General features: G+C 69.8%; 45 protein-coding genes and 3 pseudogenes (1 of these 48 only partly in view). 21 read left to right on the top strand and 27 right to left on the bottom strand.

Translation table 11 applies throughout. The annotated features are described in order from the left end of the window. Positions 1–1118: the 3' portion of a type I glutamate--ammonia ligase gene (glnA, locus tag ACZ7IB_RS00265; RefSeq protein ID WP_093897617.1), read on the top strand. It extends 244 nt beyond the left edge of the window; only the last 1118 of its 1362 coding nucleotides appear in the window; its start codon lies off the left edge, out of view; it ends in the stop codon at positions 1116–1118. A 240-nt stretch (positions 1119–1358) separates the two neighbouring features. Then, positions 1359–1655 (top strand): GYD domain-containing protein, encoded by a 297-nt coding sequence (locus tag ACZ7IB_RS00260; protein ID WP_470907910.1) that lies wholly within the window; start codon positions 1359–1361, stop codon positions 1653–1655. Between the two features lie 513 nt (positions 1656–2168). On the opposite strand, the gene ACZ7IB_RS00255 is transcribed toward ACZ7IB_RS00260, so the two are convergent. Together ACZ7IB_RS00255 and ACZ7IB_RS00250 are read right to left on the bottom strand one after the other, a co-directional pair. Next, positions 2169–2603: a VOC family protein gene (locus ACZ7IB_RS00255; RefSeq protein ID WP_470907908.1), complete on the bottom strand. Its 435-nt coding sequence runs from the start codon at positions 2601–2603 to the stop codon at positions 2169–2171. A 712-nt stretch (positions 2604–3315) separates the two neighbouring features. After that, on the bottom strand, positions 3316–3906 hold the full coding sequence (locus ACZ7IB_RS00250) for an acyl-CoA-like ligand-binding transcription factor (RefSeq protein WP_470907906.1): 591 nt from the start codon (positions 3904–3906) through the stop codon (positions 3316–3318). Between the two features lie 403 nt (positions 3907–4309). Here ACZ7IB_RS00250 and ACZ7IB_RS00245 point away from each other — a divergent pair, with 403 nt between their 5' ends. Next, a complete protein-coding gene (locus tag ACZ7IB_RS00245; RefSeq protein ID WP_470907905.1) occupies positions 4310–5110 on the top strand; it encodes a putative protein N(5)-glutamine methyltransferase in 801 nt (266 codons plus the stop codon). Positions 5111–5148: 38 nt separating this feature from the next. Here ACZ7IB_RS00245 and ACZ7IB_RS00240 read toward each other — a convergent pair whose 3' ends face one another. Together ACZ7IB_RS00240 and ACZ7IB_RS00235 are read right to left on the bottom strand one after the other, a co-directional pair. Next, positions 5149–5478: a DUF6191 domain-containing protein gene (locus ACZ7IB_RS00240; protein ID WP_470907903.1), complete on the bottom strand. Its 330-nt coding sequence runs from the start codon at positions 5476–5478 to the stop codon at positions 5149–5151. Between the two features lie 75 nt (positions 5479–5553). Continuing rightward, a pseudogene (locus ACZ7IB_RS00235) lies at positions 5554–6065 on the bottom strand (pyridoxamine 5'-phosphate oxidase family protein). Between the two features lie 132 nt (positions 6066–6197). Here ACZ7IB_RS00235 and ACZ7IB_RS00230 point away from each other — a divergent pair. Both ACZ7IB_RS00230 and ACZ7IB_RS00225 read left to right on the top strand, forming a co-directional pair. After that, positions 6198–9188 (top strand): bifunctional [glutamine synthetase] adenylyltransferase/[glutamine synthetase]-adenylyl-L-tyrosine phosphorylase, encoded by a 2991-nt coding sequence (locus ACZ7IB_RS00230; RefSeq protein WP_470907902.1) that lies wholly within the window; start codon positions 6198–6200, stop codon positions 9186–9188. 204 nt (positions 9189–9392) lie between these two features. Continuing rightward, positions 9393–10990: pseudogene (locus ACZ7IB_RS00225) on the top strand (amidohydrolase). A 133-nt stretch (positions 10991–11123) separates the two neighbouring features. Here ACZ7IB_RS00225 and ACZ7IB_RS00220 read toward each other — a convergent pair. Together ACZ7IB_RS00220 and ACZ7IB_RS00215 are read right to left on the bottom strand one after the other, a co-directional pair. Continuing rightward, a complete protein-coding gene (locus tag ACZ7IB_RS00220) occupies positions 11124–12086 on the bottom strand; it encodes a phosphatase PAP2 family protein (protein ID WP_470907900.1) in 963 nt (320 codons plus the stop codon). A gap of 86 nt (positions 12087–12172) precedes the next feature. Beyond that, positions 12173–13240 carry a LacI family DNA-binding transcriptional regulator gene (locus ACZ7IB_RS00215; RefSeq protein WP_470907899.1) on the bottom strand — a complete coding sequence of 356 codons (1068 nt, stop codon included), beginning with the start codon at positions 13238–13240 and terminating at the stop codon, positions 12173–12175. Positions 13241–13599: 359 nt separating this feature from the next. Between ACZ7IB_RS00215 and ACZ7IB_RS00210 the strand changes: the two genes are divergently transcribed. The 8 genes from ACZ7IB_RS00210 to ACZ7IB_RS00175 all read left to right on the top strand — a co-directional run bounded on the left by ACZ7IB_RS00210 (position 13600) and on the right by ACZ7IB_RS00175 (position 29414). Beyond that, on the top strand, positions 13600–14868 hold the full coding sequence (locus ACZ7IB_RS00210) for an extracellular solute-binding protein (RefSeq protein ID WP_470907897.1): 1269 nt from the start codon (positions 13600–13602) through the stop codon (positions 14866–14868). Positions 14869–14887: 19 nt separating this feature from the next. After that, entirely contained in the window at positions 14888–15904 is a 1017-nt protein-coding gene (locus ACZ7IB_RS00205; protein WP_470907895.1) for a carbohydrate ABC transporter permease, read from the top strand. Beyond that, a complete protein-coding gene (locus tag ACZ7IB_RS00200; protein ID WP_470908722.1) occupies positions 15898–16794 on the top strand; it encodes a sugar ABC transporter permease in 897 nt (298 codons plus the stop codon). Before ACZ7IB_RS00205 ends, ACZ7IB_RS00200 begins: the two co-directional genes overlap by 7 nt. Positions 16795–16895: 101 nt before the next feature. Further along, entirely contained in the window at positions 16896–18572 is a 1677-nt protein-coding gene (locus ACZ7IB_RS00195; RefSeq protein ID WP_470907893.1) for a glycoside hydrolase family 13 protein, read from the top strand. Continuing rightward, entirely contained in the window at positions 18557–19624 is a 1068-nt protein-coding gene (locus ACZ7IB_RS00190) for a LacI family DNA-binding transcriptional regulator (RefSeq protein WP_470907891.1), read from the top strand. Before ACZ7IB_RS00195 ends, ACZ7IB_RS00190 begins: the two co-directional genes overlap by 16 nt. A gap of 412 nt (positions 19625–20036) precedes the next feature. Then, positions 20037–21743, top strand: a complete 1707-nt coding sequence (locus tag ACZ7IB_RS00185; RefSeq protein WP_470907889.1) for a carbohydrate-binding module family 20 domain-containing protein — start codon at positions 20037–20039, stop codon at positions 21741–21743. A 132-nt stretch (positions 21744–21875) separates the two neighbouring features. Next, positions 21876–27188: a pullulanase-type alpha-1,6-glucosidase gene (gene pulA, locus ACZ7IB_RS00180; RefSeq protein WP_470907888.1), complete on the top strand. Its 5313-nt coding sequence runs from the start codon at positions 21876–21878 to the stop codon at positions 27186–27188. Between the two features lie 189 nt (positions 27189–27377). Next, on the top strand, positions 27378–29414 hold the full coding sequence (locus ACZ7IB_RS00175) for an ATP-binding protein (RefSeq protein ID WP_470907886.1): 2037 nt from the start codon (positions 27378–27380) through the stop codon (positions 29412–29414). Between the two features lie 229 nt (positions 29415–29643). On the opposite strand, the gene ACZ7IB_RS00170 is transcribed toward ACZ7IB_RS00175, so the two are convergent. The 4 genes and pseudogenes from ACZ7IB_RS00170 to ACZ7IB_RS00155 form a co-directional block, all read right to left on the bottom strand. Next, positions 29644–30366, bottom strand: a complete 723-nt coding sequence (locus tag ACZ7IB_RS00170; protein ID WP_470907884.1) for a TetR/AcrR family transcriptional regulator — start codon at positions 30364–30366, stop codon at positions 29644–29646. Positions 30367–30441: 75 nt separating this feature from the next. Beyond that, positions 30442–30537 (bottom strand): annotated as a pseudogene (locus ACZ7IB_RS00165) (XRE family transcriptional regulator); the annotation flags it as partial. A gap of 174 nt (positions 30538–30711) precedes the next feature. Continuing rightward, entirely contained in the window at positions 30712–32646 is a 1935-nt protein-coding gene (locus tag ACZ7IB_RS00160) for a hypothetical protein (protein ID WP_470907883.1), read from the bottom strand. 231 nt (positions 32647–32877) lie between these two features. Further along, entirely contained in the window at positions 32878–33429 is a 552-nt protein-coding gene (locus tag ACZ7IB_RS00155; RefSeq protein WP_470907881.1) for a carboxymuconolactone decarboxylase family protein, read from the bottom strand. An 81-nt stretch (positions 33430–33510) separates the two neighbouring features. On the opposite strand from ACZ7IB_RS00155, the gene ACZ7IB_RS00150 reads away from it, so the two are divergent. Next, positions 33511–34014, top strand: coding sequence for a MarR family winged helix-turn-helix transcriptional regulator (locus ACZ7IB_RS00150; RefSeq protein ID WP_470907879.1), 504 nt, complete (start codon positions 33511–33513; stop codon positions 34012–34014). Positions 34015–34170: 156 nt separating this feature from the next. On the opposite strand, the gene ACZ7IB_RS00145 is transcribed toward ACZ7IB_RS00150, so the two are convergent. Together ACZ7IB_RS00145 and ACZ7IB_RS00140 are read right to left on the bottom strand one after the other, a co-directional pair. Next, on the bottom strand, positions 34171–34818 hold the full coding sequence (locus ACZ7IB_RS00145) for a LuxR C-terminal-related transcriptional regulator (protein ID WP_470907878.1): 648 nt from the start codon (positions 34816–34818) through the stop codon (positions 34171–34173). Next, positions 34803–36071: a sensor histidine kinase gene (locus tag ACZ7IB_RS00140; RefSeq protein ID WP_470907876.1), complete on the bottom strand. Its 1269-nt coding sequence runs from the start codon at positions 36069–36071 to the stop codon at positions 34803–34805. The genes ACZ7IB_RS00145 and ACZ7IB_RS00140 overlap by 16 nt, the downstream gene beginning before the upstream one ends. 298 nt (positions 36072–36369) lie before the next feature. Between ACZ7IB_RS00140 and ACZ7IB_RS00135 the strand changes: the two genes are divergently transcribed. After that, positions 36370–38508, top strand: a complete 2139-nt coding sequence (locus tag ACZ7IB_RS00135; protein WP_470907874.1) for an MMPL family transporter — start codon at positions 36370–36372, stop codon at positions 38506–38508. A gap of 78 nt (positions 38509–38586) precedes the next feature. On the opposite strand, the gene ACZ7IB_RS00130 is transcribed toward ACZ7IB_RS00135, so the two are convergent. The 5 genes from ACZ7IB_RS00130 to ACZ7IB_RS00110 form a co-directional block, all read right to left on the bottom strand. Continuing rightward, positions 38587–39210, bottom strand: a complete 624-nt coding sequence (locus tag ACZ7IB_RS00130) for a winged helix-turn-helix domain-containing protein (RefSeq protein WP_470907872.1) — start codon at positions 39208–39210, stop codon at positions 38587–38589. 83 nt (positions 39211–39293) lie between these two features. Then, positions 39294–39545: a hypothetical protein gene (locus ACZ7IB_RS00125; RefSeq protein WP_470907870.1), complete on the bottom strand. Its 252-nt coding sequence runs from the start codon at positions 39543–39545 to the stop codon at positions 39294–39296. Between the two features lie 73 nt (positions 39546–39618). After that, positions 39619–40662, bottom strand: a complete 1044-nt coding sequence (glnII, locus tag ACZ7IB_RS00120) for a glutamine synthetase (RefSeq protein ID WP_470907868.1) — start codon at positions 40660–40662, stop codon at positions 39619–39621. A gap of 148 nt (positions 40663–40810) precedes the next feature. Beyond that, the gene (locus tag ACZ7IB_RS00115; protein ID WP_470907866.1) at positions 40811–41944 is read right to left on the bottom strand and encodes an ARPP-2 domain-containing protein; all 1134 of its coding nucleotides are present in this window, start codon (positions 41942–41944) and stop codon (positions 40811–40813) included. After that, positions 41941–43431 carry a hypothetical protein gene (locus ACZ7IB_RS00110; protein WP_470907865.1) on the bottom strand — a complete coding sequence of 497 codons (1491 nt, stop codon included), beginning with the start codon at positions 43429–43431 and terminating at the stop codon, positions 41941–41943. The genes ACZ7IB_RS00115 and ACZ7IB_RS00110 overlap by 4 nt, the downstream gene beginning before the upstream one ends. Before the next feature lie 209 nt (positions 43432–43640). Here ACZ7IB_RS00110 and ACZ7IB_RS00105 point away from each other — a divergent pair, with 209 nt between their 5' ends. After that, entirely contained in the window at positions 43641–44552 is a 912-nt protein-coding gene (locus tag ACZ7IB_RS00105; protein ID WP_470907864.1) for a Gfo/Idh/MocA family protein, read from the top strand. 239 nt (positions 44553–44791) lie between these two features. Here the strand turns inward: ACZ7IB_RS00105 and ACZ7IB_RS00100 are convergent, their stop codons facing one another. Further along, on the bottom strand, positions 44792–45220 hold the full coding sequence (locus tag ACZ7IB_RS00100; RefSeq protein ID WP_229845918.1) for a MarR family transcriptional regulator: 429 nt from the start codon (positions 45218–45220) through the stop codon (positions 44792–44794). Between the two features lie 103 nt (positions 45221–45323). On the opposite strand from ACZ7IB_RS00100, the gene ACZ7IB_RS00095 reads away from it, so the two are divergent. Then, entirely contained in the window at positions 45324–46181 is an 858-nt protein-coding gene (locus ACZ7IB_RS00095; protein WP_470907862.1) for an alpha/beta fold hydrolase, read from the top strand. Between the two features lie 19 nt (positions 46182–46200). On the opposite strand, the gene ACZ7IB_RS00090 is transcribed toward ACZ7IB_RS00095, so the two are convergent. Then, entirely contained in the window at positions 46201–46560 is a 360-nt protein-coding gene (locus ACZ7IB_RS00090) for an arsenate reductase family protein (protein WP_114244178.1), read from the bottom strand. 120 nt (positions 46561–46680) lie between these two features. Here ACZ7IB_RS00090 and ACZ7IB_RS00085 point away from each other — a divergent pair, with 120 nt between their 5' ends. After that, positions 46681–46950: a hypothetical protein gene (locus ACZ7IB_RS00085; protein WP_093897585.1), complete on the top strand. Its 270-nt coding sequence runs from the start codon at positions 46681–46683 to the stop codon at positions 46948–46950. A gap of 83 nt (positions 46951–47033) precedes the next feature. Here the strand turns inward: ACZ7IB_RS00085 and ACZ7IB_RS00080 are convergent, their stop codons facing one another. Further along, the gene (locus ACZ7IB_RS00080) at positions 47034–47171 is read right to left on the bottom strand and encodes a hypothetical protein (protein WP_470907860.1); all 138 of its coding nucleotides are present in this window, start codon (positions 47169–47171) and stop codon (positions 47034–47036) included. 216 nt (positions 47172–47387) lie between these two features. On the opposite strand from ACZ7IB_RS00080, the gene ACZ7IB_RS00075 reads away from it, so the two are divergent. Beyond that, positions 47388–47873 carry a hypothetical protein gene (locus ACZ7IB_RS00075; protein WP_382301528.1) on the top strand — a complete coding sequence of 162 codons (486 nt, stop codon included), beginning with the start codon at positions 47388–47390 and terminating at the stop codon, positions 47871–47873. 79 nt (positions 47874–47952) lie between these two features. Here the strand turns inward: ACZ7IB_RS00075 and ACZ7IB_RS00070 are convergent, their stop codons facing one another. The 3 genes from ACZ7IB_RS00070 to glnA (ACZ7IB_RS00060) form a co-directional block, all read right to left on the bottom strand. Beyond that, positions 47953–48855, bottom strand: a complete 903-nt coding sequence (locus ACZ7IB_RS00070; protein ID WP_470907858.1) for a helix-turn-helix transcriptional regulator — start codon at positions 48853–48855, stop codon at positions 47953–47955. 224 nt (positions 48856–49079) lie between these two features. Continuing rightward, a complete protein-coding gene (locus ACZ7IB_RS00065; RefSeq protein WP_470907857.1) occupies positions 49080–49832 on the bottom strand; it encodes a hypothetical protein in 753 nt (250 codons plus the stop codon). Between the two features lie 248 nt (positions 49833–50080). Next, complete coding sequence (gene glnA / locus ACZ7IB_RS00060) at positions 50081–51490, bottom strand: type I glutamate--ammonia ligase (RefSeq protein ID WP_189277608.1); 1410 nt, start codon at positions 51488–51490, stop codon at positions 50081–50083. A 254-nt stretch (positions 51491–51744) separates the two neighbouring features. On the opposite strand from glnA (ACZ7IB_RS00060), the gene ACZ7IB_RS00055 reads away from it, so the two are divergent. Then, positions 51745–52212, top strand: a complete 468-nt coding sequence (locus tag ACZ7IB_RS00055) for an RDD family protein (RefSeq protein WP_470907855.1) — start codon at positions 51745–51747, stop codon at positions 52210–52212. 107 nt (positions 52213–52319) lie between these two features. On the opposite strand, the gene ACZ7IB_RS00050 is transcribed toward ACZ7IB_RS00055, so the two are convergent. The 4 genes from ACZ7IB_RS00050 to lipB all read right to left on the bottom strand — a co-directional run bounded on the left by ACZ7IB_RS00050 (position 52320) and on the right by lipB (position 55487). Continuing rightward, entirely contained in the window at positions 52320–53027 is a 708-nt protein-coding gene (locus ACZ7IB_RS00050) for a DUF4191 domain-containing protein (RefSeq protein ID WP_266361852.1), read from the bottom strand. A 19-nt stretch (positions 53028–53046) separates the two neighbouring features. Continuing rightward, complete coding sequence (locus ACZ7IB_RS00045) at positions 53047–53247, bottom strand: SCO2195 family GlnR-regulated protein (RefSeq protein ID WP_114244165.1); 201 nt, start codon at positions 53245–53247, stop codon at positions 53047–53049. A 329-nt stretch (positions 53248–53576) separates the two neighbouring features. Beyond that, positions 53577–54542: a lipoyl synthase gene (lipA, locus tag ACZ7IB_RS00040; protein ID WP_470907853.1), complete on the bottom strand. Its 966-nt coding sequence runs from the start codon at positions 54540–54542 to the stop codon at positions 53577–53579. A 132-nt stretch (positions 54543–54674) separates the two neighbouring features. Further along, a complete protein-coding gene (lipB, locus tag ACZ7IB_RS00035; RefSeq protein WP_470907851.1) occupies positions 54675–55487 on the bottom strand; it encodes a lipoyl(octanoyl) transferase LipB in 813 nt (270 codons plus the stop codon). Between the two features lie 263 nt (positions 55488–55750). On the opposite strand from lipB, the gene ACZ7IB_RS00030 reads away from it, so the two are divergent. Beyond that, a complete protein-coding gene (locus ACZ7IB_RS00030) occupies positions 55751–57511 on the top strand; it encodes a regulator (RefSeq protein ID WP_470907849.1) in 1761 nt (586 codons plus the stop codon). Positions 57512–57671 lie beyond the last annotated feature (160 nt).

Genomic DNA, 57671 nt, shown 5'->3' with positions numbered 1-57671 from the left:
GCGCGGAGGCCCCCGGCACGGCCCGGATGTTCTGCGACATCCTGATGCCCGACGGTTCGCCGTCCTTCGCGGATCCGCGCTATGTCCTCAAGCGCATCCTCGCCAAGACCTCCGACCTGGGCTTCACCTTCTACACCCACCCGGAGATCGAGTTCTTCCTGCTGAAGGACAAGCCGGTCGACGGCAGCCGCCCCACCCCCGCCGACAGCTCCGGCTACTTCGACCACACCCCGCAGAACGTCGGCATGGACTTCCGCCGCCAGGCGATCACCATGCTCGAATCGATGGGCATCTCGGTCGAGTTCAGCCATCACGAGGGCGCCCCCGGCCAGCAGGAGATCGACCTGCGGTACGCGGACGCGCTCTCCACCGCCGACAACATCATGACCTTCCGCCTGGTGATGAAGCAGGTCGCGCTGGAGCAGGGCGTGCAGGCGACGTTCATGCCGAAGCCGTTCTCCGAGTACCCCGGCTCGGGCATGCACACCCACCTCTCCCTCTTCGAGGGCGACCGCAACGCCTTCTACGAGTCGGGCGCCGAGTACCAGCTGTCCAAGGTCGGCCGCTCCTTCATCGCCGGTCTGCTCACCCACGCCGCGGAGATCTCCGCAGTGACGAACCAGTGGGTCAACTCCTACAAGCGCATCTGGGGCGGCTCCTCCCGTGCCGCGGGCGCCGGCGGCGAGGCCCCCTCGTACATCTGCTGGGGCCACAACAACCGTTCCGCGCTCATCCGTGTCCCGATGTACAAGCCCGGCAAGACCGGTTCCGCCCGCGTCGAGGTCCGCTCCATCGACTCCGGCGCCAACCCCTACCTGACGTACGCGGTGCTGCTCGCCGCGGGCCTCAAGGGCATAGAGGAGGGCTACGAACTCCCGGCCGGCGCCGATGACGACGTCTGGGCCCTGTCCGACGCCGAGCGCCGCGCGATGGGCATCGAACCCCTGCCGCAGAACCTCGGCGAGGCGATCTCGCTGATGGAGAAGAGCGAACTGGTCGCCGAGACGCTCGGCGAGCACGTCTTCGACTTCTTCCTGCGCAACAAGAAGCAGGAGTGGGAGGAGTACCGCAGCGAGGTTACGGCCTTCGAGCTGAAGGCACTGCTGCCGGTGCTGTAATCGCAGGTCAGCCGCATTGCGGCGACGCAGTGACGATCCGGGCCAGAGGCGTCGTGTCTCTGGCCCGGAGTCCGTTCAGGTCGGCGCGGCTGTTGTGCGAGCGCCTCGATGGTTCCGACCACCGTGATCAACCGCCTGTGGCCGCCCGTATTGCTCGTTCGGGTGCGTACCTCGTGCGGGCTTCAGTCCTGATGTCCAGGATTGACCTCGCGACCTGTTTCCTCGTGAGGGTGGAAGAACATGCCGACGTACGTCACGTTGCTGAACTGGACCGATCAAGGGATCCGGAATTGCAAGGACACCGCGAAGCGCGCCGAGGACTTCGGCGCAGCGGCACAGAAGCTCGGGGCGAAGCTGCTGAACATCTACTGGACCGTCGGTCCGTACGACCTCGTGGCCGTCGTCGAGGCGCCCGACGACGAAACCGCTACCGCAGTACTCCTACAGCTCGGCGGAGTGGGCAACGTCCGTACGACGACTCTGCGGGCCTTCGGTCGAGAAGAGATGGATCGCATCATCGGCAAGACCGCCGGCTGACGACTTCCACTCACTGCAAGCGAAGGCCTCCGGCGAGTTGGCTGAGCAGCCCGCCTTACAAGTCTGCTGGGGTCCTGAGCCGGCCACCTGCGTACATGCCAGGTCTACCACCTGCCCGGTCGGCGTCATCGGAGCGCCGTGGACGGCTGTGAACTGCGCTGAGTGAGACGGGGCCTGATACGGCCCAGCCCGGCTGTTCCGCCTCGCCTTGCGCGTACTTCTTCTTGCCCTGGGTCTTGTCGGGGATCTCGAGGACCTGCGTTTATGCAGTTCCAGGGCGGGGCCACGGCCGCCTGAGTGGTCGTCATTGGCCGTTGTCGGCGGCTGCCGAGCGGCCTCGGACGGCCCAGAGACGGCCCAGGCGACGAGCTGCAGCCACTGTTGTTCCCCGCAGCGTATGGCACGGCCGGCATCTGATCCGTAGCTCCAGGCCTTGCCCGGCGGACCATGTGACCAGTCGGCGTTGTCTCGTTGTTCGCGTTGAGGGCGCGGGGTCCTGTCCCTGTCGACCCATCACGCAGAGGCTGCACCGACGCAAAACTCATTGCCCTCCGGGTCTGCCATCAACACATGGTGCCCGTCGAACCTATCGAGGATGGTCCCGCCCGCCTGCACCAGGCGTTCGGACTCTGCCTTGATCCGCGCCCATCGCTCGTCCGGGCCGCCGTGCCCCGGCACTCGAACGTCGATGTGGAGCCGGTTCTTTGCCGTCTTGGGCTCAGGAACCTTGAGGATGCACAAGCGGGGGCCGACGCCGTCGGGATCGCAGAGCCACGCGCCGTCGTCCACGGAGTCGTCCTCCGGCAGGTCGAAGTGCGCGAACCACTCCGCGCGTGTTTTGAAGGGAGCCGGCGGTGGCTCGTCGACATAGCCGAGGGCCGTCTTCCAGAAAACGGCAAGGGGCTGTGCGTCCGCACAATCAAGCGTCAGGTCGATTCTTGCTGCCATGGGGGGACCGTACTGCGCGCCTCTGACAGTCGGGCCATGGCCGAAGGAGCGGGTATCGGCAAATTATGGTCTGAGCCGGAGTCGGATCGAGGCGACGGTGCCGTGAAAGACGTAAGTCCTCTTGTCGTAGCGGGTGGTTGTGCCACAAGGCGCCATGGAGTCGAGTGAGGTGAGAGAGCTTCACCGCTGGGTCGTCGCAGCAACTTGGCTGATGCGGGGGGAAGTTCGGCTCGGGGAATGCCGAGTCGGGCGGTAAGCAGCCCCGACAGCGTCGGGACGGGCCGGCACTGCCGGACAGCCCGGGTCCGGCAAGCGAGACGGGAAGGTGCACGCGAGGAGTCAGTGCTTGACGCCCCGGAACGGCGCCCCGTCCGTCCTGGAGTCCGAGCGTCCCCGCCGGAGGCATGTCTTGAAGCCGCGGGCTTGGTTCTCGGCTCACGCCCTGGGCCTATCCACGCGGGCGCGCGTCGGCGGCGGCAGCGCCGAGCGGGCCGAAGTCAGGAGCGCGGGTGCAGCCAGAGCCGGGTGCCTCGACGAAGCAGCAAAATTCCTACCGTGCAGATGCAGCCCTCGGCGGTGACGAAACTGATGGGCCGTCTGCGGGCCGTCGGAGGCCGGCCCATGGTGACCAACAACGTGCCCGCGGGCGCGCAGAGCTGCGATCACCTGCCAGGTGATGCGGGGCCGAGGGGCCTTTCGGGCCGCGCCCGTCTCAGTCGAACCGGCAGGCCATCTCGTCCAGGATCTCGTCGATCACCTCGGCGGGCTCCCGGGCCGGGTCCTCCTCGATCCACATACGCATGGCGATCCGTAGCGAGGAGAGGAACGCCGCGGCCAGGATCAGGGGGCGGACCGACTTCTCCGACGGGCTCTGGCGGGACGCCACGGCCTCGGTCAAGTCCCGTTCCAGGGCTGCATGGTTGGCGAGCTGCCGGGCGAGCAGCGAGGGGTGCTGCATCGCCAGCCTGGTCCGCAGGGCCCACTCGCGTTCCGGTGGTGCGACCCGTTCGGCGAACTGTGTCATGGCCGCCCGCAGTGCCGCCCATGCGGTCTCCTCGGCAGGCCGCTCGCGCACGGTCCGGACGAGGTCCCTGATCTGCTGCTCCTCGCCGTGGAGGAGGGCGTCTTCCTTGCCCGTGAAGTAGTTGGAGAACGTTCTGCGGGAGATCCCGGCCGCGTCCGCGACGGCCTCCACCGTGACGTGGTCGAAGCCGTGCTCGACGGTCAGCCGCAATGTCGCCTCGTGCACGGCCTGCCTGGTGGCTTCTTTCTTGCGTTCCCGCAGTCCCACAGAGCTCTCCATGGGTTCATTATCTCCGCGCCGAGAATAATTGCGCAGTGGGCAAAATTGCTCGTACGTCGCCGCGAACCCGCTCTCGCCATCGTCGCGAGCCTCGCGGCCGGCATGGCGATGTCCGGCGGCGCGGTCTGCCTCGGCCGGTGCTTCACCCAAGCCACGGCGGCGGAACGCGACTGGCAGTACCGGCGCCTCCCCCGGACATCTCCGTCAAGTGGCCTTCCCGGCCGGGCACACCGGCTGAGGCCGCGACTGCGGTAGTGTGACCCATCCCAACACGGGGACCGACCAAGGAGGTGAGACCCATTACCGCTGTATCAGGCTGGGTGCTCACCCCTCACGATCGCGTGGTCGACCCGACATAATCGACCGCGGAGCGCCCATCGGCTTTCCCGAAAGGCTGCGCTTCATGTCGGTTTCCGCTTCACCGCTCGCCGTTTCCTCCATCGTCACCACACTCCGCGCCGCCGGCTGCGTATTCGCCGAGGACGAGGCGGAGTTGATCGTCTCCACGGCCGCCGACCACGCCGAACTCACGGCCATGGTCGAACGGCGGGCCGCCGGACTGCCCCTCGAACACGTCCTCGGCTGGGCCGAGTTCAGCGGTCTTCGGGTCGCCGTGGACCCCGGCGTCTTCGTACCCCGTCGCCGCACCGAGTTCCTGGTCCGGCAGGCTGCCGCCCTCGCCGGGCCCGGGGCGGTCGTCGTCGACCTCTGCTGCGGTTCGGGAGCCCTCGGTACCGCGCTCGCCGCAACGCTTGGCCGGATCGAACTGCACTCCGCCGACGTTGAACCCGCAGCCGTACGGTGCGCCCGCCGCAACATCGGCGACGCGGGCCGGGTGTACGAGGGCGACCTCTTCGAGCCGCTCCCCGGATCGTTGCACGGCCGGGTGGAGATTCTGCTCGCCAATGTGCCGTACGTACCGACGGAGGACGTCGAACTGCTGCCCCCGGAAGCCCGTATCCACGAACCGCGCGTCGCACTCGACGGGGGAAGGGACGGCCTCGACGTCCTGCGGCGGGTCACCGCCGAGGCTCCGCGGTGGCTGGCACCGGGCGGGCATCTGCTGGTCGAGACGAGCGAACGGCAGGCGGCCCGGGCCGAGGAGACCATCGCCCGTAGCGGCCTGATCCCGCGTGTCGTCACCTCTGACGAGCTGTACGCGACCGTCATCATCGCGACCCGGCCGGAGCCGTCCGGGAACTGAGCGCGGACGGGCGCAGAGGCGGCCCGGTCCGGCCCGGCTCAGGATTTCGGCTTCCGCCGGACCACCGCCGTCCCGGCGTCCAGGTCCACCCCCATGCGGGGCGGCGCGCCGTCCAGCGCGTCGTCCTTCAGGACCTGTTCCTCCACCCGGTGCTCGATCTCCACGCGCTTCGCCGAGTTGAGGAACGCGTGCAGCTCATCGGCGACCGAGGCCCCCACGCCCAGCCCATGACGAGGCGTGCGGGCCGCGAGGACACGTCGCAGCCAATCGGGCCGGCCGGTACGGACGACGGCGTAGCGGGCAGAGGCCAGCAGGAACGGCACCATCACCAGCACGGCCATCGCTAAGAGGCTCGACATCATCACCATGCCCGTCTCAACGCCAGGCGCCGGCCGCCGTTCCCGCCGTCGTACGGCGAGCCGGGGGCTGCGCAGCCCAGCCGATCAGCTGAACCACCACCGCGTCCGGCTGTACGTGGTGCCCTTGCCGAAGCCGAACACCGTACGCGGTGACACCTCGAACACCAACGCCACATGGCCCGCGTGCCGGAACGTGCCGTCCTGGACGTCGAAGCGCCATTCGGGGCCGTACTTCGACTCCCAGGCCGCGGCCGGCCGGTTCAGCCGGTCTCCGTCCGTCACACGCTCCGCCCGGCCCTCGACCACCACGTCGATCCCGTCCGACAGAGTGTTGTTACCGGTGGTCAGTACCACTTCCGGGTTGGCGGCGAGATTCCGGCCCTTGCGTTCCGACGCGCCCGTGCTGAAGTACAGCGCGTCCTTTGACCACACCCCGATCAGTGGGGTGACATGCGGGCGGCCGTCCGGACGGACCGTGCTCAGCCAGTACATCTCCGCCCTGGTCAGAAGCTCTTTCGCCGCCGACCAAGGCTGGCCGTCGCGCTGTCGTGGCTGTAACGGGTATCCAGCTCGGCGAAGGGTTCGAATCCGGACATGCGGGCCTCCCGGTCGGTCCTTGAAGCGAGCCTGCCCCCGAACGCGGACGGCGCACCCGCTACGAATGCATCGGTGCGAGGCTAGGCTCGGAACGCTGGAATGTGTGTGGACGGCGAGCGGGAGAGCACGGAATGACGACGGTGCCGGGGCGCAGGAGCAGTACGTTCACCCGACTGCTGCGGCACGGTTTCACCGACCCCTCCGCGGCCGAGCGGCTCCTCGACCTGCCCGAGCTGTCGTCCGTACGCTCCGATCCGGTGCTGCTCGACGCCCTCGGGGCCACCGCCGACCCCGATCTGGCACTGCGCGGCGTCGTCCGGCTGGTGGAGGCCGAGCAGCCGGACGAGCGGCAGGTCCTCCTGGACACCCTCGTCACCGCCAAACCGCTGCGGGACCGGCTGCTCGGGGTGCTCGGGGCATCCGAGGCGCTCGGTGACCATCTCGCCCGCCATCCCCACGACTGGCATGCGCTCGTCACCTACGAGGCCACCGATCTGCACCCCGGGGTGGCCGAATTCGAGCAGGGGCTCGCCGGGGCCGACGACCCCGACTCGCTGCGCGTCGCCTACCGCCGGTGCCTGCTGGCCATAGCGGCCCGTGACGTGTGCGGTACGACGGACGTCGCCGAGGCTGCCGCCGAACTGGCCGATCTGGCCACGGCGACCCTGCGGGCGGCGCTCGCCATCGCCCGTACGGCCGCACCCTCCGACGCCGCCCAGTGCCGGCTCGCCGTCATCGCGATGGGCAAGTGCGGTGGGCACGAGCTGAACTATGTCTCCGACGTCGACGTCATCTTCGTCACGGAACCGGTCGACGGCTACGAGGAGAGCGCAGCCGTGCAGGCCGCCACCCGGCTGGCCGCGCACATGATGCGGATCTGCTCCGACACGACCGTCGAGGGCACCATCTGGCCCGTCGACGCCAACCTCCGTCCCGAGGGCCGCAACGGGCCCCTCGTACGGACGCTGTCCTCGCACCTTGCGTACTACCAGCGCTGGGCCAAGACCTGGGAGTTCCAGGCGCTCCTCAAGGCCCGGCCGGTGGCCGGCGACCCCGAACTGGGCGCGGAGTACGTCGAGGCCGTCTCGCCGCTCGTATGGCAGGCCGCGGACCGCGAGAACTTCGTCGCCGACGTACAGAAGATGCGCCGCCGGGTCGTCGACAACATCCCCGCCGACCGTGTCGACCGCGAGATCAAGCTCGGTCCCGGCGGGCTGCGGGACGTCGAATTCGCCGTACAACTGCTCCAGCTGGTGCACGGCCGCAGTGACGCCACCCTGCACAGCGGCACCACCCTGGAGGCCCTTCGGGCGCTCGCCGCGGGCGGCTATGTGGGGCGGGTGGACGCCGCGCAGCTGGACGACGCGTACCGCTTCCTGCGCGCCATGGAGCACCGGATCCAGCTCTACCGGCTGCGCCGCACCCATCTGGTCCCGGAGGACGAGGCGGATCTGCGGCGGCTCGGGCGCTCCCTCGGGATGCGTGCGGACCCGATCACCGAGCTCAACCAGGCGTGGAAGCGGCACGCCTCCGTGGTGCGGCGGCTGCACGAGAAGCTGTTCTACCGGCCGCTGCTCGATGCCGTCGCCCAGCTCGCGCCCGGCGAGTCCAGGCTCAGCGCGAAGGCGGCCAAGCACCGGCTCGAAGCCCTCGGATACGCCGATCCGGCCGCCGCGCTGCGGCACCTGGAGGCGCTGTCGTCCGGGGTGTCGCGCAAGGCCGCCATCCAGCGCACCCTGCTGCCGGTGCTGCTCGGCTGGTTCGCGGACTCCGCCGATCCGGACGCCGGGCTGCTCGGCTTCCGCAAGGTGTCCGACGCCCTCGGCAAGACCCCCTGGTACCTGCGGCTGCTGAGGGACGAGGGCGCGGCCGCGGAGAATCTCGCCCGGGTGCTTTCGGCCGGCCGGCTCGCCCCCGACCTGCTGCTCCGTGCGCCCGAGGCGGTGGCGATTCTCGGCGATCCGCAGGGGCTGAAGCCCCGCAGCCGGGAGCACCTGGAGCAGGAGGTGCTGGCCGCGGTGGGGCGCGCGGAGGGTGCCGAATCCGCCGTCGCCGTGGTCCGCGGGGTGCGTCGGCGCGAGCTGTTCCGGACCACGGCCGCGGACCTCATCGGCTCGTACGGTACGGAGGAGAGCCCCGCCGAGGAGGACCCCGGGGCTCTCGTCGACCGGGTCGGCAACGCTGTCACCGATCTCAACGCCGTCACGATCGCGGGAGCCTTGCGCGCCGTCGTACGCGAGCAGTGGGGGGACACCCTCCCCACCCGGTTCACGGTGATCGGCATGGGCCGTTTCGGCGGACACGAGCTCGGATACGGCTCCGACGCCGATGTGCTGTTCGTCCACTCACCGCGCGAGGGCGTCGACGAGCAGGAGGCGGGCCGGGCCGCGAACCAGGTGGTGTCCGAGATGCGGAGACTGCTGCAACTGCCCACCGCCGACCCGCCGTTGATCATCGACGCGGATCTGCGGCCGGAGGGCAAGAGCGGGCCGCTGGTGCGTACGCTGCGGTCGTACGAGGCCTACTACCGGCGGTGGTCGCTGGTCTGGGAGAGCCAGGCGCTGCTGCGCGCCGAGCCGATGGCCGGTGACGAGGAACTCGGCCGTGACTTCGTCGAGTTGATCGATCCGCTGCGCTACCCGATGGAGGGCCTCGGGGAGGACGCGGTCCGCGAGATCCGCCGCCTGAAGGCCCGGATGGAGTCCGAACGGCTGCCGCGCGGCGCTGACCCGACACTCCACACCAAGCTGGGGCGCGGCGGGCTGAGCGATGTCGAGTGGACGGTCCAGCTGATGCAGATGCAGCACGGCTGGGTGGAACCGGGGCTGCGGACGACCCGTACCCGCGAGGCGCTGGCCGCGGCGTGCGCGGCGGAGCTGATCTCGGGCGAGGACGCGCAGACGCTGGACGAGGCGTGGGTGCTGGCGACGCGGGTCCGCAATGCGGTGATGCTGGTACGGGGGCGGCCGGGCGACACGTTTCCGTCGGGGCCGCGTGAACTCACGGCGGTGGGTCGGTACTTGGGGTACGAGCCGGGGCATGTCGGGGACATGCTGGACGACTACCGGCGGATTACGCGGCGGGCGCGCGCAGTGGTGGAGGAGCGGTTCTACGGGGCGTGAGGGGGTGCCCGCTACGGCGCGGGGTCTTTCGGGGCTCCGTCCCGGAGCCCCGGTCCTCGAGCCCCGGACGGGTTGAGGGGATGTCCTCAAGGCCGGGCGGCTCGGTGCGTACGCCCGGTTCGCGGCCGAGCCGTCACCGCCGGAGGGGGCCGTGACCGTCCCCGGCCCCGCCGTATCCACCACCACCGTCTAAGGAGTCCCACCGTGCCCGCAGCCGATCTCCTCCTCACCGGAGCCCGTGTCCGCACCCTCGACCCGGCCCGGCCCGAAGCCACCGCCGTGGCGGTCAAGGACGGAGTGATCACCGCCGTCGGCGACGAGGCCGGACTGCGCGAGTGGCACGGGACCGGCACGGAGAGAGTCGACCTGGCCGGGGCCACCCTCACGCCCGGCCTGGTCGACGCGCACAGCCACCCCGTCTGGGGCCTGGAGATGGCCACCGGCACGGACCTCACCGCCGTCCGCGACCTCGACCAGCTGCGCGCCGCACTCGCCGGGGCCGAACGGACCGAGGGCTGGGTCATCGCCTGGGGCCTGGACCACAACGCCTTCGGCGGCCGGCCCGTCGACCGGCCCTCATCGAGGACGCCATCGGTGGCGCACCCGCCTTCATCCGGCTCTATGACGGGCACTCCGCCCTGGTCAGCGGCGCGGCCCTGGAACGCGCCGGGATCGCAGGCCCCCGCACCTTCGCCCAGCGCTCCACCGTCGTCTGCGACCCCGACGGGCGTCCCACCGGCCATCTGGTCGAGCACGCCGCGATGGATCTGGTCGTCGGACTGCTGCCCAGGCACTCGTACGCCGAGCGCCGCACCCGCCTCGTGGAACTCCTCTCCGGCATGGCCGCCACCGGTCTGACCGGGGCCCATGTGATGGACCTCGGCGACGGGTCCGTGCCCGAGCTGCTGGCCGCGGTGGAGGAGGAGACGGATCTGCCGGTACGGCTCCGGCTGGCCCCCTGGTGCATGCCGGGCGCCGACAAGGAGGCCCTGGACGAACTGGTACGTGTGCAGAGCGAGGCGGGACGCCTCTGGCGGGTCGGCGGCGTGAAGTTCTTCATGGACGGCACCGTCGAGGGCGGCACCGCGTGGCTGGAACACGCCGACTGCCACGGGGAGGGCACCGAGGCGTTCTGGCCGGACCCGGAGGCGTACACCGCTGCTGTTCACCATCTGCACCACGCCGGGGTGGGGACCGCCACGCACGCCATCGGGGACGCGGCCGTGCGGCATGTGCTGGACACGGTGGAGGCGCTGGGGGAGAGCGGCCGGCTCCGCCACCGCATCGAGCACATCGAGACCGTGCCACGGGGCCTGGCCGCCCGGTTCGCCTCGCTCGGGGTGATCGCCTCGATGCAGCCCACGCACACCGCGTACACCCGTGCCGACCACACCGACGAGTGGTCGAAACGGCTCGGCGACGAGCGGGCCGGCCGGGCCTGGCGCTGTCGGGACCTGCGCGATGCCGGGGCGTATCTGACGCTGGGCTCGGACCGGCCGATCGCCCACTACGACGTACGGCAGGTGCTGGCCACGGCCCGGCTGCGGCGGCTGCCCGGGGCGTACGACACCGAGCCGGTCACCGCTGAGCAGGCGCTGACGGGGCTGATGGCACTGGAGGGATGCACCTCGCACGCCGCGGTCGCTGCCGGGGAGTGGGGCGTGGCGGGGCGGATCGCCGTGGGATACCGGGCCGATCTGACGGCGCTCGGGGTGGACCCGGTGCTTGCCCCGGCGGACGAGGTGGGGGAGGCACCGGTGAGGGTCACGGTGTGCGGGGGGCGTGTGGTGCACAGGGGGTGAGGGGCGGGGCGGCGTGGAGGGAGTGGGCGCCTGCGGCGGGCCTGTTCCCCTGCCCGCCCCTTCCCGGCAGCATCGATATGCGGCTCCGCCCCGGACCCCGGTGCTCAATCGCCGGACAGGCTGAAAGATGTCCTCAAACGCCGGACGGGCTTGAATTGCGCGCTGCCGGGTCCGTCGCCGGGTGTTGCGCCCGGATCGGCGTGCCCGCGGACAGGCCGGCCGGCCGTGACCTCCCCCGGGGCGGCGCAACCCGCTTCGGGAGGTGGTGCGGCAGCGAGCCGTACCAGGCGTACGAGATCGCGTAACCGAAGGCCAGACACGTCATGCCACCCAGCGCGTCCAGCCAGAAGTGGTTGGCGGTCGACACGATCACCAGCAGGGTGACGGCCGGGTAGAGCAGGCCCAGGATGCGCGCCCAGGGGGCGGAGGCCAGCGCGAAGATGGTCAGGCCGCACCAGAGCGACCAGCCGATGTGCATCGAGGGCATCGCCGCGTACTGGTTCGACATGTTCTTGAAGTTGCCCGAGGCCATCGATCCCCAGGTCTGATGGATCAGGACGGTGTCGATGAAGTGGCCGCCGTTCATCAGGCGGGGCGGTGCCAGTGGATACAAGTAGTAGCCGAGCAGTGCCAGGGCCGTGGTCGCGAACAGGGCCAGACGGGCCGCCGAGTAACGGCCGGGGTGACGGTGGAACAGCCACACCAGCACACAGACGGTGGCGATGAAGTGCAGTGTCGCGTAGTAGTAGTTCATCGAGACGATCAGCCATGTCACGGAATTCACCGCATGGTTGACCGTCTGCTCCACGGCGATGCCCAGGTAGGTCTCGACCGACCAGATCCGGTCGGCATTGTGCAGGGCCTCGGCCTTCTGCTCGGGGACGGCGTTGCGCACCAGCGAGTAGACCCAGTAACTGGCTGCAATCAGCAGGATTTCGAACCAGATGCGCGGCCGGCGAGGGGATCGCAGGGAACGCAGTCTCGCCGGGCCGCCGCCCTGCCACCCGGCGTTCGCCGTGGGGACCGCCTCGTCCACGATGGGTGACGCGGTGGCCTCCGGCCGGCCTTTCTGTGACGTCACGCTCAATTCACCCATAGGCACAGAGTCTGCCAGAAATGTTCCCTCGCCCGATCATCCTCCGATCGGTTTGGGGCCGCACATCTGACCGTTGGTACTGCGCGCTAGGAGCGGGCGTGCGATCCTGGAACGGCTCCGGAGGCGGAGGCCGGAGCGGGCCCGGGACCTGCGGCCGTTGAACCGCGAACGACCAGTTCGGGCATGAAGACGAACTCGCTGTGCGGAGCGGGTGTGCCGCCGATCTCCTCCAGGAGGGTGCGCACGGCGGCCTGGCCCATTGCCGTGACCGGCTGACGGATCGTGGTCAACGGCGGATCGGTGAACGCTATGAGCGGCGAGTCGTCGAAACCGACCACCGACAGATCGCGCGGCACCTCCAGCGACAGCCGGCGGGCGGCCCTGATCGCGCCGAGCGCCATCATGTCGCTCGCGCACACCACCGCCGTGCAACCCCGCTCCATCAGCGCCGACGCGGCGGCCTGCCCGCCCTCCAGGGTGAACAGCGAGTGCTGGATCAGCTCTTCCACCTCGTCCGGGGCGAGCTTCAACTGCTCCTGCACGGTGGAACGGAAGCCCTCGATCTTGCGCAGGACCGGCACGAACCGCTTGGGCCCTACCGCCAGGCCGATCCGCTGATGGCCCAGCGACACGAGATGGGTCACCGCGAGCCGCATCGCGGCCCGGTCGTCCGGCGAGATGAACGGCGCCTGCACCTTGGGTGAGAAGCCGTTGACCAGGACGAACGGGACGCCCTGGGCGCGCAGTTGCTCGTAGCGCTGCATATCGGCCGAGGTGTCGGCGTGCAGCCCGGAGACGAAGATGATGCCCGAGACACCGCGGTCGACCAGCATCTCGGTCAGCTCGTCCTCGGTGGAGCCGCCGGGGGTCTGGGTCGCCAGCACCGGGGTGTAGCCCTGCCGGGTCAGCGCCTGGCCGATGACCTGGGCCAGCGCCGGAAAGATGGGGTTCTCCAGCTCGGGCGTGATCAGCCCGACCAGTCCCGCGCTGCGCCTGCGCAGCCGTACGGGCCGTTCGTAGCCGAGAACGTCGAGCGCGGCGAGAACGGATTCACGGGTGGCCGCTGCAACACCGGGCTTGCCGTTCAGTACACGGCTGACCGTCGCTTCGCTGACCCCCGCCTGAGTTGCGATATCGGCAAGCCGTGCGGTCATGGAAGTGGACTGTACCGGGCGTATGTCGGATTGCCCACCATCCACAGGAATCGGACGACCGTACCTGTGGGGTGGTCCGGGGTGGGATCGCGGCAACATCTTGCAAGGTCTTGCGAGCCCGGATTGCGGATCGCAGTCAGATCGTCGCACTACGGGATCGTGGGCTGTGGCCTGCCACTGCCAGGAATTGACGGCTCGCGTCAAGAGGCTTGACGGCAACCGTGCGGACACGCGAATGTAACGATCGTCGGCGCTTGCAGAAATCTTCCGCAAACTCTTTCGGCGTTCTTTCATCCTTGTTACGTTCACGTCGACCCGGCGCCGCGACGGAGCGGTACGGCAGTTGAAGGAGTTCACAGATGCGACGTGGCATAACGGCCACCGCCCTGGTCGCGGCCCTGGCGCTCGCGGCGACCGCCTGCGGCGGTGACACCGACGGCACGAGCAAGAGCTCGGGCGAGCTCTCCGGCACGGTGACGTGGTGGGACACCTCCACCGTGGGCAGCGAGGACAAGGTCTTCAAGAAGATCGCTGAGGACTTCACCAAGCAGCACCCGAAGGTGCACATCAAGTACGTCAACGTGCCCTTCGGCGACGCGCAGAACAAGTTCAAGAACGCGGCCCAGTCCGGCTCCGACGCCCCCGACGTCATCCGCTCCGAGGTCGCCTGGACCCCCGAGTTCGCGGACCTCGACTACCTCGCCCCGCTGGACGGCACCCCCGCGCTGCAGAGGCCGGACGACTTCCTGAAGCAGGCCGCCGCGTCCACCAAGTACAACGGCAAGACGTACGCGGTGCCGCAGGTCATCGACTCCATGGGCATCTTCTACAACAAGAAGATCTTCAAGGAGGCCGGCGTCGAGGTCCCCAGGACCGTCGACGAGCTGAAGACCGTCTCCAAGAAGATCAAGGACAAGACCGGCAAGACCGGTATGTACCTGCGTGGCGACGACGCGTACTGGTTCCTCTCCTTCCTGTACGGCGAGGGCGGCGACATGGTCGACGCCTCCACCAAGTCCGTCACCATCGACAACCCCGAGGGCGTCAAGGCGATGAAGGTCGTCAAGGACCTCGTCGACTCCGGTGCGGCCAAGACCGATGCCACGGACGGCTGGGACAACATGCAGTCGTCCTTCAAGGACGGCAAGGTCGCCATGATGATCAACGGCCCGTGGGCCATCGCCGACACCTATGCCGGCAAGGAGTTCAAGGACAAGGCCAACCTGGGCATCGCCCCGGTCCCGGCCGGCTCCGCCGGACAGGGTGCCCCGCAGGGCGGTCACAACCTGGCCGTCTACGCGGGCTCGAAGAACCTCGACGCCTCCTACGCGTTCGTCGACTACATGACGTCCGCGGACACCCAGGCCGAGGTCACCAAGGAGTTGGGCCTCCTGCCGACCCGTACCTCCGCCTACGCCAAGCAGGAAGTCGTCGACAGCGAGATCGTCGGCTTCTTCAAGCCCGTCGTCGAGACCGCCGTCGAGCGCCCCTGGATCCCGGAGACCGGCAGCCTCTTCGCGCCGCTCGTCACCGAGTACACCAAGGTCCTCACCGGCCAGGCCACGCCGGAGAAGGCCGTCAAGACGACCGGCGACTCCTACCGCAAGCTCCTCAAGGGCTGGAAGTAACAGGAAGGCAGGCCGGCTGATGGCTGTCCACACCAGCCAGTCGGTGGCGAAGGCCGCGGGCGACGACGTCGCCCGCGGCCGTAGCCGCGGTACTGGCACCCCCCCGCCGCCGGGCAGGCTCCGGCGTGCTCTGTCGACCCACTGGTACGCCTGGACCATGGTCGCCCCGGTCGTCCTCGTGATCGGCGTGATCATCGGCTACCCGCTGGTCCGCGGCATCTACCTGTCGATGACCGATGCCAATGAGCGCAACGTCGAGCGGTCCATCGGTGTCAACCACTCGCCCGCCACGTACAAGTTCGTGGGCCTGGACAACTACACCGAGGCGATCACGGGCGACCAGTTCCTCGGCACGCTCGGGTGGACCCTGGTGTGGACGGTCTCCTGTGTGGCCATCACCTTCTCCCTCGGCATGGCCCTCGCCAACATCCTCAACCGCAGAATCGCCGGCCGCTCCGCGTACCGGATGGCGCTCATCCTGCCCTGGGCCATCCCCGGCTTCGTCTCCGTCTTCGCCTGGCGCTTCCTCTACAACAAGGACCGCGGGCTGCTCAACAAGATCCTCTCCGGCGGCGGATTCGACGGCATCCCGTGGCTGAACGACCCGACCTGGGCGAAGTTCTCCGTCATCGCCGTCAACGTCTGGCTCGGCGTGCCGTTCATGCTGGTCGCCCTGCTCGGCGGACTGCAGTCGATCCCCAGCGAGCAGTACGAGGCCGCCGAGATGGACGGTGCCACCGCATGGCAGCGCTTCCGCCACATCACGCTGCCCGGACTGCGGCCGGTCTCCACCACGGTGATCCTGCTCTCCACCATCTGGACCTTCAACATGTTCCCGGTGATCTTCCTGCTGACCGGCGGCGGACCGGGCGACGCCACCCAGATCCTGGTCACCCAGGCGTACAAGTTCTCCTTCGAGATCAGCCCGCGCGACTTCGCGCAGTCCTCCACCTGGGGCGTACTGATCCTCGTACTCCTGCTGATCTTCGCCGCCGTCTACCGGCGAGTCCTGCGCACCCAGGGAGACGACTGGTGACCACCGCCCCCGCAACCACCGTCCCGGCGACCCCCGCACGGCACTCCGTGCGCAAGGTCCGGCTGCGCGGCGAGCGTTCGCCGATCGCCTCCGTCGGGCTGCACCTCACACTCATCGTCGCGTCCGTGATCGCCGTCTTCCCCGTGCTGTGGGTTCTGCTCACCTCGCTGAAGCCCGCCGCGTACGCGACCACCACGGACTTCTTCAAAGAGACCACGTTCGAGAACTACACGAACCTGATCCGGGACACGAAGTTCCTCACCTGGTTCGGCAACTCCCTGCTCGTCGCGGGGCTCACCACACTCCTCGGCGTCATCATCTCCGCCTCCACCGGTTACGCCGTCAGCCGCTTCCGCTTCCCCGGCAAGCGCGGGCTGATGTGGACGCTGCTGATCACCCAGATGTTCCCGGTCGCCGTCCTCATCGTGCCGATCTACAACATCATGTCGGGCATGGGGCTGCTGAATCAGCCCGCCGGCCTCGTCATCACCTACCTCACCATCTCGGTGCCGTTCTGCGCCTGGATGATGAAGGGCTTCTTCGACACCATCCCGCGCGAGATCGACGAGTCGGGCCAGGTCGACGGCCTCACCCCGTTCGGCACGTTCTGGCGGCTCATCCTGCCGCTCGCCAAGCCCGGCCTCGCCGTCACCGCGTTCTACTCCTTCATCACCGCGTGGGGCGAAGTGGCGTACGCCTCCGCCTTCATGGTCGGCGAGGACAACCTCACCCTCGCGGGCGGACTGCAGCTCTTCGTCAACCGGTACGGGGCCCAGTGGGGGCCGATGACCGCCGCGTCCGTGCTCATCGCGATACCCGCGGCCCTGGTCTTCCTCTTCGCCCAGCGCCATCTCGTCACCGGCATGTCCGCCGGAGCCGTCAAGGGCTGACGCAGCACGCCCCGTACGACCCGCACGCACCAAGTCACGGCGTCGCCGGAATCCCGACCCGGTCCCGGCGACGCTCCCCACCCAGACACCCCAGGGACGACATGACCCAGCACCTCGCTGCCCCCTCCACCGGCACGTCCGACGACGCTCCGGGCCACCGCACCGGCTGGTGGCAGGACGCGGTGATCTACCAGGTCTATCCGCGGAGCTTCGCCGACGGCAACGGCGACGGCATGGGCGATCTCGCAGGCGTACGGGACAGGCTTCCGTACCTCAAGGACCTCGGCGTCGACGCGGTCTGGCTCAGCCCGTTCTACGCGTCCCCGCAGGCCGACGCGGGCTACGACGTCGCCGACTACCGTGCCATCGACCCGATGTTCGGCACCTTGCTGGACGCCGACGCGCTGATCCGGGACGCCCACGACCTGGGCCTGCGGATCATCGTGGACCTGGTGCCCAACCACTCCTCCGACCAGCACGAGTGGTTCAAGCGCGCCCTCGCCGAGGGCCCCGGCTCCGCGCTGCGCGAGCGCTACCACTTCCGCCCCGGCAAGGGCGCGGACGGCGAACTCCCGCCCAACGACTGGGAGTCCATCTTCGGCGGCCCCGCCTGGACCCGGACCACCGACCCGGACGGCACCCCGGGCGACTGGTACCTGCACCTCTTCGCACCCGAGCAGCCCGACTTCAACTGGGAACACCCGGCCGTCGCCGACGAGTTCCGCTCGATCCTGCGCTTCTGGCTCGACATGGGCGTCGACGGCTTCCGGGTCGACGTCGCCCACGGCCTCGTCAAGGCCGAGGGCCTGCCCGACCTCGGCACCCACGACCAGCTCAAGCTGCTCGGCAACGACGTCATGCCGTTCTTCGACCAGGACGGGGTCCATGAGATCTACCGCTCCTGGCGCACCATCCTCGACGAGTACCCCGGCGAACGCATCGCCGTCGCCGAGGCCTGGACCCCGACCGTCGAGCGCACCGCCAACTATGTGCGCCCCGACGAGATGCACCAGGCGTTCAACTTCCAGTACCTGTCAACCGCCTGGGACGCCGCCGAGCTCCGCAAGGTCATCGACACCTCGCTGGACGCGATGCGTCCGGTCGGCGCCCCCACCACCTGGGTGCTCTCCAACCACGACGTGACCCGGCACGCCACCCGGTTCGCCAACCCGCCCGGCCTCGGCACCCAGATCCGTACGGCCGGCGACCGCGAGCTGGGCCTGCGCCGCGCCCGCGCCGCCACCCTGCTGATGCTGGCGCTGCCCGGTTCCGCGTACGTCTACCAGGGTGAGGAGCTCGGCCTGCCCGACGTCACCGACCTGCCCGACGAGGACCGTCAGGACCCGTCGTTCTTCCGCGCGGAGGGCCAGGACGGCTTCCGCGACGGCTGCCGGGTGCCGATTCCGTGGACCCGCGGCGGCAGCTCGTACGGCTTCGGCAGCGGCGGCAGCTGGCTGCCCCAGCCCGACAGCTGGGGTGGGCTGAGCGTCGAGGCGCAGACCGGCGACGCGGGCTCCACGCTGGAGCTGTACCGGGCCGCGATCGCCGCCCGCCGGGTCCACCCGGGGCTCGGCGCCGGCACCGCGGTGGAGTGGCTCCAGGCCCCCGAGGGTCTACTGGTCTTCGCCCGCCCCGGATTCGTCTGCACCGTCAACACGACAGGCCGTCCGGTACGCATCCCCGTACGCGGCACCGTCCTGCTCTCCAGCACCCCTCTCGCCGCCGACGGCGCCGAGATCGAGCTGCCCGCGGACACCACGGTGTGGTGGACGGTGTGACCGTCCCCCTGCCCAGAGGCCCTGGGACCGGCGGTGCGCCGAGGCTCTCGGACATCGCCGGCCAGGCAGCGGTCAGCGAGGCGACCGTCAGCCGGGTGCTCAACGGGAAACCGGGCGTCGCGGACACCACGCGGCAGCGGGTGCTCGCGGCGCTGGACGTCCTCGGCTACGAACGCCCCGTACGGCTGCGGCAGCGCAGCGCCGGGCTGATCGGACTGGTGACGCCCGAGCTCACCAACCCGATCTTCCCGGCGTTCGCGCAGTCCGTCGAACAGGCCCTGGCCGGGCACGGCTACACCCCGGTGCTCTGCACCCAGACACCCGGCGGCGCCACCGAGGACGAGCTCGTCGAGCAGCTCGTCGAACGGGGCGTCGGCGGGATCGTCTTCCTCTCAGGGCTGCACGCCGACCTGTCGGCCGACCCGGCCCGGTACGCCGCACTCACCGAGCGCGGTGTGCCCTTCGTCCTGATCAACGGCTACAACGAACGGATCAACGCCCCGTTCGTCTCGCCCGACGACTCCGCCGCCGTACGGATGGCCGTCGGCCACCTCGCCGATCTCGGTCACCGCAGGGTCGGCCTGGCCATCGGACCGCAGCGCTACGTGCCGTCCCGCCGCAAACGCGAGAGTTTCCTCGACGCCGCCGTGAACCTCCTCGGCCTGGGCCGGACCGAGGCCGAACTCCTGGTCTGCTCCGCGTTGTTCGGCGTCGAGGGCGGCCAGGTCGCGGCTGGTGCGCTGCTCGACCAGGGGTGCACGGGCATCGTCTGCGGCAGCGACCAGATGGCGCTCGGCGTGGTGCGTGCGGCCCGGGCCCGCGGACTCGGCGTGCCGCGCGATGTGTCAGTGGTGGGCTTCGACGACTCGCAGCTGATCGCGTTCACCGACCCGCCGCTGACGACGGTGCGTCAGCCCGTGCAGGCGATGGCGGCCGCCGCGGTGAGCGCCCTGCTGGAGGAGATCGGCGGCAGCCCGGTGCAGCGTACGGAGTACGTCTTCCAGCCGGAGCTGGTGGTACGGGGGTCCACGGCCGCGGTCCGCGGCGTCTGAGGCCCGGCCCGAAGGTGTCCGGGCGTACAGGAGAGGCACCGGGAGTCGGCCCTGAATGGGCCGGCGGGGAGTGAGCGACTCCGGGTGCCTCTCTTGTCCGTGACCGGCCCGGCCGGCCGGGCGCGTGGGGTCCGGGGTCACCGGAACCCCCGGCCGACCGGACCGGAGTCGGGAGAAACTTAACAGCGTTGCAATGTTTTGCGTAAGGCCTTGCAGGAAGAAAACTGCTGGATTTCGTGGATGTAAGCGGGCGGTGTCCAAAGGGTTGACCGAGGCCGGGCAGGCTCGTACGGTCTCCACCGCGGCAAGGTTTGCATTCTTGCAGCAAGAACCTTCAGGAGCCTTGAGGGCAGGGCGCGTTGCCACGTGAGGCTGCACCGTCACCCGCATTTCCCCCACAGCAGGAGGAAACATGGCACGCAGACCACTGTCTGCAGCGCTCGCCCTGATAGCAGGCGCCGCCGCTCTCGTGGCCCCCACCACGACCGCCCAGGCCTCCACCCCGGGCGACAAGGACGTCACCGCCGTTCTCTTCGAGTGGAAGTTCGACTCCGTGGCCAAGGCGTGCACGGACTCCCTCGGCCCGGCCGGCTACGGCTACGTACAGGTCTCGCCGCCGCAGGAACACATCCAGGGCGGCCAGTGGTGGACCTCGTACCAGCCGGTCAGCTACAGGATCGCCGGACGGCTCGGCGACCGCGCCTCCTTCGCCAACATGGTCAGCACCTGCCACAGCGCGGGCGTCAAGGTCGTCGCCGACTCCGTCATCAACCACATGTCGGCGGGATCGGGCACCGGCACCGGCGGCTCCTCGTACACCAAGTACAACTACCCCGGCGTGTACTCCGCGGCCGACATGGACGACTGCACCGCGCAGATCAGCAACTACCAGGACCGGGCCAACGTCCAGAACTGCGAACTCGTCGGCCTCGCCGACCTGGACACCGGCGAGGACTACGTCCGCGGCAGGATCGCCGCATACCTCGACGACCTGCTCTCCCTCGGCGTCGACGGTTTCCGCATCGACGCCGCCAAGCACATGCCCGCGGCCGACCTCGCCGACATCAAGTCGCGGCTGAGCAACCCCGGCGTCTACTGGAAGCAGGAGGCGATCTACGGTGCGGGCGAGGCGGTCTCGCCCGACGAGTACACCGGCACGGGGGACGTCCAGGAGTTCCGCTACGCCCGCAGCCTCAAGCAGGTCTTCAACAACGAGAACCTCGCCTACCTGAAGAACTTCGGCGAGGGCTGGGGCTTCATGCCGTCGTCGAAGGCCGCGGTCTTCGTCGACAACCACGACACCGAGCGCGGCGGCGACACCCTGAACTACAAGGACGGCGCCAACTACACCCTCGCCAGTGTCTTCATGCTGGCCTGGCCGTACGGCTCGCCCGACGTCCACTCCGGCTACGAGTGGACCGACAAGGACGCCGGTCCGCCGGGCGGCGGCACGGTGAACGCCTGTTACAGCGACGGCTGGAAGTGCCAGCACGCCTGGCGCGAGATCTCCTCCATGGTCGGCTTCCGCAACACCGCGCGAGGCGAGGTGGTCACCGACTGGTGGGACAACGGCGGCGACCGGATCGCGTTCGGCCGCGGCTCCAAGGCGTATGTCGCGATCAACCACGAGGGCTCCTCGCTGACCCGGACGTTCCAGACGTCGCTGCCCGCCGGTGACTACTGCGACATCCAGTCCGGCAACGGCGTCACCGTCAACGGCTCCGGCCAGTTCACCGCGACGCTCGGTGCCGACACGGCCCTGGCGCTCCAGGTGAACGCGCGTACCTGCGCGGGCGGCGGCACCACGGACCCGGGCACCAGCACCTCCGGTGCCTCGTTCGGCGTCGACGCCATCACGCAGCTGGGCCAGAACATCTACGTGACCGGCAACCAGGCCGCCCTCGGCAACTGGAACACCGGCAGCGCGCTGAAGCTCGGCCCGGCCACGTACCCGGTCTGGAAGCTTGATGTGAATATGCCTGCCGATACGTCGTTCGAGTACAAGTACCTCCGCAAGGACGCGAGCGGCAACGTCACCTGGGAGAGCGGCGCGAACCGCACCGCGACGGTTCCGTCCTTTGGCAAGGCGACGCTGACGAGCGACGTCTGGCGCAGCTGAACCCGGTGCCAGGGCCGGGGCGGCTGACCACGTCGTCCCGGTCCGGGGGCTGAACCGGGGTCGGGGGTCCACCCCGCAGGACCGTCCACCCCGAGAACCCCATAAGCCTCGCAACCAAGGAGACCCTGCCCCGTGTCCCGTATCTCCCTCAGACGGGGAGTCGTCGCCGCTCTGTGCGCTGCGCTCCTCCCCGTCGTCCCGGCGGCATCCGCGTCCGCTGCGCCGAGGCCCCCGGGCCCGCCGTCGGACGCGGCGCTCGCCGCCGAGCCCGCCCGTCACGATCTGACGCGTGAACAGTTCTACTTCGTCATGCCTGACCGGTTCGCGAACGGAGACACCTCCAACGACCGTGGCGGGCTCACCGGTTCACGCCTGGAGACCGGCTACGACCCCACGGACAAGGGCTTCTACCAGGGCGGCGACCTCAAGGGCCTGACCGAGCGGCTCGACTACATCAAGGGTCTCGGCACCACCGCCATCTGGCTCGCCCCGATCTTCAGGAACCGCCCCGTCCAGGGCACCGGCAAGGACGCATCGGCCGGCTACCACGGCTACTGGATCACCGACTTCACCCAGGTCGACCCGCACTTTGGCACCAACGCCGACCTGTCGAGACTGATCGACAAGGCCCACGGCAAGGGCATGAAGGTCTTCTTCGACGTCATCACCAACCACACCGCGGACACCGTCGACTACGCCGAGAAGACCTACGGCTACCGGCCGAAGGGCTCCTACCCGTACCTCGACAAGGACGGCCGCCCGTTCGACGACAGCAAGGGCCTGGCGAAGGTGGACGCGGACTCGTTCCCGTACACACCGAAGAACACGGGCAACAAGGTCCCGGCCTGGCTCAACGACCCGGCGATGTACCACAACCGCGGCGACTCGACCTACGCCGGTGAGTCCACCACGTACGGCGACTTCTCCGGCCTCGACGACCTGTGGACCGAGCGGCCCGAGGTCGTCTCCGGCATGGAGAAGATCTACGAGAAGTGGGTCCGGGACTTCGATATCGACGGTTTCAGGATCGACACCGTCAAACACGTCGACCTGGACTTCTGGACCCAGTGGGCGACCGCCCTCGACACCTACGCGGCCAAGCACGGGCGCAAGGACTTCTTCATGTTCGGCGAGGTCTACTCCGCCGACACCGCCATCACCTCGCCCTACGTCACCCGGGGCCGGCTCGACGCGACGCTCGACTTCCCGTTCCAGGAAGCGGCCAGGCAGTACGCCTCGCAGGACGCCCCGGCCTCGGAACTCGCCGCCGTCTTCGGTGACGACTACCGGTACACCACCGACAAGGCCAACGCCTACGAGCAGGTCACCTTCCTCGGCAACCACGACATGGGACGCATCGGCTCCTTCCTGAAGCAGGACAACCCGAAGGCCGATGACGCGGAACTCGTCAAGCGCGCACAGCTCGCCAACGAGCTGATGTTCCTCAGCCGCGGCAACCCCGTCGTCTACTACGGCGACGAGCAGGGCTTCACCGGCGCGGGCGGCGACAAGGACGCCCGCCAGACCATGTTCGCCTCGAAGACCGCCGACTACCTCGACGACGACCAGCTGGGCACCGACCGCACCCACGCCTCTGACGCGTACGGCACGAAGCACCCGCTCTACCGGAACATCGCCGCGCTCTCCGAGCTGACCAGGAAGAACCCGGCTCTGCGCAACGGCGTCCAGACCGAGCGCTACGCACGGGACTCCGTCTACGCGTTCTCCCGTACGGACGCCGGGCAGGGCCACGAGTACGTCGTCGCCACGAACAACGGCACCGGACCGAGGACCGTCGAGCTGCCCACCGCGTCGGCCGGCATGAACTTCCATACGTTGTACGGCGGGTCGGGTACGGTCCGTAGCGACGCCGGCAAGAAGATCACCGTCACCGTGCCCGCCCTCTCCAGCATCGTGCTGCGCGCCGGGAAGGCGATGGGCGACCCCACTGCCAGGCCCTCGGTCACCCTGAAGGCGCCCGACGCCAAAGCCACCGGCACCGTCGAGATCTCCGCCGACGTCGACGGCGGACAGCTGAACCGGGTTGTCTTCGCCGCCCAGACCGGCAACGGGAAGTGGGTCACGCTCGGCTCCGCCGACCACGCCCCGTACAAGGTCACCCAGACCGTGGGCGACGCGGTGTCCTCCGGAACACCCTTGCGGTACAAGGCGGTTGTCGTCGACCGCGCCGGCCGCACCGCGAGTGCCCTCGCCTCGTCCACCGCGGGACAGGCACCCGCCACCGAGAAGCCCGTCGCGGTCGAGCGCGACTACGCCGTCGTCCACTACAGGCGTACGGACGGCGACTACGACGGCTGGCGGATCCAGGCGGGCGACAAGTCGGCCGGGTTCACCGGGCGGGACGCCTACGGGGCCTTCGCCTGGATCAAGCTCGACGAGGGCGCCTCCTCCCTCCCGTACACCGTGGAGAAATCCGGCACCGCCGACGGGCCCCGGCGCACCGTCGACCTCGCGAAGACCGGACAGGTCTGGATCGAGCAGGGCAAGGACGGCCAGGCCGACGAGGCCCCCGACGGCGCCTACCCGCCGCAGGACACCACAAAGGCCGTGCTGCACTACTACCGGGCCGACGGCGACTACGACGGCTGGGGGCTGCACACCTGGACCGGTGCCAAGGACCCCACCGACTGGGCCAAGCCGCTCCAGCCGGCGAAGAAGGACGCCTCCGGCGTCACCTTCGAGGTACCGCTCACCGACGGCGCGACCTCGCTCAGCTACATCCTGCACAAGGGTGACGAGAAGGACCTCCCCAGCGACCAGTCGCTCGACATCGCCACCTACGGGCGCGAGGTCTGGATGCTCGGCTCCACGCCCGGCTATCTGCTGCCGCAGACCGGCGGAGTACCCGCGCCCGACCTCACCAAGGCCGAGGCGCAGTGGATCGACTCCGACACCGTCGTGTGGAAGGTGAAGGCGACCGAAGCCACCAGCCAGCAGCTCGTCTACGCACCCGGCGGCGGCATCTCCGTCGTCGACGGGGCGCTCTTTGACGAGGGGCAGTGGCTGCGGCTCGCACCGTCCGCGCTGACCGACGCGCAGAAGGCGAAGTACCCGCACTTCAAGGACTATCCGGCGTTCACCGTCGACGTCCGCGACCGGGACAGGGTGCGTGAGGCGCTGCGCGGCCAGCTGATCGCCACCCAGCGCGCCGCCAACGGTGCGCTGCTCGCCGCCACCGGTGTACAGAGCGCGGGAGTGCTCGACGACCTCTACGGGAAGAACGCGGTCACCGCCTCGCTCGGCCCGGTCTTCGACCACGGCCGCCCCACGCTGTCCGTCTGGGCGCCCACCGCCGGGACCGTCGCCCTCGAACTCGACGGCCGCAGCGTCCCGATGCGCCGCGACGACCGCACCGGCGTCTGGTCCGTCACGGGCACCAAGGAGTGGACGGGCAAGCCCTACCGTTACGTCGTGAAGGTCTGGGCACCCACCGTCCAGAAGATCGTCACCAACAAGGTCACGGACCCCTACTCCACCGCACTGACCACGGACTCCGCGCGCAGCCTCGTGGTCGACCTCGACGACCCAGGCCTCGCGCCGAAGGGCTGGTCCGGGCTGAAGAAGCCCGCCGCCCTCCCGCTGCGTGACGCCCAGATCCAGGAGCTGCACATCCGCGACTTCTCGATCGCGGACCCCACCTCGAAGCACTCCGGCGATTACCTCGCCTTCACCGACACCCGCTCCGACGGGATGAAGCACCTCAAGCAGCTCGCCGACTCCGGCACCAGCTACGTCCATCTGCTGCCCGCCTTCGACATCGGCACCATCCCCGAGAAGAAGTCCGCCCAGCAGAAGCCGGCTTGCGATCTGTCCGTGTACGCCCCCGACTCCGAGCAACAGCAGGCCTGCGTGGCGAAGGCCGCGGCGCAGGACGGGTTCAACTGGGGCTACGACCCGCTGCACTACTCCGTCCCGGAGGGTTCGTACGCCTCCGACCCGGACGGCACGCGGCGGACCGTCGAGTTCCGGCAGATGGTGCAGGGGCTGAACGGCGCGGGTCTGCGGACCGTCATGGATGTCGTCTACAACCACACCGTGGCCTCCGGCCAGGACGGCAAGTCCGTGCTCGACCGGATCGTGCCCGGCTACTACCAGCGGCTGTTGGAGGACGGCACCGTCGCCACCTCCACCTGCTGCGCCAACACCGCACCCGAGAACACCATGATGGGCAAGCTCGTCGTGGACTCGGTCGTCACCTGGGCCAAGGAATACAAGGTCGACGGCTTCCGCTTCGACCTGATGGGCCACCATCCCAAGGCCAACATCCTCGCCGTCCGCAAGGCGCTCGACGCGCTGACCGTGGCCAAGGACGGCGTGGACGGCAAGAAGATCATCCTGTACGGGGAGGGCTGGAACTTCGGCGAGGTCGCCGACGACGCCCGCTTCGTCCAGGCCACCCAGAAGAACATGGCCGGCACCGGCATCGCCACCTTCTCCGACCGGTCCCGCGACGCCGTCCGCGGCGGCAGCCCCTTCGACGAGGACCCGGGCGTGCAGGGCTTCGCCACCGGCCTCTACACCGACCCCAACACCTCGACCGCCAACGGCACGAAGGCCGAACAGAAGGCCCGGCTGCTCCACTACCAGGACCTGATCAAGGTCGGTCTCACCGGCAACCTCGCCGGCTACACCTTCACCGACTCCTTTGGCAACACGGTCAAGGGGTCCGGCGTCGACTACAACGGCGCCCCGGCCGGATACGCCGCGGCCCCCGGCGACGCCCTCGCCTACGCCGACGCCCACGACAACGAGTCGCTGTACGACGCACTCGCGTTCAAGCTCCCGGCGGGCACATCAGCGGCGGACCGGGCCCGTATGCAGGTCCTGGCGATGGCGACGGCCACCCTCTCGCAGGGGCCCTCGCTCTCCCAGGCGGGCACCGATCTGCTGCGCTCCAAGTCCCTGGACCGCAACTCGTACGACAGCGGCGACTGGTTCAACGCCCTGCACTGGGACTGCCGCGACGGCAACGGCTTCGGCCGCGGACTGCCCCCGTCCGCCGACAACGAGTCCAAGTGGTCCTATGCCAGGCCGCTGCTGACCGGGGCCGCGCTCAGCCCCGGCTGCGCACAGATCAACGGCGCGTCCGCCGCGTACCAGGACCTGCTGACCATCCGCTCCACGGAGAAGGACTTCGACCTCTCCACCACCGAGCAGGTCCAGTCCGCCCTGTCCTTCCCCCTCTCCGGGAAGGACGAGACACCGGGTGTGATCACGATGAGGCTCGGAAAGCTGGTCGTCGTCCTCAACGCGACCCCCGGCACCGAGACCCAGAAGATCGCCGGCCTGGCTGGGCAGCAGTACACCCTGCATCCCGTCCAGGCTGCGGGCGCGGATTCTACCGTCAAGAAGTCGACGTACAAGAGGAGTTCGGGAAGCTTCACCGTCCCGGGGCGCACGGTGGCGGTGTTTTCCCTGAGCTGAGCCGTACGGGACTACGTTGAGAGGCAGCAGCCGCCGGGGAGTGCCGCTGCACCGCACTCCCGGGCGTGCCTCCTACCCCCCCGGCCGGTCCCGGCCCCTTTCCGGTGCACCAGGCGTCTTCCCATGCCTGCGCAGTACGGGAATCAGGGGCCGGGGCCGGCCGGTCCACCTGTTTCAGCGACGGTGACCATGGCGAGCAACATCCCCGAGGAGACAACGAGCTTTGTCGGACGGAAAGCGGAACTTGCCAGGCTCGAACACAGCCTCGCCGCGCACCGGCTGACCACACTCACCGGCAGCGGCGGTGTCGGCAAGACCAGGCTCGCGGTCCGCGCGGCCCGGCACGCGGTGGCCGGACACCGCGACGGCGTCCGGTGGGCGGATCTCTCACCGCTCCACGACGACGGACTGCTCATCGCGACCGTCTCCGACGCGGTCGGGCTCTGCGACCACACCCTGCGCATGCCCGTCGACGCGCTGTGCGAATGGCTCGTCGACAAGGAACTGCTGCTGGTCCTCGACTCGTGCGAGCATCTGCGCTCCGCGTGCGCGCATCTGCTCGGCGAAATCCTCACCACGTCACCCGGCCTCACCGTGCTCGCCACCAGCCGGCAGCCCCTGGGCATCAAGGGCGAGCAGCTCGTCGAGGTGGAACCGCTGCCCGTCGAGGGCGCGGCCGACGCGCTGACCCTGTTCCGGGACCGGGCCGCCGCGGCGGCCCCGGGGCTCGCCCTCGACGCGCCGGGCAACGCCGAGGCCGCCGCCGAGATCTGCCGCCGCCTCGAAGGCATTCCGCTCGCCATCGAACTCGCGGCGGGAGCCCTCTGCCGGGAAACCGTCGAGCAGGTCGCCGTACGGATCGGCTCCCGCTTCGACGTACCGACCGACGAATCGCTCCGGCTGCCGCGCCACCGCACCCTGCGCACCGCCATCGGCTGGAGCCACGAGCTGTGCACACCGCTGGAGCGGCTGCTCTGGGCCCGGCTGACCGTCCTGCGCGGCGACTTCGACGAGGCCGCGGCCCGCGAGATCTGCGCCGAAGGACCGCTCACCGAGGATGGTGTGACCGAGGCGCTGAACGGCCTGGTCGCCAAGTCGGTCGTCGGACGGGACGGCGTACGGCACCGCATGCTCGACACCATCCGCGAGTACGGACGGATGTGGCTCGCCGAGCTCGGCGAGGAACGGAACGCCGCCGACCGGCACGCCGCCTGTTTCCTCAGCCTTGCACGCCACGCCCACGCGGGCTGGACCGGCGACGAACAGATCATCTGGTACCACCGCATCGCCGAGTCGCACGCCGACCTGTGTGCCGCCCTCGACCACCTGCTGGCCCATGACACCGGAGCCGCCCAGGAGATGGCGGGCCGGATCGGCTTCTTCTGGTGCTGCTGCGGCCATCTGCCGCAGACCCGCGAATACGCCCAGCGCGCCCTGGACGCCGGACCGGCCGAAGGACCCCACCGCACCCGTGCCCTGTGGGTGCTGGGTATCACCGTCATGCTCCAGGGCGACTACCCGGCCGCCCGGCGCCTGGGCAGGGAGTGCACCAGGGCGGCGGCCCGCGACGGGGCCGACGAGGGCATCCTCGCCGCCGCCTATCTGTGCGGCCTCACCCATCTGATGACCGGCCGCCCCGAGGCGGGCCTCCGCCGGATCGACCGGGTACTGCGCACCACCGGCACCGCCACCCCGCTCGAAACGGCCTACCGGCTGCGCTGCCGGCTCATCACCGTCTTCGCCCTCACCAGCCTGGGACGGCTGGACGAGGCGGAGGCGGCGGCCCTGGTCCTGCGCGCGGCCTGCGAGGCCCAGGACGAGTGCTGGACCCGTAGTTACGTCGACTACCAACTCGCCCTGATCGCCCTGCTGCAGGGTGACGCAGACGCCTCCGCCGCCCACGCCCGCTCGATGCTCGCGGGCAAGCACCGCCTCCGGGACAGCTTCGGCATCGCGCTCGGCCTGGACATTCTGGCTGCGGCGATCGCCGCCCAGGGGGCGGGCGCCCGCGCCGCCCGGGTGTACGGCACGGGACAGGTCTACTGGCGCATGGTCGGCCACCCGCAACGCGGCACCCCGGAACTGGGCCCCCTGCGCGAGGCCTGCGAACGCCAGGCCCGCGCGGCCGTCGGTGACGCCGCCTACCAACGCGCCTTCGAAAGGGGCCGGGCGGACAACGCGGAGGCGGGCCTCGCGGCCGCGCTCCAGGGCGAACTGCTCAGCTAGGAGGGTGCTGAAGATCTTGGCCGGGCTCGCGACGCCCGGCACGCACATCTGCGGCGTTGCCGAAACGTCCTGATAGCTCCGCTATGAGGACGCTCCGGCGCCTTGCAGCTGCACGCACCGAACGTCGCTCCCTGATCCGGCCAAGATCTTCAGCACCCTCCTAGGGCCCTTCAGCACGGGCATGCCGCAGGTGCCCAGCCACGTTCCGGCCTCGCTCCCAGGCGAAGCGCTACGGCAGCCGCTGCACGGGAACGGCCGGCACGGCGGGCGCCAGAGCGGAGAGCCGGTTCAACAGCTCCCCGAACGGTCCGTCCGCCGGCTCCTGCGCGAAGACCCGTAACACGATGCCCGCCATCTCCGTGTCGTACGCGGCACTCACCGCGGCCAGCGCCGCGAAGTCGTGCACCAGCTGCATCTCCAGCTCCTCGCGCGGAATCCGCCGCCCGTCCAGCCAGATCAGCGCCGTCGACTCGGCCAGCGAAACCCACGACCGCACGACCAACTCCAGCCGCGCCGGGGGATCTTCGACCCCCAGATGGGCCAGGATCTGTTCGTAGGCCGCCTGCCGCACCCCGTCGATCATCGCGTTCGCCGTCGACGACCCGACCGCGGGCCCGCCCCGCATCAGCGCCGAGAACCCCGGACCGTGCTCCTCGACAAAGTCGAAGAACCGCCCCATCACCCTCAACAGCCGGTCCCCGAGCGGCCCTTCACTCGGTTCCACGAACCGCGCCGCCAACTCGTCGGCCGCCCGCCGCAGCGCCGCCTCGTACAGGCTCTGCTTCCCCGGGAAGTAGTGATAGACCAACGGCCGCGAGATCCCCGCAGCGGCAGCGATCTCGTCGATCGACACCTCGTCCGGGGAGCGGTGACTGAACAACTCCAGCGCGACACCGATCAACTGCTGCCTGCGCTCCTCGACGCCCATCCTGCGCCGCACCCCGGTCGTCATGGTGGACAGGGTACCCAGTGGGGCTGTGGGGAGCGGACTTCGGCGGTCGCCGCCCCCTGCGCCGCACCTCCGCCGTCATTCGGGAATGCGGCTGTACTGCTCAAGTGTCGCCTTACTCGTGGACGTATCCATGAGTCGCAGTTCCCATGGGCCGGTGTTCACGTCGAATGTGGAGTTGGCCGAGCATCCCGCACACAGGAGGCGATGACCGGCGGTGTGCGCGGGTGGCCCGGTCTCGGCCAGTGACCCGCCTTCGGGCGGGATGGGCCATCACGGAACTGCCTTGACCTCAGCACAAGACGTGGATCTGCACTGTCGGCCTCACCCCCCGGGGAAGCCCGGGCGTCAGCGCAGGGCGCCCACCCGACTGCCGTCCGACAGCGTCCCGTTCAGCCGTGCCCGGTCGCCCGCCCTGGCCGGTACGGCGAGGAGACGGCTGTCGGACCTCCCCTCCACCCCGCCCGAGGTGGTCAGCGAGGCGAACTGCCGGCTGCCCGCGGCCAGTACGTACCAGCGTCCGCCGCGCGACTTCCACAGCACCCCGGCCAGCACCCGTGGATCGCGCATCCCGCAGGCCGGTGTGTCCTCGGCCCGGGCCGCGACCGCCCCGGGCGGGCCGCCTGTTGCGACGGACGGTGCCGACGGAGCCTGGAACTGGGCGAGAACCCGGCTTCCGGTGCCGCGCCAGGTCTCCGCCCTGGTGCAGAGCCAGTGCGCGGAGCCGTTGTCCTCGGGCAGCAACTGCTCGGCGTACTGCCAGGAGTTCACCGACCGTACGCCGTGCGAACGGACCGAGAGCAGCAGGCAGGCGGTCCGCGCCCAGCTGTCCCGCTCCGCCCGCCCGGAGACATCGTGCGCCGCTGACGGCGGGCCCGACGTCAGCCGGGCGGGGGCCAGCTCGCCGAGGTCCGTCATCAGCCGCGTCGCCGAGCCGTCGCGCAGCTCGATCGCATCCCAGGCGCGGCAGCTTCCGGCCGTCGCCGGGCTGGTCAGCGCGGCGGTCACGCCGTCCCGGGTGCGGCGCAGCGGCCGCGGGGCGCTGCGCGGCGCGAGCAGATTCCGTACGGAGACCGCATGTACCCAGGGCGCGGTGAGATAGCGGACCCGGTCGCGCGTACGGCCCGCGATCAGGGCGCCCGCCGAGGCCATGTCCGCACCGTCGACCCGGGCGAAGTCGAGTGCCACGCCCTCGGCCGGGGAGGCGTCACGCGGCTCCGCGTACCGCACGATGCGCAGCCCGTCGTAGAACAGCACCACCGTCGCCCGGTCCACCTCGCCCGCGTACAGCAGCTGCGGCGCACCCATCGGCGGGCCGACGGGTGTCCTCGGAGTCGCCGACGCACGCACCGCGCCGTCCGGATGTGCCCATACGGTGAGCGCTCGGCGCAGCAGCCGGGTGTCTCCGGCGCGGTCGCCACGGGTGGGCCAGGAGGTGAAATCGGTACGGGGCGAGCGCCGCCAGAACGTACCCGAAACCCGGTGCAACGCACCTGGATCCAGGGCCTGTGCGGCGGCAGCGTTACGGGCGTACGGCGATACGGGCCCAGTGCCGCGCCCCCAGCCGTTGCCCGGCAGCCCCAGCAGCGCCCCGCATACCAGCAGCGCCGCGACGGCCGCCACGGCCGCCTTCGCGCGCTGTCGGCGGCGCAGCAGATCCGGTGGGCGGGCCTGGAGCGAACAGGGGTCGAACTCCGGGGAGTCGAGCAGCGCGTACGGAGCCGAAACGCCCTCCGCCTCCGCGAGCGCCGCATGGGGGTCCGCCACCCCGGCGGCGGCGAGCACCCGCCGCACTTCCGCATCGGGCAGCCGTTCCAGCCCACGCAGCACGCAGGCGGCGCGGGCGGGGGCGGAGAGGGCCGACAGGGCCTGTTCCAGGGAGAGTTCATCCGATCCGCCGGAATGCGGGAACAGCCGCAGCCCCCACACCAGCGGAAGGAGGGGTGTCACCCGGACGCGGCGCAGTGGACGGCCCGCCTCCAGCGCCCCACGCAGCACCCTCCCGCGGACGTATGCAAAGGACGGGTCCACCGCCACCGCACCGGCGGACCTGCGCGGTGGTGGGACGCCGCCCTCGGTCACACACCCTGCCCTGCGCCCCGACAGCAGCGCCCGCTGGGCCAGGGCGTGCGCCGTCAGAACACGGCGATGGCAGCCGAGGGACGGCGGCAGTACGAGATAGCCGAGCCGGACGAGTCGCGGGTAGTGCTCGACGAGCGCGGCCCCGGCCTGCTTCACACCGGCCGGGCCGGCTGCGGAAGGTACCTCTGACAGTGGGCGCACGTTCAACAGAACGAGCGAATCGTGCGATGGTCACCCCGGTGCGCTCATGTGCGATGCACCGGGGCACCCCCTCACAACAGCTGCCATCGGCTGAACTCGACAGTGCCGCGCAACCCGCTCCCGCCGTTCCTCGCGCGCGGGTCGCCCGTACAGCCCCGGCGTGCGGTCCGTTCACTCGGTCGCGGAATTCGTGGGAAGCTCCGTCCGTAAACCGGATGGAATGCCCAGGTCTCAGGCGAAGGCCGTCATTTGGTGGTCCAGCGGCGCCCCGGTCATCCGGTTGGCCAGCGTCGACATCGTGTACGCGCCGATGCCCAGGACCACTTCCAGCGCGTTGCGGGCGGTGTACCCGTGCGCCAGGAACGCCTGGAGTGTCTCGTCGTCGACGGCTCCGGACGTCGCGATCACCGACAGGGTGAACTGCCTTACGGATTCGAGTCGTTCGTCCGGCAAAGTGCGTGCCTCCGGCTCGCGCAGGGCCGTGATCAGCTCCGGGTCCGCACCGAGTGCGGTGAGCTTCGCGGTATGCATCGCCACGCAGACGTGGCAGTCGTTGCGGGTGGCCATCGTCATGATCAGGACCTCTCGGGAGAGCGGGTCCAGGGTGGAGGACTCGAAGATGGCGCTGATCTTCAGGAAGCCGTCGAGCAGCTCCGGTGATGCGGCGAGCCGGGCGACGGCGGCGGGCAGATAGCCCTGCTTCTTCGTCACCGCCTCCATGGTGCGGCGGGCGCCGGCGGGGGCGGATTCGAGGGTGTGGTGGGGAAACGCGGATGCGGACATGGCTGACCTCTCCTGTGGATGCTCACGGTAAAATCGACAACGTGATTGACGAAAAGGTAAACCAGGTTGTCGAGTTTCGCAATGGCTGAGCGAGAGGGTGGGCCGGGCGCGCGGTCGTCCGCGGGTGGCGGGGCGGGCTTCGAGCTGCCCCTGCTGCTGTTCGCCGGATTCCGTTCGATCGTCGACGAGTTGCACCGCGAGCTGGCCGAGCACGGCCACCCCGACGTGCGGCCCGCGTACGGCTTCGCGCTCCAGGCCGTCGGCCGTGACGGTGCGACGGCCAGCGAGATCGGCCGACGGCTCGGGGTCTCCAAGCAGGCCGCCGGGAAGACCGTCGAGAAGCTCGAAGGTCTCGGGTATGTGGAGCGCGTCGACGATCCCCGCGACGGCCGGCGCAAGCTGGTCCGGCTGACCGCGCGGGGCATCGACGTCCTGGTCAGATCGGCCGAAGGGTTCGACCGGCTGCGCGCCGAGTGGGTCCGGGTGCTGGGTGCCGATCGGGTGCGGGCGATGGAGGCCGATCTGCGTGCGATGGCGCCCGCGGGCGCATTCCGGCTCGATGCGGCGGGGTGGTTCAACGACTGAGGCGGCGTCGGGGTTGCGCTCGGGCCTTGCGTTCAGGCTTGGGCTTCGGTGCTGGAGTCCCGGGCCGCACCGCATCCGGAGGCCACGATGCCGCACCTGAGCACTGCTCCGTAACCCCGGAAGGCCGCGCGGCCTTCCGGGGAGGAGGGGTGTGATTCAGCCCCGGTCCAGATAGGCGAGCACCGCGAGAACACGGCGGTTGTCGTCGTCGGACGGCGGCAGGCCGAGCTTCCCGAAGATGTTCGAGGTGTGCTTGGCCACCGCCCGCTCCGTGATCACCATCTGTGAGGCGATCGCCGCGTTCGAACGGCCCTGTGCCATCAACTCCATGACCTCCAGCTCACGCGGAGTCAGCCCGCCCATCGGCTTGTCCTGCGAGCGCCGCGACAGCAACTGCGAGATCACCTGCGGGTCCATCGCGGTGCCGCCCGCGGCGACCCTGCGTACCGCGTCGATGAACTGCTCCGCGTCGAAGACCCGGTCCTTGAGCAGATAGCCGATGCCCCCGTTGCCGTCCGCCAGCAGCTCGCGCGCGTACAGCTGCTCCACATGCTGCGAGAGCACGAGCACCGGCAGCCCCGGCCTGGCCTGCCGGGCCGCCAGCGCGCACTGCAGGCCCTCGTCCGTGTGGGACGGTGGAAGCCGGACGTCGACGACCGCGACGTCCGGCTCCAACTCGTTCAGGGCCCGGGTCAGTTCGGGGCCGGTCTCCACAGCTGCCGCGATCTCGAAGCCGTACGCCTCCAGCAGACGGACCAGCCCGTCGCGCAGCAGGAAGAGATCTTCGGCTAGGACAACTCGCAAGGGATCTCCATGGTCACCATGGTGGGACCGCCCGCGGGGCTGCTGACGGCCATGATGCCGTCGAATGTACCGAGTCGGCGTTCGATTCCGCTCAGGCCCGAGCCGGATCCGACCGCCGCACCGCCCCTGCCGTTGTCCGTGACGGAGACCCGCAGCGTGGCGTCCGCGTGGTGGATGTCCACCCAGACGCGGTCGGCCCCCGAGTGCTTGGCGGTGTTCGTCAGCGTCTCGCTCACCGCGAAGTACGCGGCCGACTCGATCGCGGCGTCCGCCCGGCCGCTCAGCTCCACCCGGACCTCCGACGCGAAGGGCAGCCGCAGCGCCAACGCCCTGACCGCGTCCCCGAGTCCGCGTTCGGCGAGGACCGGCGGGTGGATGCCCCGGACCAGATCGCGCAGCTCCGTGAGGGCTTCGGCCGATGACTCGCGGGCCATGGCGAGGAGTTTCTTCGCCTGCGCCGGATCCTTCTCGATGAGCGCTTCCACCGTGCCCAGGTTCATGCCCATGGCGACCAGCCTGGCCTGCGCACCGTCGTGCAGGTCGCGCTCGATGCGCCGCAGTTCGGAGGCGGCGGTGTCCACGGCCTCGTGCCGGGTCTCGGTCAGCCGGTCGATGCGCCGGGCCAGTTCCTGCTCCTGGGTGGGGGCCAGCATCGCGCGGGCGATCACGAAGTGCAGCCGCAGCAGCGGTTGGCCGACCAGCAGACCGATCGCGAAGAACACCACACCGAGCGCGGCGGCGGCAAGGCCCGTCGCCTGGCTGTCGACCGGCACGAACGCGTACCAGTAACGGTCGTCGGTGAAGACCCGCCACAACCCGGCCGCCAGGACGAAAGCCTGCAGCGGATACACCATCAGCGCCGAGGCCAGGACCGCCACCACATAGCCGGCGGTCATGTCGACCAGCAGCCACTGGATGTCACGCCAGGTCGCCGGGTCCTTCAGCAGCAGCGTGGTCCGCTCCACCTGCCCGGTGAAGCCGGAGCGCACATCCTTCGGGAAGGGGCGGTACGGGACCGGGATGCGGACGTCGCACCAGGTGACCGCGAGCAGCCTGCGCCGGTTGGCGTGCTTGCGGACCAGCTCCAGCACGTAGGGGGTGGTGACCAGGCCGATGCCCAGCGGGACGGAGACGATGGAGAGCACGGCCCACACGAAGAGGGTGATCGACCCGAACAGGCTGGCGATCGATACCACGACGCCCCGCCAGGCTGCCAGCAGCGCGCCCCGTGTCCGGGTCCGTATCGCGTTCATCTCGGTCCGTCTCCCCTCGCCGGGCCCTCGTGCCGGACCCGTCCGAAGACAGTCTCACCCGGCCGGCTCCCCGGGTGTCAGCCGTCTCGCCACCCGGGCGGGGGTGTACCCAGCACCACCCTGCCGACCTCGCCCTACGGCTCCGCGAGAGGGGGCTTCGGCGGCTGGGGCGGGCGGCGTCCCGTTCCTAGATTCATCGACGACGCATTCGCCGTCGACTTCTACGCACTTCCTCCTGCTTCCTGACACTTCTTCCACTTGCATCTGATTCCGTCTGACTTCTGGGGGCGAACACGCCATGAGACGCAACCTCGCGGCACGCATCGGTGTGTGGAGCGCACACCACCGCAAGACCGCAATTCTCGGCTGGCTGCTCTTCGTCGTGCTCGCCACGGGCATCGGCGGCGCATCCGGTCTGGTCGAGATGTCCGACTCGGAGAACGCCGCGGGTGACTCGGCGCGGGCCGAAAAGATCCTCGACGACGCCGGGCTGGGGCAGCCCGCCGGCGAGCTGGTCATGGTGTCCACCGCGAAGGCGGGTGACTGGCAGGACGTCGCCCGCGAGGTCTCCGCCGCCATTGGGAAGACCGGCGAGGTGGCGAACCTCGCGGCGCCGGTCCCTTCCGAGGACGGCAAGGACGCGCTGATCACCTTTGACATGAAGGGGGACGCCGCGACGGCGCCGGACAGGGTGCAGCCCGTGCTCGACGCCGTGTCCGTCGTCCGCGCGGACCACCCCGACGTCACCATCCACCAGTTCGGCGAAGCCAGTGCCGGCAAGTGGCTCGGCGATCTGCTCTCGGAGGACTTCAAGAAGGCCGAGTTCACCGCCGTACCCCTGGCCCTGGGCATTCTGCTGGTCGCCTTCGGCGCCGTCGTCGCGGCGCTGCTCCCCGTCGGGCTGGCACTGACCGCGTGCATGGCCGCCTTCGGACTGCTGTCGCTCGCCAGCCACCAACTGCACCTGTTCCAGACCACGTACTCCGTGATGTTCCTGATGGGCTTCGCCGTCGGCGTCGACTACTGCCTCTTCTACCTGCGGCGCGAGCGCGACGAGCGGGCGGCGGGACGCGATGCCGAGACGGCGCTGCGGATCGCGGCGGCGACCAGCGGCCGGGCCGTGCTCGTCTCCGGGCTCACGGTCATGGTCGCGATGGCCGGCATGTTCCTGTCCGGACTGATGCTGTTCAAGGGCTTCGCCCTCGCCACGATCATCGTGGTCTTCATCGCGATGCTGGGCTCGGTGACGGTGCTGCCCGCGCTGCTGTCCTGGCTGGGCGACCGGATCGACGCGGGACGTGTGCCGTTCCCGGGCCGGCGCTCGAGCCGACGCGACAACCGGCGCGCACGCACCAGTGGCGGGGTCGCCGGCACGGTGCTGAAGCCCGTCCTGTCCAGGCCGAAGATCTTCGCGGTCGCCTCGGTCGTCGTGCTGCTCGCCCTGGCCGCGCCCGCCCTCGGTATGAAGACCGAACAGCTGGGCCTGGAGAAGCAGTTCGGCTCGGACTCGCAGCTGTCTGTCGCCTACCGGCAGATCAATGAGAGCTTCCCCGGCGGTCCCGCTCCGGCGCGAGTGGTGGTCAAGGCCGACAACATCGAGGCGCCCGCTCTGCGCAAGGCCTTCGACGGCTTCGACAAGGTGACCGTCCACAAGGAGCAGAACGTCGCCGAGATCGAGGTGCCGCTCCCCGACGGCGAGGCCGGCCTTTCCGAGCTGCGCAAGGAGCGGCTGCCCGCCGCGTTCGACGGCACCGGGGCCCAGGCGTACGTGACCGGGGAGATCGCCGGGTCCGTCGACTTCAACGACCAGCTGAAGCGCGGCATCGTCCCCGTATTCGCCTTCATCACGGCGGTGACCTTCCTGCTGATGCTGTTCTGCTTCCGCTCGTACGTCATCGCCGTGACCTCGATCCTGCTCAACCTGCTCTCCGTGGCCGCCGCGTACGGAGTGATGGTCGCCGTCTTCCAGCACGGCTGGGGGGCCTCGCTGATCGGCTCGGAGGGGGTCGGCGCGATCGAGGCGTGGATTCCGCTGTTCGTCCTGGTCGTCCTGTTCGGACTCTCCATGGACTACCACGTGTTCGTGGTCTCCCGGATCCGTGAGGCCCGCGACCGCGGTCTGCACACCCGGGCCGCGATCGACGAGGGCATCCGGCGGACGGCGGGTGCGGTGACCGGCGCGGCCGTGATCATGGTCGCGGTGTTCGCGGTCTTCGGGACGCTGTCGATGCAGGACATGCAGCAGATGGGCGTCGGTCTCGCTGTCGCGGTGCTGCTGGACGCCACGATCGTACGGATGGTCCTGCTGCCCTCCGTGATGGCGCTGCTCGGGGAGCGGAACTGGCGGACCCCGCGCGGACTGACCCGACTGCCGGTCCTGGAGCACGGCGAGCCGGAGACGGGCGAGGTTCCGGTGGGGTCGGGGGCGCGGGGCTGACCGGCCGCCCGGCACGTGAGAGCGGCCCTGCTCCGGTACGTACCGGACCAGGGCCGCTCTCACGTTCTGTCGGTTCCGTCAGGGGGCGTACTTGTATCCGACACGCCGCACCGTCTGGATCGACCGGCGGTGCTCGGCGCCCAGCTTGCGGCGCAGCCGGGCGACATGGACGTCCACGGTGCGTCCGTCGCCCACATGCCCGTAGCCCCAGACCGTGGTCACCAACTGGTCGCGGGTGTGCACCCGGTGCGGGTGCGCGACCAGATGGGCGAGCAGCTCGAACTCCAGGAAGGTGAGGTCGAGCGTCGTCCCGTCCACCGCGGCGGTGCGCTGTACGGGGTCGATGCGCACCGGACCCGTGGTGGCCGGGTCCTCCACCGGTGCCGGTACCACGTACTGGGCGGCCGCAGCGGCAGCCGCGGTGATGGCCGGCTGCTGATCGGCCGGTACGAGCACCAGGTAGCCGATCATCGGCGGCCGGCCCGGCAGCGCCGGAACGGTGTGCTGGGGCGCGGGCAGCCAGGTGGCACCCGGAGGCAGGAACTCGGCCACATCGGCCAGCTGGACGACCTCATCGGGGTCGACGGCGCGCAGCCGGTGGCGGTTGGAGGAGAGGGAGCGGGCGGAGGTGGTGGCCGCAGCGGTCGCCGAAGGCGCCGAGGTGGCGGCGGCTGCGGCGGAGAAGGTACGAGTGTTCGCCATGAGGGTCAGCTCTTTCGCGCGAAGGAGTCGTCGATGGACGGACTTGCTTGCGTGCGCGCGGACCGAAGGCCGGGTGAGCGGCTTTAGAGGGCCTGCGCGTTCAACGCGCGGCAACACACCCGGTCGAAGTCGTGGTGCTGACGGGACGGCCAGAACGGTTCGAGGTCGCTGCGACCTGTCGAGGTGTACTGGATGCTGGCCATGCCCCCATTGAACCAGAGAACGCGACGGCGCAGCAGGTCGTTCAGCAGCTCGGGGACGTCGTCGGCAGGGCCGTAGGCGTGCTCGAACGCCGCCCAGTCCACGTCGTCCAGCTCGTCCAGTCGCCTCGGCATGCGCGTGATGCTACGACGAGGGGGCGCCCACCTGGTCGGGTGGGCGCCCCCTCGTGCGGACGACGGAACGGGATCAGACCTGGTCGGCCTTCTCCAGCGCGGTGCAGCAGGTGTCGACGATCAGCCGCGTGACGACGTACGGGTCGACGTTGGCGTTCGGGCGGCGGTCCTCGATGTAGCCCTTCTGGTCCTGCTCGACCTGCCACGGGATACGGACCGACGCGCCGCGGTCGGAGACGCCGTAGCTGTACTCGTTCCACGGGGCGGTCTCGTGCAGACCGGTCAGACGGTCGTCGATGCCCGCGCCGTAGTTCTTGACGTGGTCCATCGGCTTCGAGCCCTCGCCCAGGGACTCGCACGCGGTGATGATCGCGGCATAGCCCTCAGGTCCTTCGCGCATCGCCTTGGTGGAGAAGTTGGTGTGCGCACCCGCGCCGTTCCAGTCGCCCTTGACCGGCTTCGGGTCGAGGGTCGCGGAGACGTTGAACTCCTCGGCGGTGCGGTACAGCAGCCAGCGGGCGATCCACAGCTGGTCGGAGACCTCCAGCGGGAACAGCGGGCCGACCTGGAACTCCCACTGGCCGGGCATGACCTCGGCGTTGATACCGGAGATGCCGAGGCCCGCCTCCAGGCAGTTGTCGAGGTGCTTCTCGACGATCTCGCGGCCGAAGATCTCGTCGGCGCCGACACCGCAGTAGTAGCCGCCCTGCGCGGCCGGGAAGCCGCCCTCGGGGAAGCCGAGCGGGCGGTGGCCGTCGAAGAAGGTGTACTCCTGCTCGATGCCGAAGACCGGCTCCTGGCCGGCGAACCGCTCGGCCACCGGACGCAGCACGGCACGGGTGTTGGACTCGTGCGGCGTCATGTCGATGTTGAAGACCTCGCACAGGACGAGAACGTCGTCGCCGCCGCGGATCGGGTCCGGACACGTGAAGACCGGCTTCAGCACCCGGTCGGAGGCGTGGCCCACGGCCTGGTTGGTGCTCGAACCGTCGAAGCCCCAGATCGGCAGCTCCGCGACATCCTGCGACGGGCTACCGGCCATGATCTTCGTCTTCGAACGGAGCTTGGCGGTCGGCTCGGTGCCGTCGATCCAGATGTACTCAGCCTTGAACGTCACGGAAGCCATCCTTCGCGGGTGCTGCGGTGCTGCGGTCCGGTCTATGCAGCGCAGCTTCGCAAGACGCGATTTCCCGTCCGTTGCCCGAATGTGAATCCCGTGTTACCGAGGTTTCCTGCGTTGTGCGCGGGCCCTGAGCAGCGACCGTTCACGCGCGGGCCCTGAGCAGCGACTCGAAACCGGCGGCACGGATCCGGCGCACCAGTTCCTCCTCGGTGGTGCCCAGCGCCACGGCCGCCTGCGCGAGCCGCCAGTCCGCGTCGGAGAGCCGGTGCAGCAGATGACCACGCCTGATCTGGGCCTCGGACAGCCGGAACGTCTTCAGATACGCGACCTGCCCCTTGTGATCGGTGATCGTCTCACCGATGTGCCGGCCCTCCCCATTGCGCAGGAACGGCGGCAGGAACCGCCACAGTGTGAACGAGCCCATCCGGTACACCCGGTCGAAGGCGTACGAGGTGTCCAGCAGCTCACGCGCGAACAGGGTGTCGTGCGCCTCGGCCCACTCCCGCTCCTGCGCCCGCGCCGCCGCCCGAAGACCGGCGAGCGTCCGCAGCTGCGGTCCATCGGAAATCCGCGCCGCGAACTCCGCCACCGGAGCGCCGTACAGCGCGTACTGGTGGACCAGTTCCCCGTACAGATCCTGTACGAGCGAAGGGTGCAGCAGACGGTAGTCGTCCGGGTGCGGCAGAACGAAGGCGGCCGCGAGCGCATCGGCCGCGTACACCATCACCCCGCACTGGCCGGGATGGATCTCGAAGGCCCGCAGCGCGTCGCCGAGCCCGCGCACCGACCACCCCATGTACGCGTCCTCGGCACGCGGCGAAAGCCCGTCGCGCAGCGCCTGCCGCGACCACTCCTCCCAGGCGACCGCGGGGCCACCGAAGTGCAGGGCGAGATAGCCCTCCATCGCGAGGTGCAGCGGCAGGAAGCGCAGCCGGTCACCCGGCTGCCGCTTGGCCATGCGGTGGTGGCGGTTGCGCTGGAGCCGTGCGGTCCGGGGCGGCGCGTTCCCGGGGGAGGTGCCCGCGCCCAGCTGCGTACCGTACGCGGCGGACCGGGCGCCCTCGCCGGACCAGTCGGCGACGAAACCGTGCGGGATGTACGAGGTGTAGTGCGTGCGCGGACCGACGTCCACGACGCCGTGCCCGTAACCCGTGTAGATCTCCCGGTGCAGCCGGAGTCCCTCGACCGGCTGCTCGCGCACCAGCGGCACCAGCCGGATGCCGCCCCACACCTGGGCGGGGCGGGCGGCGAGCCCGGCAAGTTCAAGCCTGTTCACGATGCGGCTCCCGCCTTCTCCCCACTCACGAAACGTGCCACCTGCCGGTCCAGATAGGCGTACAGGGCCGCCGGTCCCGTGCGTCCCTCGGCGAACTGTGCGATCTCCACCAGCGCCGGCAGGTCCTCCGCGTCCCGGACCCCGGCCGTGGGCACGCCCTGCGCGAGGCGCCGCACATCGAAACCGTCCGCGTCGTATACGGGGTTCACATGCACCACAGCAGTTCGCCGGTCCGGATCGAGCCGGGTCCGCCACACCCGCAGTACCTCGCCCGCGAGTCCGGGCGGCGCGTTGTCCCAGCCGTCCGAGACGATGACCAGCCGGTCCGGACCGTGCTCCAGGGCATCCAGCACGCGGGTGCCGAGCGGGGTCGGGCCCCAGGGCCTGACCAGCAGCGGATCCGTGCCGCCCGAGGTCCACAGCGGGATGTACGCGCCCGGCGCGGCCAGCGCCTCCAGCAGGAAGTGGCAGGCCAGCGCCACGGCCAGCGGACGGCGCCGCTTCTCGCCCGACCCGGACGACGAGTAGCTGTCGTCCAGCACGGCGGCGACCCGGCCCCAGCTCCCGGCGTGCGGGCCCGCCGCTCGGCGGGCGGCGGTCCGCAAAGCATGGGTCAGCTCCTTGCGGTGGAGCCCCCGCACCTCGAAGCCGAGTGACAGGACGTACAGGGCGAGCCGGGTCAGCGGCATCACCGTCAGGTCGATATCCGTGGGCGGCCGCACGTCGTTTCCGGCGCCGCGCTGCCCCTGGGTCCGCAGCCGCTCCAGGCGGGTCATCCGCGGCACCATCCGCTCCAGGAACACCTCGCGCTTCATCCCGTGCCGGGCGGCGAAGCCCTCGGCGACGGTGAACGGCAGCTCGCCGACGGCACCCTGCTCGTAGTGGGCGCGCCGCCACGCGTCGAGCAGCTGGTGCCGGTAGCGCGGCCGCCGCCCCGGCCGGAACAGGAAATCCCCGGTCTCGCCAGGCTCACCGGGCCCGCCGAAGGGGAGGTGGGCATGGCGGGCGGCGGTCTTCAGACCGGCGCGGTACTTTACGGCGTCGTGCGCCGGATCCGGCCGGGCGGCCAGCCAGTCGCGCATGATCGCGCGGGTGCGCCGGTTGTTCACCTTGGCCCCGCGCAGCGCCCGGAACAGCCGGTACACGCGCTGCGGCGGCAGCTTCGCGAGCCGGGCGGCGATCAGCCGGCCCTCGGTGCGCTTGTCCTCGGCGGTCGCGTCGGCGGCGTTCTCCAGCAGGCCCTGGACGATGCGCACGGCGTTGTGGTCGTTGATGTCGAGGGCGAGCGCGGCGGCGTACACCCGGCGGTAGTTGACCCGTACGTACTCATGGAGGAAGTCCAGCGAAAGCCGCTGCTGATACGACGTCGAGCGGAACTCACGCTGTCCGGTCGCGGTGATCGCCGCGTTGACGAAGAGGAGTACGTCCTCGGCCGCGACGAGGTCGGCACCGGTCCCGGTGCGAGTGGTCTCGGTGCTGGTCGCCATGGTTTCCCCCGTGGTGTCACGCGCCGCCGTACGCAGGGGCGGAGCGCCGGCCGGGGAATGGGGGCGCGAACAGCGAAATCACTGCTTCATAGGCAAGTCCCGGAAGTCGCGCCGGAGTCCCGCGGCCGGCACCGCAAACGTAGCCATTGAAGCCCACGCTCCGCCAGCTCAATACGGGAGCCGTCCGGCGAACCCGGCAGACTTGCCCCATGACGACACTTCCCGCGACCCCCCTGCGCATCGGCCTCGTCGGCACGGGCCCCTGGGCCCGGAACACCCAGGCCCCAGCCCTCGCCGCCCACCCCGGCGTCGCACTGAGCGGCGTGTGGGGCCGCCGCCCCGAGGCCGCGAACGCGCTGGCCGCCGCCCACGGCACCACGGCGTACACAGGTGAGGACGGCATCGACGAGCTCTTCGCGGCCAGCGACGCCATCGCGTTCGCCGTGCCGCCGGACGTCCAGGCCCCGCTCGCCGCCCGCGCCGCGGCCACCGGTCGCCATCTGCTGATGGACAAACCGGTGGCGACCACCGTCGTCGGAGCCCGCGAGGTCGCCCGCGCCGCCGAGGAGACGGGGATCGCGTCCGTCGTCTTCTGCACCCTGCGGTTCGCAGCCGAGACGTCCGCCTGGATCGCCGAACAGGCCGCTCTGGACGGCTGGTTCACCGCCCGCGCCGAGTGGATCGGTGCGCTGTTCGCCCCCGGCACGACCAGCGAGTACGCCGCCTCGTCCTGGCGCCGCGAGAAGGGCGGCCTGTGGGACGTCGGCCCGCATGTCCTGTCGGTCCTGATCCCGGTACTGGGCGACGTGACACACCTGACCGCGGCCCGCGGCCCGTCCGACACCACCCACCTGATCCTCCGCCACACCTCCGGCGCATCCAGCACGGTGACGCTCGCACTGGGGGCCCCGGTGGGCGCGGTAGGCACGGAGATCGAACTCAAAGGTGAACAGGGAGTCGCCACACTGCCGCGGTGGGGCGACGCGGTCGGCTCCTTCCGGGCAGCGGTGGACGCACTGATCCACTCGGTACGCACGGGGGAGCCGCACCCCTGCGACGTCCGGTTCGGACTACGCCTGACGGAACTGCTGGCCGAGGCGGAGAAGCAGGCGGGGGTGTAGGGAGACGGGGCTCGGGGGCCGGGCCGGGCCGGTACGGGGAGGCGGCGCGGCCCGTCCCTGTACGGGCTCCGCGGCTGCATCAACCGCGTCCGGAGCCGCAGCCAGGCCTCCACCTCGGCTCTCAGTGCCAAGTCCTGCCCACCCCGGCGCAGTTGCTCACCGGCGGCCATGGAGAGAGCAGTCGGTCCGAGTGGTGGACGGGGCAGGCTCACGGAGTGTCCCCTCTGCCGTTCCGGCAGTCAGGGAACGATGGTGACCGCCTGGTGCGCGGCGGACAGGAAGCGCCGGACCGCGGCCGTCTCGCTCTCGTCGAACTCGCGCAGCACGGCCACCGTGTCGTCGATCAGCGGCCCGAAGAAGGAACGTCCCAGCTCCACCGCCCGTGGCGTCACGCTCAGCAGCACCCGTCGCCGGTCACGAGGATCACGCGTGCGTTCGAGGTGACCCAGGCGCTCCAGACGGTCGATGACCGAGGTGGTGCCCGCCGAGTTGAGGCCGAGCTGCGCGCCGAGCCACCCGGCGGTGGCGTCCGTACCGGCCCGCTCGGCGTCCAGCAGGCAGATCAGGGCCCGCACATCGGTGGAGTGCATGCCGTGCCGGGCCGCGAATTCGGCCTGGCGCAGACCGAATTCGACCGTCACCTTGCGCAGCAGATGGACGATCTCCATTTCGGGTCCCTGGTCGATCACCCCGGTCCCTTCCTCTCGACCCGCCGATATTATCTCGCTGAGCGAGATAATATCGGCGGGCATCCGACCGGGGAGGCATCCCATGACCACCACCACGTCATTCCTCGCTGCGTACAACGGAGTCCTGGCGGCCAAGTGGCCGGCCGGCACACACAGCAGCCGGGTCCCCACCTCGTACGGCATCACCCACGTCAACAGTTGCGGCCCCGAGGATGCCCCGCCCCTGGTGCTGCTGGCCGGTGGCGGTTCCACCTCCACCGTCTGGTACGCACAGGCCGCCCACCTTGGCCGCACCCATCGAGTCCATGCCGTCGACCTCATCGGTGACCCGGGTCGCAGCGTTGCGGGGGAGCGCCCGATCCGTACGGTGGAGGACCTGACAGCGTGGCTCGACGCCGTGCTGGACGGCTTGGGAGCCGGCCGCAGCGCGCTGTGCGGGCATTCGTACGGGGCCTGGATCGCCCTCCACTACGCCCTGCATGCGCCGCCCCACCGGGTCCGGAAGCTGATCCTCCTCGACCCGACCCAGTGCTTCGCCGGCTTCCGGCCCGGCTATCTGCTGCACGCGCTGCCGATGCTGCTCCGCCCCGGAGCGAAACGGACGCGGACCTTCCTGGAGTGGGAGACGGGCCGCGCCGCGCTCGACCGGACGTGGCTGCGACTGCGCTGCGCGGCAGCCGACTTCCCGTCCGTCCGTCCCGTCACCGGACCCCGCCCCGAACCCGAGGCCCTGGGCGCACTGGATGTGCCGACCCTGATCCTGCTTGCCGAATACAGCCGGGCCCATGACCCGGCCCGCGTCGCCGCCGCGGCGGCCCGGCTGCTTCCGCACGCGCAGACGGCGACGATTCCAGGCGCGACGCACCACACCCTGCCGTTGCACGAGCCGACGGCCGGCGAACTGAACCGCAGGATCGAGGACTTCCTGATAACCCGGTAGCTCTCGCCGCGCGGGGTGCTCAGCGCTCCATGGCGTCCCGTACCGCCTCGTCCGTGCGCGCCACGACGGCGGTGCCGTCGTCCGCCGTGATGATCGGCCGCTGGATCAGCTTCGGATGCCCGGCGAGGGCCGAGATCCACCGCTCCCTCGAACCGGCCTCGCGCGGCCACTCCTTGAGCCCGAGCTCCTTCGCGTCCGCTTCCTGTGTCCGCGTGATGTCCCACGGCTCCAGCCCGAGCCGGTCGAGCACGGCCCGGATCTCGTCCGGTGACGGCACATCCTCCAGATAGCGGCGGACGGTGTACTCGGCGCCCTCCGCATCGAGCAGTTGCACCGCGCTGCGGCACTTGGAACAGGCGGGATTGATCCAGATCTCCATGGGGCCAACGATACGGGAGGGACAGTGCGAAAGCCCTTCTGGCCAGGGGTGATTGTCAGTGGTGGGCCGTAAAATGGAGGTAGTTCGTGAGGGTTTCACGACCGTGCCAGGAGGTTGCCCATGGCCGTTGCCGCAGTCACGACCAAGCCGCTCCACAAGCCCCTGCAGAAGAAGCCGCTCCCCGCGGGCCGGCCCCGCGAGTGGTATGTCTCCCACAACCGCCGCCTGAAGGCCATGCGCCTGGCGATCGCCCTGCTCGACACGGGCGTCTACTACCCGTCGACCGCGACCAACGACAAGATACGTACGACTGCCGAGCGCATCGGCATCCACCCGCCGTCCGACACGACCTGCCGCATGGTCCGCGCCCTGATCCGCTACGGCCGCTGACGGCTGACCATCGACTGCTCGCACGCGCGAAGCCTGTGCCTCCGGAAATCCCGGGGGCACAGGCACGTACGACCGCACCCGGCTCAGAACCCGCTGCAGATGGCGGTGGCAAAGGCCCCGGACGCCGAGGTCGTCCGGACGGTCCCGTCGTCCACCGTCACGGCGCAGGCGACCTCGCCACCCGACTTCCCGAGCGTGACGGCGAAGGAGCCGCCTTTCATGAAGCCCTTGGTCTTCAGCTCCCCGGTCCACGGCAGCGTCCTCAGTCATGCCACCGGACTCGGCCGTCGCCCGGTACGCCGCGACTCCACGGGGCAGCCGCTCCCTGACGTACGACGTTCGCGCCGACCCGGTCCATCACCCGTCCGGCGCGCACGGCATGCGGCCCCGCCCGCAGCCCCTTTGACTGGGGCGATGGGCCAGTACCGGGAGGCACGATGACGAGGAAAGCCGCAGGAGGTCTGTGGGCCGTACTGCTGACGACTGCCGTGATGTCGACGGCCGCCGCGTGTTCCGACGACGGCGGCAAGGCCTCCAGCACGGCGTCCAAAGCCGCGTCCGCCGCGGCGTCGGTGGCATCCAGGGGTTCCGATGTGGTGGCTTCGGCGACGGCGGCCGCAGGCGAGAAGCTGAAGGGCTTCAAGAACGGTGTGAACGCCAAGGGCGATGTCAGGCTGGGCACACCGAGCACCGGCCACGACGGCCGCGCCACCGCGAAGGTCACGGTGACGAACAGCGCCGACTCGGCGAAGTCGTACGCCGTGCAGATCAACTTCCGCGACCCGAGCGGTAACCTGCTCGACACGGTGGTGGTGACGGTCGATGACGTCGGCCCGAAAGCCTCCAAGGACGCCACGGCCCGCAGCAACCGCAAGCTGTCGGGCGACATCAAGGCCGACGTGGGAACCGCCCTGCGGCACTGATCGCAGATTGCGCAACAACTGCCATCATGGGCGGTTACGGCCGCTGCGGACGCGTACGCATCCCTGCCGGGCAGCCCCGTCAGCAGTGGTCGTTCTGCCGTTCCCTTGAGGCCGGCCTCCGAGGCGTGTACCACGGCGGAGCCTGCACCCGGTGAGGCCGGCAGGAAAGCGCCGTCAGCTTGTTCTCGGTGCCGGTGCCGGGTTGCGGGATCTCGAGAATGATCCGCCGATCCGAGCAGTCGTCGACAATGAGCGCGCTCTCCTCCAGCACCATACGACCGACGAAAGGATGGTGCACTTCCCGAGCAGTGGCATGGTGCCTTTCGATTTCGTGCTGCTGCCACCAATTGTGGAATTCCGGGCTGTTCTGGCTCAGCTCGCCGACCAGTGTGGTGAACCACGGTTCGTGGACGTACAACCCGGTGGCCGCGCGGAACTTGGCCAGTATGGATCGGGCGCTCGGCTCCCAGTTCTGAATCAGTTCATGCATATAGCCGCCGAAGAACAGCCACAGCATGTGACGGTGTTCAGGTGGGATTTTGGCGAGATCGCCGTAGACATCGGTTCTTGCCTGGTTCCAGGCAAGAATGTTGAATCGGGGACCGAGAACGAATGCCGGATGCGGATGCTGGCTGTCCAGGATGCGCTGGAGTGCCGGAGACACACCGTCCGCGGGAACGCTCGCGCTGGAACGGGCGTCACTGTTCGCCAAGGCCAGGAGATAGTCGCGCTCATCGGCGCTGAGGCGAAGGGCTTCGGCCAGCGAATTGAGGACCTGGTCGGAGACCCGGATGTTCCGGGCCTGTTCGAGGCGGGCGTACCAGCAGGCGCTGATCCCCGCAAGGTCGGCTACGTCTTCCCGCCGCAGGCCCGGGGTTCGCCGTGATGCTCGTGACGGAAGGCCGACCTCTTCCGGCTGAAGGGCCAGCCGTCGTGTTTTGAGGAAGTCCGCGAGCTCTGCTCGCCGTTGGTCGTAATTCATCCGTTGTCCCCTCTGCTGGGCGACTGTTGCGGATGGTAATGCCTGGTACCTCTACTCCCAGGATAGTCGGTTTCCGGAAGCGCGCTCTGCGACGTGTGGTCGCCGGTGCTGCAATGCCGCAGGGCCCGGTGCCGCGACGTGTTCGCAGCACCGGGCCCTGTGACGTCCGGCCACACCATGAAGGGTCCGGCAGCGAGCTGACGGACCCTTCATGTGGGGTTGGGTCAGCGGTTCCCTCGCCCTTCTCCATGGTCACTCTGCCCATGCTTCATACCCTGCGCTTGCTTCTGCCCCTGGCCTTGCTTCTGCCCCTGGCCTTGCTCCTGGGTTTGGGTCTGGGCCTGGCCAGCCGGGAGTCCCGACCGAAGCTGCGCCAGCATTGCCGAGCAGCCGGCGGTGGCTGCCACCTGGTTGTTGAATGCGGCGTTGTAATCCAGCCGGTAGACCGGGGTCTTGTCGGCGTTCTTCTTGAACTGGTCGACCTTCTGCCTGCACGTTGCGTCGCCGTCGTTCTCCCCGGCGGCGGCCGCCTGGATCCTCTCGGTGGCCGCATCCGGTGTGGCCGGGCCCGTAGGCGTCGTAGGCGTTGTGGGCGGCTTGACAAGGTTCAGGCACGCTTGCTGGTTCGTGCCCTCTTGGGCCGTAACGGCCTCGTCAGCCTTGACTACTGCCGTCGCGCGGACAACCCCATCCTTGGTCGCCGTTTCAGTGGTGATCGGGCGTTTTCCGCTGAAGAAGGTGACAGTCGCGTTGGGGGTGAAACCGGCGCCGGCCAGAGTCGCGCTCTCATTTGGGTCTTCGATTCCGGCAATCGAACAGGAGGCTGTCGGAGCGATCGAAGGCTGCGAAGCGGCCCCCGACGCTGCACTCTTGCCAGGAGTTGCGGCGTGAGCCTCGGCGGACATTGCTGGTGCCAGCGCCAGAGACGCACCCAGCGGGACGCCGAGCAGGGCGAGAATTCGCTTCTTTCCATGCATGAGATTCCCCTTTGTGATGGGTCCGTGCAAGGAAAAGCGTTGCATGGGGCCCGAGGGGCAACAAGAGACGGTTCATCCTAGGAGTGGCAGTGTCAGGTTTAATTCCGTGCGGTTGCGAATGCGGGGGAGATGTATGCGCGATTCGGTGACGGGAGACAAACGTGAGGGCCGCCACCTCCGGAAGGAAGTGGCGGCCCTCACGTCACATCTGACGGCGATTCGGATCCCGGCGTGACCGGTACCACTCTTTAGAGGTCGAAGTACAGCTCGAACTCGTGCGGGTGCGGGCGCAGCTGGATCGGGGCGATCTCGTTGGTCCGCTTGTAGTCGATCCACGTCTCGATCAGGTCGGACGTGAAGACGCCGCCGGCCTGCAGGTACTCGTTGTCCGCCTCCAGCGCCTCCAGGACGGCCGGGAGGGAGGTCGGGACCTGCTGGACGTTCGCGTGCTCCTCGGGAGCCAGCTCGTACAGGTCCTTGTCGATCGGCTCGGCGGGCTCGATCTTGTTCTTGACGCCGTCGAGGCCGGCCATCAGCAGAGCGGAGAAGGCGAGGTACGGGTTGGACGACGGGTCCGGGGCGCGGAACTCGACGCGCTTGGCCTTCGGGTTCGAGCCCGTGATCGGGATACGCATGGCGGCCGAGCGGTTGCGCTGCGAGTACACCATGTTGACCGGGGCCTCGAAGCCGGGGACCAGGCGGTGGTACGAGTTCACCGTCGGGTTGGTGAAGGCCAGCAGCGACGGGGCGTGCTTGAGGATGCCGCCGATGTAGTAGCGGGCGATGTCCGAGAGGCCCGCGTAGCCCTGCTCGTCGTAGAACAGCGGGTCGCCGCCGGCCCACAGGGACTGGTGGACGTGCATGCCCGAGCCGTTGTCGCCGAAGATCGGCTTCGGCATGAAGGTCGCGGTCTTGCCGTTGCGCCAGGCGACGTTCTTCACGATGTACTTGAAGAGCATCAGGTCGTCGGCCGCGGCGAGCAGCGTGTTGAACTTGTAGTTGATCTCCGCCTGGCCGGCGGTGCCGACCTCGTGGTGCTGGCGCTCGATCTGAAGGCCGCTCTTCTCCAGCTCCAGGGACATCTCGGCACGCAGGTCGGCGAAGTGGTCGACCGGCGGGACCGGGAAGTAGCCGCCCTTGTAGCGGACCTTGTAGCCGCGGTTGTTCACTTCCGACCCGGTGTTCCAGGCACCGGCCTCGGAGTCGATGTGATAGAAGGACTCGTTCGCCGAGGTCTGGAAGCGGACGTTGTCGAAGACGTAGAACTCTGCCTCGGGGCCGAAGTACGCGGTGTCGGCGATGCCGGTGGAGGTGAGGTACGCCTCGGCCTTCTTGGCCACGTTCCGCGGGTCACGGCTGTACTGCTCGCCCGTGATCGGGTCGTGGATGAAGAAGTTGATGTTGACGGTCTTGTCACGGCGGAACGGGTCGACGCGGGCGGTCGACAGGTCCGCGCGCAGCGCCATGTCGGACTCGTGGATGGCCTGGAAGCCGCGGATCGACGAGCCGTCGAAGGCGAGCTCGTCAGCCGGTTCGAAGGTTGCCGCCGGTACGGTGACGTGCTGCATCACACCGGGCAGGTCGCAGAACCGGACATCGATGAACTTGACGTCTTCGTCGGCGATGTACTTCTTCGCGTCGTCGGCGTTCTGGAACATCCAACTCCTCCTACTCCCGGCCCGGGAGGGACGGGGTTGCAGCTCGTGGTGCGGCCAGTGCGGTGGCACACGCTGGACCCGACCATAGGCAGACCGGATTTCTCAAGCATGACCCATTTGTTTCGCAGAAGTTAACCGAGCCGGGCTCGAGCGGCACCTCGTGGCCGGTCCGGGGCCCTCGTCCCTGCCGGGTGGCAGCCCGCAGCGGCCCCCCGCCCGGCAGGGCGCGCGGGCGGGCGCAGTACCGTGGTCGGGTGGACAACAGGCAAGCAATCGGATCGTGGCTCTCCGGGCCGCGCGCGGCCGCCGAGGAGATGGGGGCCGACTTCGGCTACCGGGGCAAGCGGCTCGGTCTGCCCGAGCACGGGCCGGGATCCGTGGCGCCGCTCGGCCGGCGCTTCGGTGCGCTCTTCATCGACTGGGCCCTGTGCATGGTGATCGCATACGGGCTGTTCGCTCGCGGTGACCAGCAGGCGGCCGGGAACTGGGCGCTCGGCGTCTTTCTCGTGCTGAGTGTGCTCACCGTGGGGACTATCGGCTGCACGCCCGGCAAGCGACTCCTGCGCATCAGGGTCGTCTCCGAGAACGGTGGCCGGCTCACTTTCGGAAGGGCGATCGTCCGGAGTGTGCTGGTGTGCCTGGCGATTCCGGCCCTGGTCTGGGACCGCGACGGCCGCGGCCTGCACGACCGGCTGGCCCGCGCTGTTCAGGTGCGTGTCTGAGCCGAGGACGGATACCGCAGACGGCATGAGAAGAGGGCGGGTTGCGAACCGAACCGGTTCGCAACCCGCCCTCTTCGTGCGTACAGCGGATATGTACGACGGAAGCGTCAGCGCATCTTTCCGCCGCGCGGCATCCGCATGCCCTTCGGCATCGGGCCCTTGGGCAGCGGCATGTTGCTCATCAGGTCGCCCATCGCGCGCAGCCGGTCATTGGCGGCCGTCACCTGCGGGCCGGTCAGGACGCGCGGCAGCTTCAGCATCTTGGTGCGCACCTTCTTGAGCGGCACCTGGCCCTCGTCGTTGCCGACGACGATGTCGTGCACCGGTACGTCGACCAGGATGCGCGCCATCTTCTTCTTCTCGGCCGCGAGCAGCAGCTTCACCCGGTTCGGGTTGCCCTCGCCGACCAGGACGATGCCCGCCTTGCCCACGGCGCGGTGGACGACGTCCTGGCTGCGGTTCATCGCGACCGCAGGGGTCGTGGTCCAACCACGGCCCACCCGGTCCAGCACTGCCGCCGCAGCGCCCGGCTGTCCCTCCATCTGCCCGAAGGCCGCGCGCTCGGCACGCCGTCCGAAGACGATCGCCATCGCGAGGAGGGCCAGCACGAAGCCCAGGATGCCCAGGTAGATCGGGTGGTCGATCAGAAAACCGACCGCGAGGAGGACACCGAAGGTGACGATTCCCACACCCGCGACGACAAGACCGATTTTGGAGTCGGTCCGCCGGGTCATCTTGTAGGTCAGGGCGATCTGCTTGAGCCGCCCCGCGTTCTCGGCGCTGTCCGCGCCTTCAGTGTTTGCCTTCCTCGCCATGTACGGAAGTTTACGTGGCTCAGGAACGGTGATCGGCCGCGGCCTCCAGTACGTACTCGGTCTCTACCCGGTCCTTGGCCCGGCGCCGGTCCTCCAGGACGGCTGTCCAGGCATTGCGGCGGGCGGTGCGCTGGCCGCTGCTCAGCAGCAGCGACTCGACGGCACGGAGAGCATCGGTGACGGAAGGGATGGCGGTGGCGCGTACCGGCACGGCCTGCATCGTGGAAATCTCCTCGGAGCGGATGTGCGGACTGAGTTGCGTGGACTCAGCTGCCCGGGCCGATCTGCCCGGGACTGCGTTGCGCGAAGTGGGTGGAGTGCGCTGGGTGCGGGAAGCAGGGGTGGCAGCGGCCCGCAGAGTCGCTGCGCCGTTGCACCCAGCGTCATTGCTCGGTGTTACCAGCGCATGACCGGTCGGTCAAACACCAATGAAACCTTGATATGGGCGCAGCGCACGCTGACGCGGCCCATACGCGCCCCCGACCTGCGGGGAGCGTATGGGCCGCGTCGAATCAGCTATTACCGTTCGGTAGCTTCTTGTGCTCGGATTCACACAGTGGGCGCCGCTGCGACGGCGCCGCGCCGCTCGATCGCCTGCTGGAAAAGACGGCCCGCGCGGTACGAGGAACGGACCAGCGGCCCGGACATCACGCCGGAGTAGCCGATCTCGTCGGCCTCCTCCTTCAGCTCCACGAACTCCTGCGGCTTCACCCAGCGCTCGACCGGGTGATGGCGCACGGATGGCCGCAGGTACTGCGTGATCGTGATGAGCTCGCAACCCGCGTCGTACAGATCCTGGAGCGCCTCGCTGACTTCCTCGCGGGTCTCGCCCATGCCGAGGATCAGGTTGGACTTGGTCACCAGGCCGGCCTCGCGGGCCCGCGTGATGACCTCCAGGGAGCGCTCGTAACGGAAACCGGGGCGGATCCGCTTGAAGATCCGCGGCACCGTCTCGACGTTGTGGGCGAGCACCTCGGGGCGTGAGGAGAAGACCTCGGCGAGCTGCTCGGGCACCGCGTTGAAGTCGGGGATCAGCAGCTCGACCTTGGTGCGGCCGGCCTCCCGGTCCGCGGTCAGCGCGTGGATCTGGCGCACGGTCTCGGCGTACAGCCATGCACCGCCGTCCTCCAGGTCGTCGCGTGCGACGCCGGTGATGGTGGCGTAGTTCAGGTCCATCGTGACGACGGACTCGCCGACCCTGCGGGGCTCGTCCCGGTCCAGCGCCTGCGGCTTGCCCGTGTCGATCTGGCAGAAGTCGCAGCGCCGGGTGCACTGGTCGCCACCGATGAGGAACGTGGCCTCGCGGTCCTCCCAGCACTCGAAGATGTTGGGGCAGCCGGCCTCCTGGCACACCGTGTGCAGACCCTCGCTCTTCACGAGCTTCTGCAGCTGGTTGTACTCGGGGCCCATCTTCGCCCGGGTTTTGATCCACTCGGGCTTGCGCTCGATGGGGGTCTGGCTGTTCCGGACCTCAAGGCGCAGCATCTTGCGCCCGTCGGGTGCGACAGCGGACACTCCGGCACTCCCCTTTGCTTTCACTGCATTGGATTCTTCGGCGAACACCAGGGTACGCCCGTAGTTCAAACGGCTTTACGTCCGGCCAACCTGTGGCCGGCAGGGCCTATTCCCCGCCGGGTGTCCAGGCTGTCATGCCATGGCCACGGCATCCGCCGGGCGCTCAATGGTGCGCGGGGCGAGCTGCGCGTTCTCCAGAACGTCCTTGAGGTGCTTCTCGACGACCGGGAGCACCTCCGCGATCGCGATGTCGCGACCCAGTTCGTACGCGAGGGACGTGACGCCCGCGTCCCGGATGCCGCACGGCACGATGCGGTCGAACCAGGTGTTGTCAGGGTTCACATTGAGCGAGAAGCCGTGCATGGTCACGCCCTTGGCGACCCGGATGCCGATCGCGGCCAGCTTGCGGTCCTCGCGGCGCTGCCCGGCGTTGGACGGGGCGTACTCGGGGCCGTTCAGCCGCGGGTCGAATTCCTCGTCCTGCAGCCGCGGGTCGAAGTCGAGGGAGAGGCCGCCGATCGACGGACGGTCCTCGACCGGGTCGCCCAGGACCCAGACCCCGCTGCGGCCCTCGACCCGGGAGGTCTCCAGACCGAATTCTGCGGCGGTACGGATCAGCGCGTCCTCCAGCCGGCGGACGTGCGCGACGACATCCACCGGGCGGGGCAGCTTCTGGATCGGGTAGCCGACCAGCTGTCCGGGACCGTGCCAGGTGATCTTCCCGCCGCGGTCCACATCGATGACCGGGGTGCCGTCCAGCGGGCGCTCACTGTCGGTCGTGCGCCGCCCCGCCGTGTAGACGGGCGGGTGTTCCAGCAGCAGACAGGTGTCCGGGACGGTGTCCTCGAATCTTGCCGCGTGCACCTCGCGCTGCTTCTGCCAGGCCTCCTGGTAGTCGACGGCTTCCTCGCCGAATCCCAGCCGGACGAACCGAAGCTCAGTCACGACAGATGCCTCCCTACTCGCGGTGCCGGGAGCCGGGGGTGCCCGGAGCCACGCCACCATGCACTGAATCAGCCCCGAGCCACTGTACGACCGGACTCCGGGCGGTGGCCCAGCAGGTCGTTCCCGTCAGCGCCACCCCCAATCCTCACACGATCGGATGAAAGTGAAGCGAAGGTGGCTGCGACCGCCGCCGAGGCCGCTAAATTCACGCCGTTCCATTAGGGCTGCCCGCCCGGCCCCGAAGGCAGGAGACCGTACAGCTGATGTCGGAACGACCTCCGCAGCGCACCCCCAACCGACGACTCGCCTCGCTCATCACCGAGGCCGGCTTCTCCAACGCCGGCCTCGCCCGCAGGGTGGACCAACTCGGCCTGGAACACGGCCTCGACCTGCGGTACGACAAGACCTCCGTGACCCGCTGGCTGCGCGGCCAGCAGCCGCGCGGAACCACCCCCGCGCTGATCGCCGAGGTCTTCACCCGGCGGCTCGGGCGCCGCCTCTCCGCGCAGGACCTGGGCCTCGACTCATGTGCCCCTGTCTACGCGGGCCTGGAGTTCGCGGCCACGCCCGCCGAGGCGGTCGACATCGTCAGCGGACTGTGGCGGAAGGACTCGGGCAGCCATGCGGAGCTGCGCAAGATCGCCTTCACCCCGGCCGGGCTCGTCGTCCCCAGCAGGGACTGGCTGATCGGCCGGGCCGATGAGTGGGTGGGACGGGGGAGCGAGTCGTCGCCCCCGGTGCCGGGCGGCGCCGGTGGGGCCGGTGGTGCTCGTGCGGCTGGTGCGCTCGGCAGGTCCGTCGGGGCTTCTGGGGCCGCGGGGGCTGCAGGGGTCACTGAGGCCGGTGGTTCGGCGCGGTCCGGCGGTCCCGGCGGGGCGCGCGGGATCGGGGCGCAGGGGCCGCACGGGTCGCACTGGCCCGGCGGCAGTGGGCAAGGTGTGACGGGGGCGTCAGGCGTCAGCGGCCGCAGCGGGGCCCGTGGGCCCGTACCGTCCCGGCCTTCCGGCCCCTCCGCGCCACCCGGGTCCCCCGCACCCTCGACCGCTCCCGCCTCCGTGGGAGCAGGGCTGCCGGGCGCCCCCGGCGTCCCCCGGCAACGGCAGAGCGACCGTGGCCCCGGCCAGCGGGTCAGCAGCGGTGATGTCGCCGCCCTGCGGTCGGTCGGCGAACTCTTCCGTACCCTCGACAACGCCTACGGCGGCGGCCACGCCCGGCAGGCCCTCGTCCGGTATCTGGAACATGAGGCGGAGCCGATGCTTCGCGGGACCTACGGGGAGGCCATCGGACGCCGGCTCTTCTCCGCCGCCGCCGATCTGACCCGGCTGGCGGGCTGGACCTCGTACGACATCGCGGCCCACGGCCTGGCCCAGCGGTACTTCGTCCAGGCGCTGCGGCTCGCCCAGGCCGCGGGGGACCGCGCGTACGGCGCTTACGTCCTGATCACCATGAGCCGGCAGGCGGTCTACCTCGGGCACGGCAGGGAAGCCGTACAGCTGGCCCGCGTCGCCCAGCAGGGCATCGGTTCGTCGGCGCCGCCCGTCGTCCAGGCCCTGCTGCACGCCGTGGAGGCACGCGGTCACGGAGTGCTCGGCGAGGCGAGGCTCTGCACCGCCTCGCTGGCGCGGGCGGAACGCGCGCTGGAGACCGCCCGGCCCGGGGATGACGTCCCCTACTGGGCGCGCTACTTCGACGAGGCCCAGCTCGCCGACGAGTTCGGCCACTGCCACCGGGATCTGCAGCAGTACCGGGCCGCGGCGCAGCACGCCGAGCGCTCCCTCCAGCTGCGCGCCCCGGCGTACGCCCGCAGCAGGCTGTTCTGCCGGGTGGTGCTGGCCTCCGCGCGACTCGGGCTGGGTGAGCTCGACCAGGCGTGCGTGCTCGGCGCCGAGGCCGCCCAGCAGGCGGCGGAGATGCGGTCGGTGCGGGCGACGGAGTACGTACGGGACTTCGAGCGACGCCTGGAGCCGTACCGGGACGCGGCCGCGGCACGGGGATACCGCGAGCGGGTCGCGGCCCTCGGGTGATCTCTCCGGCGTGACCACGGGTGACTGCTTCGCGTGACTCTTCCGCGGGGCAGCACGGGTGGTGGGGGGGGGGGGGGGGGGGGGGGGGGGGGGGGGGGGGGGGTCGGGGGGGGGGGGGGGGGGGGGGGGGGGGAGGGGGGAGGGGGGGGGAGAAGAGGGG

The organism is Streptomyces sp. NPDC037301 (assembly GCF_055602785.1).
This window is presented reverse-complemented; position numbering and strand designations above follow the sequence as displayed.

What these genes read in the sequence shown, in the direction of transcription:
- ACZ7IB_RS00260 (WP_470907910.1), top strand. Translation starts at nt 1,359, where the DNA reads ATGCCGACGTACGTCACGTTGCTGAACTGGACCGATCAAGGGATCCGG.
- ACZ7IB_RS00255 (WP_470907908.1), bottom strand. Translation starts at nt 2,603, where the DNA reads ATGGCAGCAAGAATCGACCTGACGCTTGATTGTGCGGACGCACAGCCC.
- ACZ7IB_RS00250 (WP_470907906.1), bottom strand. Translation starts at nt 3,906, where the DNA reads ATGGAGAGCTCTGTGGGACTGCGGGAACGCAAGAAAGAAGCCACCAGG.
- ACZ7IB_RS00245 (WP_470907905.1), top strand. Translation starts at nt 4,310, where the DNA reads ATGTCGGTTTCCGCTTCACCGCTCGCCGTTTCCTCCATCGTCACCACA.
- ACZ7IB_RS00240 (WP_470907903.1), bottom strand. Translation starts at nt 5,478, where the DNA reads ATGGTGATGATGTCGAGCCTCTTAGCGATGGCCGTGCTGGTGATGGTG.
- ACZ7IB_RS00230 (WP_470907902.1), top strand. Translation starts at nt 6,198, where the DNA reads ATGACGACGGTGCCGGGGCGCAGGAGCAGTACGTTCACCCGACTGCTG.
- ACZ7IB_RS00220 (WP_470907900.1), bottom strand. Translation starts at nt 12,086, where the DNA reads ATGGGTGAATTGAGCGTGACGTCACAGAAAGGCCGGCCGGAGGCCACC.
- ACZ7IB_RS00215 (WP_470907899.1), bottom strand. Translation starts at nt 13,240, where the DNA reads ATGACCGCACGGCTTGCCGATATCGCAACTCAGGCGGGGGTCAGCGAA.
- ACZ7IB_RS00210 (WP_470907897.1), top strand. Translation starts at nt 13,600, where the DNA reads ATGCGACGTGGCATAACGGCCACCGCCCTGGTCGCGGCCCTGGCGCTC.
- ACZ7IB_RS00205 (WP_470907895.1), top strand. Translation starts at nt 14,888, where the DNA reads ATGGCTGTCCACACCAGCCAGTCGGTGGCGAAGGCCGCGGGCGACGAC.
- ACZ7IB_RS00195 (WP_470907893.1), top strand. Translation starts at nt 16,896, where the DNA reads ATGACCCAGCACCTCGCTGCCCCCTCCACCGGCACGTCCGACGACGCT.
- ACZ7IB_RS00185 (WP_470907889.1), top strand. Translation starts at nt 20,037, where the DNA reads ATGGCACGCAGACCACTGTCTGCAGCGCTCGCCCTGATAGCAGGCGCC.
- ACZ7IB_RS00175 (WP_470907886.1), top strand. Translation starts at nt 27,378, where the DNA reads ATGGCGAGCAACATCCCCGAGGAGACAACGAGCTTTGTCGGACGGAAA.
- ACZ7IB_RS00170 (WP_470907884.1), bottom strand. Translation starts at nt 30,366, where the DNA reads ATGACGACCGGGGTGCGGCGCAGGATGGGCGTCGAGGAGCGCAGGCAG.
- ACZ7IB_RS00155 (WP_470907881.1), bottom strand. Translation starts at nt 33,429, where the DNA reads ATGTCCGCATCCGCGTTTCCCCACCACACCCTCGAATCCGCCCCCGCC.
- ACZ7IB_RS00150 (WP_470907879.1), top strand. Translation starts at nt 33,511, where the DNA reads ATGGCTGAGCGAGAGGGTGGGCCGGGCGCGCGGTCGTCCGCGGGTGGC.
- ACZ7IB_RS00140 (WP_470907876.1), bottom strand. Translation starts at nt 36,071, where the DNA reads ATGAACGCGATACGGACCCGGACACGGGGCGCGCTGCTGGCAGCCTGG.
- ACZ7IB_RS00135 (WP_470907874.1), top strand. Translation starts at nt 36,370, where the DNA reads ATGAGACGCAACCTCGCGGCACGCATCGGTGTGTGGAGCGCACACCAC.
- ACZ7IB_RS00130 (WP_470907872.1), bottom strand. Translation starts at nt 39,210, where the DNA reads ATGGCGAACACTCGTACCTTCTCCGCCGCAGCCGCCGCCACCTCGGCG.
- ACZ7IB_RS00125 (WP_470907870.1), bottom strand. Translation starts at nt 39,545, where the DNA reads ATGCCGAGGCGACTGGACGAGCTGGACGACGTGGACTGGGCGGCGTTC.
- ACZ7IB_RS00110 (WP_470907865.1), bottom strand. Translation starts at nt 43,431, where the DNA reads ATGGCGACCAGCACCGAGACCACTCGCACCGGGACCGGTGCCGACCTC.
- ACZ7IB_RS00105 (WP_470907864.1), top strand. Translation starts at nt 43,641, where the DNA reads ATGACGACACTTCCCGCGACCCCCCTGCGCATCGGCCTCGTCGGCACG.
- ACZ7IB_RS00100 (WP_229845918.1), bottom strand. Translation starts at nt 45,220, where the DNA reads ATGGAGATCGTCCATCTGCTGCGCAAGGTGACGGTCGAATTCGGTCTG.
- ACZ7IB_RS00095 (WP_470907862.1), top strand. Translation starts at nt 45,324, where the DNA reads ATGACCACCACCACGTCATTCCTCGCTGCGTACAACGGAGTCCTGGCG.
- ACZ7IB_RS00090 (WP_114244178.1), bottom strand. Translation starts at nt 46,560, where the DNA reads ATGGAGATCTGGATCAATCCCGCCTGTTCCAAGTGCCGCAGCGCGGTG.
- ACZ7IB_RS00085 (WP_093897585.1), top strand. Translation starts at nt 46,681, where the DNA reads ATGGCCGTTGCCGCAGTCACGACCAAGCCGCTCCACAAGCCCCTGCAG.
- ACZ7IB_RS00080 (WP_470907860.1), bottom strand. Translation starts at nt 47,171, where the DNA reads ATGAAAGGCGGCTCCTTCGCCGTCACGCTCGGGAAGTCGGGTGGCGAG.
- ACZ7IB_RS00075 (WP_382301528.1), top strand. Translation starts at nt 47,388, where the DNA reads ATGACGAGGAAAGCCGCAGGAGGTCTGTGGGCCGTACTGCTGACGACT.
- ACZ7IB_RS00070 (WP_470907858.1), bottom strand. Translation starts at nt 48,855, where the DNA reads ATGAATTACGACCAACGGCGAGCAGAGCTCGCGGACTTCCTCAAAACA.
- ACZ7IB_RS00065 (WP_470907857.1), bottom strand. Translation starts at nt 49,832, where the DNA reads ATGCATGGAAAGAAGCGAATTCTCGCCCTGCTCGGCGTCCCGCTGGGT.
- glnA (WP_189277608.1), bottom strand. Translation starts at nt 51,490, where the DNA reads ATGTTCCAGAACGCCGACGACGCGAAGAAGTACATCGCCGACGAAGAC.
- ACZ7IB_RS00050 (WP_266361852.1), bottom strand. Translation starts at nt 53,027, where the DNA reads ATGGCGAGGAAGGCAAACACTGAAGGCGCGGACAGCGCCGAGAACGCG.
- ACZ7IB_RS00045 (WP_114244165.1), bottom strand. Translation starts at nt 53,247, where the DNA reads ATGCAGGCCGTGCCGGTACGCGCCACCGCCATCCCTTCCGTCACCGAT.
- ACZ7IB_RS00030 (WP_470907849.1), top strand. Translation starts at nt 55,751, where the DNA reads ATGTCGGAACGACCTCCGCAGCGCACCCCCAACCGACGACTCGCCTCG.